Genomic DNA, 54,935 nt, shown 5'->3' with positions numbered 1-54,935 from the left:
GCGAGACGTCGTAGCCGCCGTTGCCGGCGAAGGGGTAGTAGGGATCACCGATGCCTGCGGCGCCCGGGCCGGCCTGGGCGGCGGAGGCGGGGACGGACAGGATCAGGGCGAGCGCGCCGGCGGCGGCAGAGACGATCAGCCTCTTGCGCACAGTGGTCCTCCACAGGGTCACTGGGACTGGGACAACGGGTCGGATCGATCCTTGTCCCAACGACCCCCGGCCTACGCCTGAACAATGAGATGTTCATAAGAAGATACAGGCCGACATCGCGCCGCCTCCGGGAGGTGACGGAGCGTCATGAACAGTCGAAGGCCCGCCATTCACCGTAGGGGAGGAAGGCCGGCGCCCCGCGCGCTACGACCCCAGGGCCACCGGTGCCCGCACCAGCGAGCCGTACTCGGTCCACGAGCCGTCGTAGTTCTTGACGTGCGGGAACCCGAGCAGCTCGGTCAGCGCGAACCAGGTGTGCGCCGAGCGCTCCCCGATCCGGCAGTAGGCGATCACCTCGCGCTCCGGCTCGACCCCCTCCCCGCCGTACAGCGCCCGCAGCTCCGCCGCCGAGCGGAAGGTGCCGTCCTCGTTGGCCGCCCGGGACCAGGGGATGTTGACCGCGCCGGGAATGTGGCCGGGCACCTGCGCCTGCTCCTGCGGCAGGTGCGGCGGGGCCAGCGCCTCGCCCCGGTACTCGGCGGGCGAGCGGACGTCCACCAGCACCGCGTCCGACCCCGGCTTGGCGAAGACCTCCGCCTTGGCCAGCACCTCGTCCCGCAGCGCCCGCACCTCGGGGTGCTCCGGCCCGCTCAGCCGGTAGGCGCTGTGCTGGTAGTCCATGACCTCCTCGGTCAGCTCGCGCCCCTCCAGCTCCCACTTCTTGCGCCCGCCGTCCAGCAGCCGCACCGGGCCGAAGCCGCGCAGCCTCAGCAGCCAGTAGGCGTAGGCGGCGAACCAGTTGTCGTTGCCGCCGTACAGCACCACGGTGGTGTCGTCCTCGACCCCGGCGGCGCGCAGCAGGTGCTCGACGCCCGCGCGGTCGGCGTAGTCGCGGCCGACCGGGCTGTGCAGGTCGGCGGTCCAGTCCCAGCCGACCGCGCCGGGCAGGTGCCCGCGGGCGTAGGCCCCGCTGTCCTCGTCCACCTCGACGACCCGGAGCGTGCCGTCGTCCAGGTGGTGGGCCAGCCATTCGGTGCCGACCAGCGCCTCGGGGTGTGCGTAGCCGTTGCCGGTCATCGCCGCCCTCCCTTCACGCGGGGACCCTTCGAACCTACGTCCGCACCCCCGCCCCCGGCCACCCGGACCGGGCCGGGCCCGCTACGCGGCCGTGGGCAGCCGGGCCACGTAGTACTGGTTGAGCGGGTCGCCCTCGATCCGCTCGACCTCCACCGAGCCGAAGCCGGCCTCCGCCAGCATCCGGCGGGCGGTCTGCTCGCCCCAGACGGTGCCGAGACCGGCACCGCCCTCGCCGAGCGAGACGGTCATGCAGTAGAAGGTCGAGAAGGTGTACAGCGCCGGGGCGAGCGGGTGGTCGATGTTCTCCTCCAGCCGGCTGCTGGCCGCGATGTCGCCCATCAGGAAGACGCCGCCGGGCCGCAGGACGGCCGCGACGCCCCGCAGCGCGCGGTCCGGCCGGGCCAGGTCGTGGATCACGTCGAAGGCGGTGACCAGGTCGTACGAGCCGGTCAGCTCGGCCGAGTCGCCCAGCTCGAAGCGGGCGTTGTCCAGGCCGTGCGCGGCGGCCTCCGCCTTGGCCGCGCCGATGCCCTGCTCGGAGATGTCCACACCGGTGAACCGGCTGGCCGGGAAGGCCTTGGCCAGCACGTTGACGGCGTGGCCCTGCCCGGTGCCGATGTCGACCGCGTCGATCCCCTCCCGCAGCCGCTCGGTGAGCCCCGGCACCAGCGGCACGACGACGTCCACCAGCGCCAGGTCGTAGATGGCCGCGGTCTCCTCGCCCTGCAGCGCCTGGAACCGGGGGTACGCGGAGTACGGCAGCCCGCCGCCCTTGCGGAACGCCTCGACGATCCGCTCCTCGACCTCGCCCATCAGGGCCAGGTACTGCATCATCCCGGCCAGGTTGTCCGGCCCGGCGGCCCTGGTCAGTGACGCCGCGTGCTCGGGCGGCAGCCGGTAGCTGCCCTGCCGCGGCTCGTACTCGACGAACCCGCCGACCACCATGGCGCCCAGCCACTCGCGGACGTAGCGCTCGTCCAGCCCGGCGGCGCGGGCGACCTCCGCACTGGTCGACGGAGCGAGGCCGGCCATGGTGTCGAAGAGGCCGGTCTGATGGCCGATGCTGGCCATGAATCCCAGGCAGGCGTCGTTGAGCACCTGCACCACACGACCCGCGAACTCCTGCTGCCTCGCCGGGTCCGGTTCCCGTTCGGACATCGTTCCTCCTGCGCCGTCTCGGGACCTGCGCGAACCCTCCCCTCGTCACGCTACGCCGCCACCGGCCGATCCCCCACCGCACGGCCTACCGGTCCGGCCAGGGCACCTCGCTCCGCTTCTCGTAGCGGTACCCGGCGGCCTCCCAGCGGGCGCCCTCCTCGGCCAGACGGGTCTTGAACCGCTCCCAGGAGTGGCTCTCCTTGGCCGACCAGCCCAGCTCGGCGAGCGCGGGCAGCCGGGGCAGCAGCATGAGGTCCAGCTCCCCGGGGGTGTCCAGGGTCTCCGTCCACAGCGGCGCCTCGACGCCGAGCACGGAGCCGGCGGGCAGCGGCACCAGGCTGTCCGGGTCCCAGGAGTAGGCGGTCCAGACGTCGATGGTGCCGGCCCAGACCAGGCCGAGCGGGTAGCCGGACTCGTACTTCATGTCCAGGTAGCTGTGGCCGGACGGCGACATGATCACCTTGGCCCCCCGCTCGGCGGCCTCCTTCAGCTCGACGTCGCGCCCGCCCCGGCCGTCCCAGAACTGGAGCACCCCGACCCCGCCCGGGGCGGTCTGGTTCCAGCCGACCGGGGTCTTCCCGGCGGCGACCACCTGGTCGTTCACCCGCTTCACGAAGGCCGCGTACTCGGCCGGGGCCATCTTCTTCACCTCGTCCCCGCCGAGGTGCAGGTACGGCCCCGGGGTGAGCCGGGCCAGCTCGGCGACCACGTCCCGGGTGAAGGCGAAGACCTCGTCACCGGTCGGGCAGAGCGTGGAGAAGCCGACCTCGATCCCGGTGTACGGCCAGGGGCGGGCGCTCCCGGTGCAGTCCAGCTCGGGGTAGGAGGCGAGGACCGCGTTGCTGTGGCCGGGCAGGTCGATCTCGGGGACGACGGTCAGGTAGCGCTCCTGCGCGTAGCGGACGATCTCCTGGTAGTCGGCGGCCGTGTAGAACCCGCCGGGGGTGCCGTCGACCTCGCTGACCGCGCCGACCTTCGTCAGCGCGGGCCGGGCCGGGACCTCGATCCGCCAGCCCTGGTCGTCGCTCAGGTGCAGGTGCAGGAAGTTGAGCTTGTACAGGGCGAGGCGGTCGATGAACCCCTTGACCTCGTCCGGGGTGAAGAAGTGGCGGGCGACGTCCAGCATCGCGCCCCGGTAGCCGTAGCGCGGGCGGTCCTCGACGGTGGCCGGGGCGACCGTCCACTCCGGGCCGCCGCCGACCGGGCGCGGGCTCTCGATCTGCGGCGGCAGCAGCTGCCGGAGGGTCTGGGTGCCCCGGAACAGGCCCTCCGGGGCGCGGGCGGTGATCCGCACGCCGGTGGCATCGGCGGTCAGCCGGTAGCCCTCGGTGCCGGTCGCCTCGGGGAGCGCGGGGTCCAGCAGCAGGCTGATGCCGCCGCCGGCGGCCGGATCGGCGGCGGCCGCCACCGGGAGCGGCAGCCCGGTCGGACGGCGCAGCGCCTCGGCGAGCTGCTCGGCGATCCGCCGCACCTCCCCGGCCTGCCGCTCGACGGCCTCCGCCCCGGGGACGGTCCGCACGACGGTGCTCCCGGTGAGCCGGTAGCCGGGACCGGAGCCGGCGGCCACGGAGAGCGGGACGGGAATGATCCGGTCCGCGGTGCGCGGGCCGGCGGGTACGGCGACGGCCCCGCCCGGGTGGCCGTCCTCGCCGCCGATCGCCCGCTGGACTCCGAAGCCGACCGCCGCGAGCAGCAGGACGGCGGCGGGCACCAGCGCTCTGCGGGTCCGGGCGGAGAGCCCGGCGATTCGAATCTGCACGGCCGCTCCCGGTGTCGTCACGGACTCCGCCGGCCGCCGTTCACGGCCGGTTCACCGGAATGGTCTCAACCAATCGCCGCCGTGTCCCGCGCTTCGTACGAATTCGCTTCGTACGACCGCGCCGTCAGGAGAAGACCACCGAGCGGACCAGCAGCCGGTCGCCGGCGCGCCCGCCCGGCCGCAGCACGAAGTACGTGTCGCCCGCGCAGCCGAGGTCGCGGAAGACGGTGGCGGTGGAGCGGGTCTGGTTCGACGGCGCGAACGCGGGCTCCGCCTCGGTGGCCTCCGGCAGGTCGACGCACGTGCCGCCCTTCGGGTCGATCAGCGCGCCCGTGAAGTCGGAGCCGTACTTGTAGCGGAATTCGCCGTCGGCGGCGTTGGCGGAGACCGGGACGGCGAGGACGAGCGCGATCGCACTGGTGGCGGCGAGCACGGCGTTGCGCAGACGCATGGCGGGTGGCCCTTTCAGGCGGTACTCGGGTGGTACCTGGGGAATTGGTGCGAGATCACCCTAGAGGCCCAAAAATCGGGGAAACGATTCTTCCAATCCATCCTTTCGGGTGGTTTAAGTGTATTTCCCGCGACTTTTCCATTCGCCCATTTGCTCGGCCGCCGACCTCCGCCACCCAGCGCGCTACCGCCACCCAACCCGACGCCGCCGCTCAGCCCGACGCCGCCGCTCAGCCCGCCGGGGCGGTGAAGTAGTAGCCGGAGTCGATCAGCACCGGCAGGTAGGCCTTCAGCGCCGCCACCGTCTGGGAGCGGTCCCCGCCGCCGTCGTGGTTGAGCACGATCGCGCCGGGGCGCACGTCCTTGAGGATCCGGTCGGTGATCACCCCCGTCCCGGGGCGGGCCCAGTCCCGGGGGTCGACCGACCAGGCCATCGGCCGCATGCCGAGTTCGCCGCTCACCCGCAGGGCCGTCGCGGACCAGTCGCCGCCCGGCGCCCGGAACCAGGTCGGCACCTTGCCGGTGGTCCGGTGCAGCAGGTCGGAGGTGCGCTCCAGCTCGTCGCGGACCTTGCCCTCGGAGAGGCTCCGCAGGTCGGGGTGGGTCCAGGTGTGGTTGGCGATGTGGTGGCCGCGGGCGGCGATCTCACCGACCAGGCCGGGGTGCTCGACGGCGTTCTCGCCGATCAGGAAGAAGGTGGCCCGGATGCCGTACTGCTCCAGCAGCGCCAGGACGGTCGGGGTGTGCCGGGGGTCGGGGCCGTCGTCGATGGTGAGCGCGACCACCTTCCGCACGGAGTCCAGCTCGTACACCGGCCGGCTCTCGGCGGCCGTCAGCGCCCGGGCGGGCGTCGGCGCGGCCGGGGCCGGGGCGGTCGGCGCGGCCCCGGCCGCCGAGGGGGCCGCGGCGGCGGAGGGGCTCGGAGCGGCCGACGGGCCGGACGCCGCGGTCGGCGCCTCGGAGGGGGCGGCGGACGGCACGGCGGACGGCACGGACTCGCCGGTGAGCCCGGCCGGGACCTCCCCCGGAACGGCCCCGGGTTCCGGGTGGCGGGCCGCCCGGGCGGCCCTCACCACCTCCGAGCCCCGGCCGCAGCCGGTCAGCCCGAGCAGCGACATCCCCGCCGCGACCAGCAGCAATCTTCGCGAAGTAATCTGACGATCAGACAGCATGGCGAATGTCTCCCCCGTTCATCGACCGGCCTCCCAGCGGCTACCCCGACGGGCTCGATCACCACCCCAACGGCCCATGTCGCGACCGGTTCGCCCACCCCGTGAACGAAAGCCCGCCCGGCCCGCTAATCTGACCTCTCCCAAGTGTGATGATCTGTCTTCAGAGGACGTGGCCATGACGAAAAGTCAGGATTTCGCCGACCGCTCCGACAACGACGAGGCCGAACTCAGCCAGTGGGAGAAGTACGGGGTGGACACCAGCACCCCGCACTCCGCCCGCGTCTACGACTACTGGCTGGGCGGGAAGACCAACTTCCCGCCGGACCGTGCGATGGGCCAGGCCATCGAGCAGGCCGTGCCCACCATGAAGGCGCAGGCCAAGGAGAACCGCGGCTTCCAGAAGCGCGCCGTGCGCCACCTCGCCGAGCGCTACGGCATCCGCCAGTTCCTCGACCTCGGCACCGGCATCCCCACCTCGCCGAACACCCACGAGATCGCCGAGTCGGTCAGCGCCGGCACCCGGGTCGTGTACGTGGACAACGACCCGATCGTGCTGGCCCACGCCCGCGCGCTGATGGTCTCCACCCCGGCCAGCCGGACCACCTACATCCACGCCGACCTGGGCAAGCCCGCCGAGCTGCTGGCCGACCCGGCCCTCAACACGACGCTGGACCTCACCCAGCCGGTCGGCCTGCTGATGATCGCCGTGCTGATGCTGATCGCCGACGAGGACGACCCGTGGGGCAAGGTCGCCGCGCTGCGCGACGCGCTCCCCTCCGGCAGCTACCTCGCCCTCACCCACCCGACCCAGGACTTCAACCAGGCCGCCGTCGCCCAGGTGACGGCCTCCGCCCGCTCGGCCGGGATGACCCTGGTGCCGCGCAGCAAGGAGGAGGTCAGCCGGTTCTTCGACGGCTGGGAGCTGGTCGAGCCCGGTGTCGCCCCGGTGATGGCCTGGCACCCGGACGGCGAGCAGCCCGAGGACCCGTACGCCGCGTACTACTGGGGCGGCGTCGCCCGCAAGCCCTGAACCACCGCCCCGGACCCGGCCGCCACCGGCCCCTCCCACCACCACCGGGCGGGGCCGGCCGGCAGCCCGGGCGGGCCGCCGGGCCTCACTTCAGCAGCCGCGAGAGCCGCCGGTCCGCGAGCGGCCTGCCGCCGGTCTGGCAGGTCGGGCAGTACTGCAGCGAGGAGTCGGCGAAGGACACCTCCCGCACGGTGTCCCCGCAGACCGGACAGGGCTGCCCGGTGCGCCCGTGCACCCGCAGGCCCAGCTTCTTCTCCGCCTTCAGCTCCCCCGCCGCCAGCCCCCGCGAACGCTCCACCGCCTCGCGCAGCGTCGTGCCGAGCGCCTCGAACAGCCGCGCCGTCTCCTCCTCCGACAGGTCGGCCGCCAGCTTGTACGGGGACATCCGCGCCGCGTGCAGCACCTCGTCCGAGTAGGCGTTGCCGACCCCCGCGAGCACGCTCTGGTCCCGCAGCACGCCCTTGATCCGGCGCCGCTCGCCGCCCAGCAGGGCGCGGAATCGCTCCAGGTCGAAGCCCGGGTCCAGCGGGTCCGGACCGAGCCGGGCCACCCCCGGGACCTCCGCCGCCTCCCGCACCACGTACACCGCGAGCCCCTTCCTGGTGCCCGCCTCGGTCAGGTCGAAGCCGTCCGCCTCCGGGCCCTCCAGCCGCACCCGCAGCGCCAGCGGGTTGCGCGCGCTCGGCCGCGGCGGCAGCGGGGGCAGGCCCTCCTTCCAGCGCAGCCACCCGGCCCGGGCCAGGTGGACCACCAGGTGCAGCCCGCCGGCCTCGATGTCGAGGAACTTGCCGTGCCGCACGACCGGGCCCACCGTCCGGCCCGCCAGCGCGGTCACCGGCGGGTCGTAGGTCTTGAGGGCGCTGATCGCCACCGGCTGGACCTCGGCGATCACCCGCCCGGTCAGCCGCTGCGACAGGTAGGCGGTCAGGGCCTCGACCTCGGGCAGCTCCGGCATGCGCCCAGTCTCGCGCAGCCGCCCGCGCCCCGCCCGCCCGCCGCCTTTGCCGTCCACCGGCCCCCGGCGCAGTCTGGAGGGGTCGACCGCGCGCCAGCCGAGGAGGTCCGGCCCCGCCATGAGCACGCTAGAGGAACAGATCGACATCGACGCCCCGGTCCTGGCCGCCTGGGAGCAGCTGCACCGGGTCCACGAGTACCCGCGGTTCGTCGACGGCGTCCGCAGCGCCCAGCCGCACGGCCGCAACCTCGCCCACCTCGAAGTGGACGTCGCCGGCGCCGGACGGGACGTCGAGACCGAGATCACCGACCGGGGGCGCGGCCGGGTGATGACCTGGCGCACCCTGGACGGCCTGCCCCTGCAGGGCGCCTTCGCGCTGCGCCCGCTCGACCGCGCGCACACCCGGGTGCAGATCCGCGTCGAGTACGACCCGGAGGAGGTGCACGAGGTGTTCGGCGGACCGCGCGGCTTCGCGCTCGCCGGGGCCGTCGAACGCGCCGTCCGCACCGACCTCGCGCTGTTCCGCGACCTGGTCGAGGCCCGGGTGGCGGCCGCCGCCGAACCGGCCGCGCCGGTCGTCGAACCGCCCCCGATCGTCGATGTAAACGGGATATAAGGCCAGCTCAGAGGTGGTGGTGAGGATCTTCACAGCAACCCGCCGGGCCCGCCGTCCGGCTCCCCGTCTGTGGCACACTCGGGTCCCATGAGCACGGCCCCGCTCCCCAGGACGCTGCGCGCGGCGATCTTCGCCGCGCTGCTCGTGCTGCTCGCGGGGCTCGGCCAGGTGCTGGTCACCGGCCGTCCGCTGGCGCTCGGCACGCTGGCCCTGGCCGGCGCCGCCGTCTTCGCGGTGTCCTTCGCGCTGGCCGGCCGCGAGCGCGGCTACCGGACCGTCGCGGCGGTCTTCCTGCCGCTGGAACTCGGTCTGAGCGCCCTGTTCGACTACGCCCAGTCGGCCTGCCCCTCGCTGCCGCCCGGCACCGCCCGCGGCCTCGAACCGCTGCTCTGCGGCGGCGGCTCGCTCGGCGGGCTGCTGCTCGGCCACGGCCTGTCCCGGCCGGTCGGGCTGGCGGTGCTGCTGCTCCTGCACACCGCGCTGGCGCTGGCCGCCGCCGCCTGGCTGCGCAGCGCCGACGCCGCGATCTGCGGTCTGGCCCGCTCGGTGCGGATCCTCGGCGACTTCGCCCAGCGCTTCGCCGCCGCGGCCGTCCGCGGGCTGCTGCTGCTCGCCGCCCCGCTGCCGGCCCGCCCGGTGGCCCGGGTGCCGTTCCCGCGCGCCAGCCGTGTCCGGGTGCCCGCCGAATCCGTCCTGCTGCGCCCCGCCGTCCGGCGCGGGCCGCCGGTGCTCGCGCACGCCCGCTGAGGAAACCGCCCGCCCGGGCCCTCGGCCGGCCGCGCCGCCCCCGCGCCCGCACGCCGTTCCACGAGCACCAGGACGACCTCCCCATGAGCACCTCCCCCAAGAAGACCGCCAAGACCGCCACCGCCGCCGACCGGAAGGCCGCCCGCCGGGCCGCCACCGAGCGGATGCGCGAGGCCCGCGAGCGCGCCGAGCGGTCCGCCCGGATCCGCCGCCGCACCGTGGTCGGCGCCGCCTCCGCCGCCGTGCTCGCCCTGGTGGCGGGCGTGGCCTTCGCCGTCGGCGGCTCCTCCGGCTCCGGCGACGCCGCGGCCTCCGGCCCGCTGGTCGTCCCGGCCAACGCGAGCGGCCCGGACGGCACCGTGATCACCTACGGCAAGGCCGACGCCGCGCACACCCTGCAGGTCTACGAGGACTTCCGCTGCCCGTACTGCGAGCAGCTGGAGACCACCACCGGCCCGGCCGTCCAGCAGCTCGCCGACGCCGGTACGTACAAGGTCGAGTACCACATGGCGACCTTCCTCGACCAGGGCCTCGGCGGCAAGGGCTCGCGCACCGCGCTGGCCGCCGCCGGTGCGGCGCTGAACGAGGGCGTGGACAAGTTCAAGCAGTTCCACGACGTGCTCTACGCCAACCAGCCGGACGAGCGCGAGGACGCCTTCGCGGACGTCAACCACCTGCTCGACCTGGCCGACAAGGTGCCGGGCCTGAAGACCGACGGCTTCGTCAAGGCCGTCCGGGAGGGCACCTACCTGCCGTGGGCGAACCAGGTGGGCAAGGCCTTCGACAAGAGCGGCGTCACCGGCACCCCGACGGTCCTGCTGAACGGCCAGAAGCTCGACGTCTTCGCCGGCGGCGCGCCCGCCTCCCCCGAGAAGTTCACCGCGATGGTCAAGCAGGTGACCGGATGATCGTCCCCACCACCCGCCGCGGCTACGGCGCGAGCCGCCCGTTCGCCCTGCTGCTGGTGATCGGCGGCGCGATCGGGCTGTTCGCCTCGGCCGTCCTCACGCTGGACAAGATCCGGCTGCTGAAGGACCCGTCGTACGTTCCGAACTGCAATATCAATCCGATCATCAGCTGCGGCTCGATCATGCGCAGCGACCAGGCCGAGGCCTTCGGCTTCCCGAACTCGCTGCTCGGCCTCGCCGGGTTCGCGGTGGTGATCACGGTCGGCGCCGGGCTGCTGGCGGGCGCGGCGTACCGGCGCTGGTTCTGGCTGGGGCTGCAGGCCGGGACGGTGTTCGGGATCGGCTTCGTGACCTGGCTGATGTACCAGGCGCTGTACCGGATCGGGGCGCTCTGCCCGTACTGCATGGTGGTGTGGGCGGCGATGATCCCGCTGTTCTGGTACACCACGCTGCACAACCTGCGCTCGGGCGCCATCCCGGTGCCGCGCGGCCTGCGCCCGGCGGTGCGGGAGGCGGCCCGCTACCACTGGGTGGTCCCGGCGCTCTGGTACGCGGTGATCGCGCTGCTGATCCTCAAGCGCTTCTGGTACTACTGGTCCACCCTGCTCTGATCCGGTGCGACCGGCCCCCCGCCCGCCCCCGGCGCCACCCCGGCCCCGGGGGCGGGCGCGTCCCGCGTTACGCGCCGACGGCGGCGCGGGGGGCGAACTCGTAGGCCGCGACCTCGGCCAGGAGGGCGGCGCGGCGGTCCTCGTCGAGGAAGGAGGCGTGGAAGGAGTTGGCGGCCAGCAGGCGCAGGGTCTCGTCGTCCAGGCCGAGGGCCTCGGCGAGGGCGTCGAAGTTGTCGCCCGCGTAGCCGCCGAAGTAGGCCGGGTCGTCGGAGTTGACGGTGGCCAGCAGGCCGGCGGCGAGGATGGCGGGCAGCGGGTGGTCGGCGAGGGTGTCGACGCAGCGCAGCCGGATGTTGGAGAGCGGGCAGAGGGTGAGCGGGATCCGCTCGCGGACCAGCCGCTCGACCAGCGCCGCGTCCTCCAGGCAGCGCAGGCCGTGGTCGATCCGCTCCACGCCGAGCACGTCCAGCGCCTCGGTGATGTAGGCGGCCGGGCCCTCCTCGCCGGCGTGGGCGACCCGGTGCAGGCCGGCCTCCGCGGCGCGCCGGTAGACCTCGCGGAACTTGGCCGGCGGGTGGCCGACCTCGGCGGAGTCCAGCCCGATGCCGGTGATCCGGCCGCCGAACCAGGGGCGGGCGGCCTCGAAGGTCTCCAGCGCCGACTCGGCGGACTCGTCGCGCAGGAAGCACATGATCAGCCGGGTGCTGATGCCGTGCCGCTGCTCGCTGCGGTCCAGCGCCCGCCCGAGGCCGTCCACGACGACGGACAGCGGCACGCCGCGCGCGGTGTGCGCCTGCGGGTCGAAGAAGATCTCGGCGTGCCGCACCCCCTGCTCCGCCGCCCGGGCCAGGTAGGCGTCGGCGAGCTCGGCGAAGTCCTCCTCGGTCCTCAGCACGGCCATCAGCGCGTAGTACAGGTCGAGGAAGGACTGCAGGTCGCTGAAGGCGTAGGCGCGCCGCAGCTCCTCGGTGTCCGCGTACGGCAGGGTGACGCCGTTGCGGGCGGCGAGCGCGAAGGCGAGCTCGGGCTCCAGGGTGCCTTCGATGTGGAGGTGCAGTTCGGCCTTGGGGAGGGGCATGCGGGGGCCTGTCCGGGGATCATGGTGCGGATACGAAGTGGTCATCCTACTTTTCTGTCGTCCCGGACCACGCATCGGGCAGGTCACGCACCCGCCGGATCGGCGAGGCGACGAGCAGGGCGGCGGAGGCCGTCAGCAGCGCGATCGTGATCCACATCGCCGGGCGCAGCCCGAGCACCTCCCCCAGGACGCCGCCGGCCACCGCGCCGAGCGGGATGGTGGCCTGGTTGGCGGCCATCGAGGTGGCCACCACCCGGCCGAGCAGCTCCGGCGGCGCGTAGCGCTGCCGGAAGCTGCCGGTCACCACGTTGGCGAGCACCACGCCGCCCACCATCACCGCCGACCCCACCGCGTACGGCAGCACCCCCGCACCGGGCCGGGCGCTCGGCAGCAGCAGGCCGAAGGGGGTGGCGGTGAGCAGCACGAGCAGCAGCCCGCGCGCGCTGCCGTACCGCCGGGTGACCGGGCGGGACAGGGCCGCGCCGGCCACCCCGCCGAGGGCCCCGGCGGCGCCGAGCCAGCCGACCGCGGAGGGGGCCACGCCCAGGTCGTGGATCAGGAAGAGCACGGCCACCGCCTGGTAGCCGGCCAGCGCGAGGTTGGCGGCGGCGCCGTAGCGCAGCAGCGCGCGCAGGTACGGGTCGCGGCGGACGAAGGCCAGCCCCTCGCGGACCCGGCGGCCGAGCGGCACCGGGTCGGCCGCCGCGGGCGGCGCCGGGCGGTCGCGGATCAGCAGCAGCGCCGCCGCGGCGGCCACGAAGCTCGCCGCGTCGACCAGCAGTCCGGCGGCCGCGCCGAAGGCCTGGACGGTGAGCCCGGCCACGCCGGGCCCGGCGACCTGGGCGGCGGAGGCGCCGCCCTGGAGCCTGGCGTTGCCCTCGGTGAGCCGCTCGGGCGGCAGCAGGTCCGGCAGGTAGGCCTGGTGGCCGGCGCCGAGGAAGACCGCCGCGGTGCCCGCGAGCAGGGCGACCAGCACCAGCTGGGCGAGGGTCAGCACGCCGAGCCGGGCCGCCACCGGCACCGAGGCGTAGAGCACCGCCGAGACGAGGTTGGCCCGGACCAGGAGGGTGCGCCGGCGCCACCGGCCGACCCAGACCCCGGCCGGAAGGCCGATCAGCAGCCAGGGCAGCCAGACCGCGGCGCTCAGCAGGCCGGTGGCGAGCGGTCCGGCGTCCAGCGTGACCACCGCGACCAGCGGCAGCGCGACGGCGGTGACGGCCGAGCCCAGCCGGCTGACCGTCTCCCCCGCCCAGAGCAGCCGGAAGTCTCGCCGGGCGAACAGGCCGGCGGGTAACCGGGGCGTGCCCGGCAGCCCGGTGTCCGTCACGGCCGGGCCGGGACGCTGTGGGCGAAGGCGAACACGGACTCCCGGGCGCGCCCGTCCTGCGGGACGGGGCGGGCGGCCCAGCGGGACAGCACCTCGACCAGCTCGCCGGCCAGCTCGCGGGCCTCCTCCGGGGTCAGCCGCAGCCAGCTCTCGGTGGCGACGGCGCAGCCCTCCCGCCAGGGCTCGGGGTAGTCGTGGCGGGCGGCGGACCAGCCGCGCACCAGGGCCGCCTGGCGCTCCAGCTGGAGCGAGCCGGCCGCGTCCGCGACGGCCTCGGCGACCGGGTCTGCGGCGAAGTCGGCGCGCCGCCAGCGCGGGGTGCCGGCGGTCGGGCGCCACCAGCGCTCACGGCGGTCGCGGGCCAGCTCGGGGGCCTCCTCGACGAGGTCGGCGCCGGCCAGCACCTTGAGGTGGTGGCTGATGCTGCCGACGGCCTGGCCGGAGCGCTCGGCGAGCAGGCCGACGGTGGCGGGGCCGTCCACCGCGAGGAGGTCCAGCAGGCGGCGGCGGACGGGGTGGGTGAGGGCTGCCAGGACGCGGGAGTCGGCGATCTGCCGGACGCCGTCCGCGACGGGGCCGGTGGGCTCGGTGGGCTCGGTCATGCGGCGAGGATATCCACAAGAGTCCTTGTGCAACAGTCCTTGTACGAGAATCCTTGTCGGTTCCGGCGGGCGCCGGACGCGTGTACCGGAGGGGCTCGCGGGGCACCGGGTACTCGGGGGGTTTCCGGTTCCCGCCGACGAGGGAGTGGACATGCGGCACCCCGACGCCCCGCACACCAGGCCCGAGGGCATCTCCCCGCACGCCCTGGACAACGACACCCTGGTGCACGAGCTGGAGCAGCTGCACCGGACCAGGCACGAGACCTTCCTGTACGGCTCCGAGGAGGCGCTGAAGCGGCACACCCTGCGCACCGGGCAGCTGGAGGCGGAGTACCTGCACCGCTTCCCCCACCGCCTGGTCACCGCCGGGCGGACCAGGGCCGGCGCCCGGGCCCGCGGGGCCGCGGTCCGGGCCGAGGCGCTGCCCGAGTAGGCGGGCGACCGGCGCACCACCGCCCGGCGGGACACGCCGGGCGGTGTCGGCGTGCCACGGCGCCGGCGGTGGGCCAGGGTGGGAGGACCGACACGTCCACCCCGCGCACCCCTGGGAGGGCCCGCGATGGCCATCGCAAGCGTGAACCCCGCGACCGGCGAGACCCTGGAGACCTTCGAACCCCTGGACGCGGCCGGCCTCGAACAGCGGCTGGCCCGCGCCGAGGCGGCCTTCCGGACGTACCGCACCACGTCCTTCGCCCAGCGGGCCGGGCTGCTCCGCCGGGCCGCGGACCTGCTCGACCAGGAGCGCGAGACGGTCGCCCGGACGATGACCGAGGAGATGGGCAAGCCGCTCACCGCCGCCCGCGCCGAGGCCGCCAAGTGCGCCAAGGCGATGCGCTGGTACGCGGAGAACGCCGAGGCCTTGCTCGCCGACGAGCACCCCGACCAGGCCGACGTGGCCGACTCCGGGGCGGCCCGCGCGTACGTCCGGTACCGGCCGCTGGGGGCGGTGCTGGCCGTGATGCCCTGGAACTTCCCGTTCTGGCAGGTCGTGCGGTTCGCCGCGCCCGCGCTGATGGCCGGCAACGTCGGCCTGCTCAAGCACGCGTCCAACGTGCCGCGCACGGCGGTGGCCCTGGAGGAGCTGTTCCGCCGGGCCGGCTTCCCGGAGGGCTGCTTCCAGACCCTGCTGATCGGCTCGGGCGCGGTGGAGGGGGTGATCCGCGACCCGCGGGTGGCCGCCGTGACGCTCACCGGCAGCGAGCCGGCCGGGCGGGCGGTCGCGGCCACCGCGGCCGACGAGGTGAAGAAGGCGGTGCTGGAGCTGGGCGGCAGCGACCCCTTCGTGGTCCTGCCGAGCGCGGACCTGGACGCCGCCGTCGCCACCGCCGTCACGGCGCGGTCGCAGAACAACGGCCAGTCCTGCATCGCCGCCAAGCGGTTCATCGTGCACACCGAGGTCTACGACCGCTTCACCGCCGCGTTCACCGAGGCGATGCGGGCGCTGAAGGTCGGCGATCCGATGGACGAGGCCACCCAGATCGGCCCGCTGGCCAGCCGGCAGGGGCGGGACGACCTGGCCGAACTGGTCGACGACGCGCGGGAGCACGGCGCCCGGGTGGAGTGCGGCGGCCGCCGTCCCGAGGGCCTGGAGGAGCGGGGCCTGGACGGCGGCTGGTTCTACGAGCCGACCGTGCTGACCGGCATCACGCCGCGGATGCGGATCCACCAGGAGGAGACCTTCGGCCCGGTCGCCACCGTCTACCGGGCCGAGGACCTGGACCAGGCCGTCGCGCTGGCCAACGACACGCCGTTCGGGCTCAGCTCCAACGTCTGGACGGAGGACCCGGCCGAGCAGGACCGCTTCGTGCGGGACATCCAGGCGGGCGGGGTGTTCTTCAACGGCATGACGGCCTCGCACCCGGCCCTGCCGTTCGGCGGCGTCAAGCGCTCCGGCTTCGGCCGGGAGCTGTCGGGCCACGGAATCCGGGAGTTCTGCAACATCACCACGGTCTGGGTGGCGTAGTTCGCGCCCTGCGCGCCCCCGGCCGGGGCCGTACGCCCCGGCCGGATCCGGCCAAGTTTCCGGACAGTCGATTGTTCCGCTTTGTCCGCCTACCGGGAAAGCGGAGCGGCGCACTTCGGGGACCGCCCTTCACATCACCCGGGCAGGCCCTCCACAAAAATCCCTTCGTTGACAAACCTGCGTAAAATCCTGTGCTCATATTCATAAAAGCTGAACCGCTTCTTTCCGAATGGCCGAACGCACGCCCATCCGAGGCGAAACAGGGCCGACGGATAAGCGTTTCCGACTACCTTCTGCGATGACCGGCCGACAGGTCGGTCACCAACGGGAAAGGAAACGCGATGAAGACCCTCAAGCGCGCCGCTGCTCTCGTCTCCTCGGCGGCCGTGCTGGCCGGCGGCATGACCGTCCTGGCCGCCGGCCCGGCGAGCGCCGCCACCGAGGTCACCCTCCAGAACGTCGCCACCAGCCGCCTCCTGGACAGCAACGGCAACGGCAACGTCTACACCCTCCCCGCCAACGGCGGCTCCTACCAGCGCTGGTACGCCACCAGCCTGGGCAACAACACCTACACCCTGCAGAACAAGGCCACCGGCCTCTACCTGGACTCCAACGGCAACGGGAACGTCTACGCGCTGGGCGGCAACGGGGGCAGCTACCAGAAGTGGGTGAAGCGCGCCTCCACCTACGGCAGCACCTACCAGAACCTGGCCACCGGCCTCTACCTGGACAGCAACGCCAACGGCGACGTCTACACGCTGGGCGGCAACGGGGGCTCGTACCAGCAGTGGAAGTGACGTGTCATCAGGATGAACGCCGGATCGGCCGGTCATCCGATGTGACTCTTCGTCACTCCTGAGCCGCCCCTTGGACATTCGGGGGCCACCCTCCCCGGCGCCTCAATCGCCGGGGAGGGCTTCCCCATGCTACGGTCCCCACTCCGGGGCCGACATACCCGGCGGCGTTCGCTCACGGCTGAACCAGCCCGCCGCCCCGGACCTCCGACCAGAATCGGCCGCAAGACCACTCGCACCCGGAACGACGGGGATGTTCAGTGACAATTAGTACACTCACATCAGCACTCCACCGCAGGACGGAGAGTGACGAGTCGTCGGTCACGTTATCCCCCGCCGACCGGCGGGTGCGGTTCCTCCCCTGGGCGGTCGCCCTCACCCTGTTCCTGGTCTACGCGTTCTTCACCGTCCGCCGCCACGAACTCCTGCTCACCAGTGGATACGACCTCGGAATCTTCGAGCAGGGCGTCCGCGGCTACGCCGAGGGCCGCGGCCCGATCGTCGAACTCAAGGGCCCCGACTTCAATCTGTTGGGCGATCACTTCTCACCCGTCCTCGCCGCCCTCGCCCCGTTCTACTGGATCTGGCCGTCCGCCAAGACCCTGCTGCTGGCCCAGTCCGCCCTGGTGGCCGTCGCCGCCGTGCCGATCTGCCGCTGGGCGCTGCGCGGCGCCGGGCCGGCCACCGCGCTGGTCGCCGGCCTCGGCTACGGGCTCTCCTGGGGCCTCGCCTCGGCGCTCGGCTTCGACTTCCACGAGATCACCTTCGCGGTGCCGCTGATCGCCTTCTCGGTCACCGCGCTCGGCGAGCGGCGCTGGACCGCCGCCGCCCTCTGGGCCGCTCCGCTGGTGCTGGTCAAGGAGGACCTCGGCATCACCGTGGCCGCCGTCGGCGCGTACATCCTGTGGCGCGGCGACCGCCGGGTCGGCGCGGCCACCGCGGTGTTCGGCGTCGGCGCCTCGCTGCTCGAACTCCTGGTGCTGCTCCCGGCGATGAGCCCCGGCGGCAGCTTCGCCTACTGGGACAACCTGAGCGGCGGCTCGGGCGGCCGGAACCTGCTCACCCTGCCGCTCGACCTGGTCACCCCGGCCGAGAAGGTCACCACCGTCCTGATGCTGCTCGCGCCGACCGTGCTGCTGGCCGCCCGCTCGCCGCTGATGCTGGTCGCGCTGCCCACCCTCGGCTGGCGGCTGCTCTCCAACAACCCGGCCTACTGGGGCACCAGCTACCACTACAGCGCCGTGCTGATGCCGATCGTCTTCATCGCCTTCGTGGACGTCCTGGTGAAGGCGCGGGAGCGGGACGGCGTGCTGCCCCGGTGGCTCGCCCGGGCGGCCCTGCCGGTCAGCGCGGTGGTCACCCTCGCCTTCCTGCCCGGCTTCGCGTTCAGCCAGCTGTTCACCCTCGACCTGTGGCGCACCCCGGCCCGGGTCGAGGCCGCCCGCTCGGTGCTGGCCGCCGTCCCGGACGACGCCCGGGTCGCCGCCTCCAACCGGCTGGTGCCGCAGCTGACCAACCGCTGCGAGGTCATCACCTTCGGCTGGCCGCAGAAGTGGTCGAGCGCCGAGTGGATCGTGGTCGACGAGGACCAGCCGATGGGCTGGCCGCTGTCCCCCGACAAGGAGCGGCAGGAACTCGCCACCGCCAAGCGCAGCGGCTACCACGTGGTCCGCAGCGAGCACGGCATCACGCTGCTGCAGCGCACGGCCGGCGGCGCCCCCGCCGCGGCGGCCGACGCGCCCGCGCCCGGCACGCCCGGATCCGGCTGACCCGCCGTCCCCGGCCGGGCGCGCACCGCCCCGTCCGGCCCGGGGCCGCCCGCCCCGCTCCGCACCTGCCCCCGTCTCCGACCAGTTCAGGGATCCCGTGCCAGTCGAAACCGGGCTCAGCCCGTCCACCCGAACGAACCGGCCGCTGCTGCCGCGCGCCGTCCGCCCGTCCGCGTCCGGCAGCGCCGGACCGCTCTCCGGGCGCCGGACCGCCGTCCTGACCCTGCTCTGCTTCGCGGTGACCGCCGCCTGCGGGCTCCAGCAGTGGTCGGCGGTCCTGCTCGGCGGGTTCGACCTCGGCATCTTCCACCAGGGCGTGGCCGGGTACGCGGACCTCGGCCTGCCGGTCTCCCCGGTCAAGAGCTACCACCACGAGTTCCCGCCCGGCTTCTCGCTGCTGGGCGACCACTTCTCGCCGATCCTGGCCGCGCTCGCCCCGCTGTACTGGATCTGGGAGGACCCGCGCACGCTGATCCTCGGCCAGGCCCTGCTGCTGGCGGCCGGCGTCCCGCTGATCCGCCGGATCGCGGCCCACTGCTTCGCCCGGCCGACCGGGGAGGGCGAGGAGGGCGTAGCGGGCCGAGCGGGCGAGGACTCCGATGCCGCGCACGCCCGCGTCGTCGGCCGGATCGCCGACCTGGCCGGCCTGGTCTACGGAATCGGCTGGCCGCTGCTGGCCGCCGGGCGCGGCGGCTTCCACGAGGTCGCCTTCGCCGCCCCGCTCATCCTGCTGATGCTCGAACGCGGCCTCGCCCGCCGCTACGGCACCGCCGCCCTCGCCGCCGCCCTGCTCTGCGCCACCAAGGAGGACCTCGGCCTGCTGGTCGGCGTCTACGGCCTCGTCCTGCTCTGGCGCAACCGCCCGCGCGGCGACCGGCAGGGCGAGCGGGCCGGCGACCGCCGCGGCCTCGCCCACGGCGCCGGCCTGCTGGTCGGCGGCCCGCTGGCCTCGGCGCTCGCCATCGTCTGGCTGATCCCCGCGATGGGCGGCCAACCGGACTACTACTGGGTGTACGGCCCGATCGGCCCGGACGCCGGGACGGCGTTCACCAACCTGCTCGGCGACCCGCTGCTGCTCCTCCGGGTCGCCACCGACGAACCCATCAAGCCGCTGCTGCTGCTCTGGCTGTTCGGCACCCTGCTCCTGCTGCCGCTGCGCTCCGCGACCACGCTCTGCCTGCTGCCGCTGCTCGCCGAGCGGGTCCTCTCCGACAACCCCAACCACTGGTCGATCGCCCACCACTACGACGCCCTGCTCTGGCCGGTACTGCTCACCGCCTGCCTGGAGGTGCTCGGCCGCCTGTACGCCCGGGGCGGGAGGCACCGGCGGGCCGCCTACGGCCTGGGCACGGTGGTGGTGGCGGGCTCGCTGGTGTGCAGCCTGCTGCTGGGCGGGATCAGCGTGCTCACCCCCGCCTTCTGGCGCCCCTCGGCGAGCAACGCCGCCCTGGTCCGGGGGGCGGCTCGGATCCCGGACGGCGCGCTGGTGGAGGCCGACAACCAGGTGGTGCCCCGGCTGGTCGGCCGTACCGACGTCGTCCTGGTGGACGCCACCCCGCGCGGGCGCGACTACGTGCTGATCCGCTCCGACACCCGGACCTTCCCCTTCCAGACCGCGGACGAGCAGGCCGACCGGATCGAGCTGCTGCTCGCCCACGGCTACCGGCAGGTCTGGGCCGAGGACGGGGTGGTGCTGCTGCACCGCGAGGGCGACGAGCCGGTGCCGGGTGCGGCCGTCCCGGACGGGAACAGCACGCCGGTGAAGGAGATCGTCCCCTCGGACGTCGGCCACAACCTGTTCAAGGGCTGAACCCGCCCGCACGGGCCGGACCCGGCCCGGTGGCCCCGGCCCGCGGTGTGCGGGCCTGGGACTCCGGGCCGGGGACTCCGGGCCGGTGGCGTCAGGCCGCGGCCATCCGGTGGCGGGCCGGGAGGGACGTCCGCCAGCGGACGAAAACGCCGACCAGGGCGAGCAGGGTGGCACCCCAGACGACGCTGAAGACGATCAGCATCGGCAGCCAGGTCACCTGGGAGGCGACCGCGCCGAGGCCGAGCGAGAGGCCGACCATGAAGACCACGGCCGTCGGGGTGAGGCTGCACAGCCAGTGCAGGGCCCGGTGCGCCCAGCTCGGGTGCTCCGGTGCGTCGGGGCCGGTGTCCAGGGCCTTGTAGGTGATGAGGTCCATCGGCTATCGCCTCCGGGGGTGTCGGTCGGGGGAGGTCACGAGGCCTTCCGGGGAGTGGTGGACTTCCGGGTCGCGGTCTTCTTCGCGGCGGGCTTCGCCGTCTTCTTGGCCGCCGTGGTCTTCTTCGCGGCGGCACGCTTGCGCGGGGCGGGCTTCTCCTCGGCCTCCTCGGGCTCCTCGGGTTCCTCCCCCGCCCCGGTCCGCTCGCCCTGCTCGGCGCGCGTACGGCCCGGGTGGGCGTCCTTGGCCTGCCGCAGACTGCTGCGCAGCGCCTCCATCAGGTCGATGACGTTGTCCGGAGCCGCCGCCTCCTCCTCGTGCGGCACCTCGACGCCCTGCAGCCGGGCCTCGATCACCTGCTGGAGCGCCTGCTGGTAGTCGTCGTGGAGCTGGTCGAGGTCGAAGTCCTCGGAGAGCGTCGCCATCAGCGAGCGCGCCATCTTCAGCTCCTGCGGCCGCACGGTGACGCCCTCCTCGGGCGCGATGCCGGCCGCCGGGCGGACCTCGTCCGGCCAGATGCAGGTCTGGAGCACCAGCGTGCCGTCGTGCACCCGCAGCACCGCCGGGGACTCCCGGGTGCGCAGCGCGATCTTGGTGACGGCGATCTGCCCGGACTCGACGAGCGCGTCGCGCAGCAGCGCGTAGGGCTTGGCGGCGGCCTTGTCGGCGACCCCGACGTAGTAGGCCTTGGAGAACATCAGCGGGTCGATCTCGCCCTCGTCGACGAAGGCCAGCACGTCGATGATCTTCTTGCTGGGCAGCGGGAGGTCGGCGAGGTCCTCGTCGGTGAGGGTCACGGTGCGGCCGTCCGGCGACTCGTAGCCCTTGGCGATCTCCGCGTACGGGACCTCCTTCTCCTCCCGCTCGCAGTACCGCTTCATCCGCACCCGGCCGCCATCGCTGGCGTGCACCTGGTGCAGCGGGACGTCGTGCTCCTTGGTGGCGGAGTACAGGTGGACGGGGATCGAGACCAGGCCGAAGCTGATCGTCCCCTTCCAGGTGGTCTGCATGGGGGTCGCTCCTTCCCGGAGCCGTCCCGGCGGTTCGCGCTGCCCGGGGCAGCCGGCCCCGGGGTTTCCACTCTGCCCGGGTTCGCCGCGTTCGGCCACAGGATGCCGCCGGGGTGCCGTCCGGCGGACAATGGACGGCGGGCCGAAGGGCGGGACGGAAGGCGGGTGCGCGATGCGCGACACCGGGCCGGCCCCGCCGCCGGCCGCCACGACGTACCGGGTGCGGTACGCGCTGGCCGGGGCGGCGGGGGTGCGGCACGCCGAGGTCACCGTGGTGCCGGGGTACTCGCGGGAGCGCGACATCCCGGCGATCCTGGCCGCGCGGCTCACCGGGCGGCCGGCGGACGCGCGGCGGATCGTCCTGCTGGAGGTGGCCGAGGCCTGAGGCCCGGGGACCCCTCAGGCCCGGGCCCCTCAGGCCCGGAGCGAGGCCAGGGTGACGACGGTGATGTCGGACGGCGCGCCGACCCGGACCGGCGGCCCCCAGGCCCCGGCGCCCCGCGTCACGTAGAGCTGGGTGTCGCCGTAGCGCTCCAGCCCCGCGACGGTGGGGTTGGCCAGCTCCGCGATCAGGTTGCCCGGCCAGAGCTGCCCGCCGTGGGTGTGCCCGGAGAGCTGGAGGTCGACGCCGTGCCGGACCGCGTCGTGGATGGTGACCGGCTGGTGCGAGAGCAGGACGGCGGTGCGGGCCGGGTCGCGGTCGCCGAGCGCCTTGCCGAAGTCGGGGCCGTCGCCCTCCCGCTCCCCGGCGACGTCGTTGATCCCGGCGAGGTCGAAGCCGCCCAGCTCCACCCGGGCGTTCTGCAGGGGGTGGACGCCCAGCTCCCGGACGAAGTCCACCCAGGGTGCCGCGCCCGAGAAGTACTCGTGGTTGCCGGTGACGAAGAACGCCCCGTCCCGGGCCCGCAGCTGCGCCAGCGGTTCGGCGTCACGGCCGAGTTCGGGCACCGTGCCGTCGACCAGGTCGCCGACGATGGTGATCAGGTCGGGCTTCGCGGCGTTGATGGTGTCCACGATCCGCTGGGTGTGGGCGCGGCCGAGGATCGGGCCGAGGTGGATGTCGCTGACCACGGCGATCCGGTAGCCGTGGGCGCCGGCCGGCAGCTTGGCGAGCGGGACGGTGACCTGCTTGAGCCGCGGTCCGCGCAGGACGCCGTAGGTGCCGTTGCCGACCACGGCCGCCGCCGCGCCGGAGGCGCCGAGCGCGACCGCCCGGGCGACGAACAGCCGCCGCTCCGGCGAGGGGGCGGTCCGCACTGACGCGCCGTCACCCTCCTCGGCGGGCACCGCCCCGACGGGCTCCGGGGCCTCCTCCGCGGCGGCCGCCTCCGGAACGGCCGCGGCCGGTATCGCGCCGCGGCGGGCCGGCAGGCGCAGCAGCAGCGGCCGCAGCAGTTCGCCGACGCCGAGCGCGATCAGCAAGTACAGCAGCACCGGCAGCCAGAGGAATCCCGGCCAGGCGAGCCAGCGCTCGACCGCCATCGGGAACGCCCGCCCGCCGACCAGCGCGCCGATCGAGAGCACCGGCAGGACGACGGCGAGCACCGTACCGGCCCGGCGCCAGCGGCCGCCCGGCGCCGACACGTCGCGCACCAGCCGCCGCCAGAGGTACCAGTGGACGAGGGCCAGCAGGGCCAGGACGAGGAGGGCGCCGAGCACCACGAGGACGATCATCACCCGAGAAGTATGGACGGCCGCCTGACAAACCCCGCCGGAGGGCCCCAACTTGCTGCCGCTGCGTCAGATTTGAGCTTTCCGTGAGCCCTTTCCACCCGCACTGACCTGGCCTTTTTCGTCCGCTGACCGAACACTTCGCAGCGCCTTGTTCCGATAGCCGGAGGTAGCGACTAGGTTGCACCGCAATGCGCGGATCCGTCCCCCACCCTCCGGCGTTCGAGCCGAGGGTCAGGCCGCGCCGGAAAGGCACAGGGCACCCTCACGATGCGTGCGGACACCACCACCACCCGGGCCGGATCCTCGCCGGCCGGCTCCTCTGGGCACTCCCCCGGCCACGGCGGCGACGGCCACCTCAAGGCCGGGCTCAAGAACCGCCACCTGTCGATGATCGCCATCGGCGGGGTGATCGGCGCGGGCCTGTTCGTCGGCTCCGGCGCGGGCATCGCCGCCACCGGCCCCGGCATCCTGCTCTCCTACGCGCTGGCCGGCGTGCTGGTCGTCCTGGTCATGCGGATGCTCGGCGAGATGGCGGCGGCCGACCCGCAGAGCGGCTCCTTCTCGGCGTACGCGGACCGGGCGCTGGGCCGCTGGGCCGGGTTCACGATCGGCTGGCTGTACTGGTTCTTCTGGGTGGTGGTGCTGGCCGTCGAGGCCACCGCCGGCGCGAAGATCCTCAACAACTGGATGCCGGGCGTGCCGCAGTGGGCGTTCGCGCTGATCGTGATGGCCGTGCTGACCGCGACCAACCTGGGCTCGGTCGCCTCCTACGGCGAGTTCGAGTTCTGGTTCGCCGGGATCAAGGTGGTGGCGATCGCCGCCTTCCTGGTGGTCGGCACGCTGGCCGTGTTCGGCCTGCTGCCGGGCACCCACGCGGTCGGCGCCGCCAATCTGACCGGCCACGGCGGCTTCCTGCCGCACGGTGTGGGCGCGGTGTTCACCGGCATGCTCACCGTCGTCTTCGCCTTCATGGGCAGCGAGATCGTCACCCTGGCCGCCGGCGAGTCCGAGGACCCGGAGAAGGCGGTCAGCAAGGCGACCAACAGCGTCATCTGGCGGATCGGGATCTTCTACCTCGGCTCCATCCTGCTCGTGGTGACCCTGCTGCCGTGGGACTCCGCGGCCGTCAAGGGCAGCCCGTACGTCGCGGTGCTGGAGCACGTGGGCATCCCGGGCGCCGGCCGGGTGATGGACGTGATCGTGCTGACGGCCGTGCTGTCCTGCCTCAACTCGGGCATGTACACCGCCTCCCGGATGGCCTTCTCGCTCGGGCGGCGCGGCGACGCGCCGAAGGCCTTCGCCACGGTGACCAAGCGCGGCGTGCCGCGGGTGGCGATCCTCTCCTCGGTGGTGTTCGGCTTCGTGGCGGTGTTCTTCAACTACACCTCGCCCGACACCGTCTTCGCCTTCCTGCTGAACTCGTCCGGCGCGGTGGCGCTCTTCGTCTGGCTCGTGATCTGCTTCTCCCAGCTGCGGATGCGCCGGATCCTCGAACGCGAGTGCCCGGAGCGCCTGACCGTCCGGATGTGGCTGTACCCGTACCTCACCTGGGCCGCGATCGGCATGATCGGGTTCGTGGTGGCGTACATGTTCACCGACGCCGACGGTCGGAAGCAGATGTACCTGTCGCTGGTCGCCGCGGCCATCGTGCTGGCGGCGTCGGCCGTGGTGGGCCGCCGGCGGCGGGCCGCGGCGGTGGCGCCGGCATCCTGAGCCGGCGCGCAGTACCGTCCGCGGGCACCGGGCCCGGGAGCCGTTGCGGAGGCTCCCGGGCCCGGCCGCGTTCCGGCACCGGGGCCGGGCCGGGTGCCGGTTCCGGTGCCGTTCCGTGACGGACCGGACATGACCCGGCGACGCTCCGCCCCCTACCCTTTCCCCTCATGCGAGATCTTGCAGCGGGGATGGGGTACCTGGCCAAGGGCCAGAAGTGGGTGGCGCGGCACGGCCGCTGGTGGGCGTTCGGGATGATCCCGGCACTGATCACCCTGGCCGGTTACGCGGTGGCGCTGTTCTTCCTGGCCGGCTGGGCCGGGGACCTCGCCGAGTGGGCCACCCCGTTCGCCGACGCCTGGTCCTCGTTCTGGCAGGACCTGCTGCGCACCACGCTCGCCGCGGTGGTCTTCGTCGGCGGGCTGCTGCTGTCGGTGCTCACCTTCACGGCGGTCACCCTGCTGGTCGGCCAGCCGTTCTACGAGGAGCTGTGCGAGAAGGTCGACGAGACCGAGGGCGGCGCGCCGACCCCGCCGGAGGTGCCGCTCTGGCGCGAGCTGGTGGTGGCGGCCCGGGACAGCCTCTTCGTCCTGGTGCGGGCCGGCGGCTTCGGCGTGCTGCTGTTCGCGGCCGGGTTCGTCCCGGTGGTCGGGCAGACCGTGGTGCCGGTGCTGGGCTTCCTGGTCTCGGGCTTCTTCCTCACCCTGGAGCTGACCTCGGTCGCCCTGCAGCGGCGCGGGGTGCCGCAGCGCGAGCGGCTGCGGCTGCTGCGCGGGCGGCTCGGCCTGGCCCTCGGCTTCGGTGTGCCGCTGGTGCTGGGCTTCCTGGTCCCGCTGGTGACGGTGGTCGCCATGCCGGGCGCGGTGGCCGGCGCCACGCTCCTGGCCCGCGACCTGGTGCCCGTCGAGGAGGAGCCGGCGACGGAGGACGGCGCCGGGGAGCCGGACGCGGCGGCCGTCCCGGAGCTGCCGGACTACGACGCCCGGCGGCCCGTGGCGGGCAACCCGTACGCCGACGGCCCCCCGCAGGGCAACCCGTACGCCGACGCCCCGCACCCGGCGAAGCCGAACCCGCACCACAGCGCGTGAGCGGACCGTCACCCCGCGTCCACCCTGGCCCCGTCCGGGTGTGAGGCCCCCCACAGGGGTCGGGCGGTCTACTGCCGCCGATAGTGGACTGCCGCCCGGCGGCGCGCCGCCGGGGCTCCGCGGTACGCCGCCCGGCGGGACCGGGCGCGGCCGATCCTGCGGCACCCGGCCGGAACAACCCAGGCGGAGGCCCGGTTCGGACCATTGGTTCGTCGACGACCGCTGAGACCCGCCCATCGATTCACCAAAACGGATAAATCACCATGAAGCGCCCGGCAGCGGCCGGGCGCTTCGCCGTTCCGGCCGCCCGCTCCACTACCGCCCGTCGTAGCAGGCCGCTTTGCCGCCCCCGCCGGGCTCTGCCAAGAATGGCCGTCGCCAGGCAGCGCGGCCGGTCCGCCGCCGCGCACCCCGTCCCGCCCCGCCGTCCGCACCGGGGCACCACCACGGCCGTCCCGCGGGCCGCCGCGGGCCGCTCCCCGGAGCCGGTCCCGCTCGATGCCCGGCACCCGCGCCACCGCCCCGCCCGGGGCCGGCACGCCCCGACGGCCACCGAGGCCCCGACGGCACCCCGACGGAAAAGGATCGTCCGCTCCATGCAGCTCAGCCATGCCCGCCGCAACTCGCTGATCACCGGGATCACCACCCTGGTGGTGGCGAGCGCGGCCACCGCCGCCCTCGCCGTCCCGGACAGCGGGACCGCCGTCGCCGAGGCCCCCGCCGCCGCGGTGGTCGGCACCGCCGGCGACCCCTCGGCGGACGCGCAGGCCGCGGCGCAGGCGCAGGCCCAGGCGGACGCCCAGGCGCAGGCCGCCGCCCAGGCCGCCGCCGCACAGGCCCAGGCCGAGGCGGACGCCGCCGCACAGGCGCAGGCCGCCGCCGCACAGGCCGAGGCCGCGGCGCAGGCCCAGGCGGACGCGAAGGCCAGGGCCGACGCCGAGGCCGCCGCGTCCCGCTCGCAGGAGCGCTCCGCCCTGACCGCCAAGCCCTCCTACTCCGGCAGCCCGCGCGAGATCGCCGCCCAGATCGTCCCGGCCGGCCAGCTCCAGTGCTTCAACAACATCGTGTCCCGCGAGAGCAGCTGGAACGTCACCGCCACCAACCGGAGCTCCGGCGCCTACGGCCTGGTCCAGGCACTGCCCGGCTCCAAGATGGCCTCGGCCGGCGCCGACTGGCGCACCAACCCGGCCACCCAGATCAAGTGGGGCCTGAACTACATGAACTCCCGCTACGGCAGCCCGTGCGGCGCCTGGGCGTTCTGGCAGTCCCACCACTGGTACTGAGCCGCCCCGTCCGCCTCCCCCGAGCCCGCAGGCCCCCGCCCGCGGGCTCGCGGCGTTCCTCGCCGGCGCCCCGCGAGCTGGCCGAAATCCCGGTGGCCGCGCGCGCGTCCGGGACGCGAGAGTGGGACCCATGGATCATGTGAGGCTCTCCGACGGGGTCGTCACGCTGACGCCGTTCCGGGCGGCGGACATCGACGCGCACCTGGCGGGCGAGGACGAGTTGCTGGTGCGGTGGCTGAACGGCGGGCCGAGCACCCGGGCGGGCACCGAGGAGTACGTGCGGCGGTGCACCGCGCAGTGGGCGTACCGGGGGCCGGCCCGGGTGTTCGGGATCCGGACCGGTCCGGAACCGGTGCTGGCCGGCACGATCGACCTGCGGTTCGCGATGCCGTGCCTCGGCCCGGGGCAGGTCAACATCGCGTACGGCCTCTACCCGGCCTGGCGCGGGCGCGGCCTGGCGACCCGGGCGGTGCACCTGGTGGGCCGGTACGCGGCCCAGGAGGGTGCGGCCGAGGGCGTCATCCGGGTCGACCCGGAGAACCTCGCCTCGGCGGCCGTGGCCCGGCGGGCCGGCTTCCGGTACGCCGGGCGGTGGACGGAGCCGACCGGGCAGCGGCTCGACCGGTACGTCCGCGGGCTGGCCGAGGCGCCCGCCGTGGCCCGGACCGCGGCCGCCCGGGCGGTCTGAGCCCCCTCAGGGCAGCCGCTCCGGGCCGCGCCGCACGGCCGCCAGCACCTCGCCGGTGAGCAGCCCGACGGCGATCGCCGTCACCAGGGTGACCAGCTCCACCAGGTCGCGGAACCCCCCGATGGGGTGCCCGCCGGCCAGGTCGGTGAGGCCCCGCATGCCGAGCGAGCCGACGGTCAGGGTGAAGAAGCCGGGCAGCAGCAGGATCAGCCGCGGCGGCGCCCCCGGCCGGGCGGCGAGCCGGGTCGCGGCGGCGCTGAGCACGACGGCTGCGGCGAAGGTCCCGGCCACCTCGCCCGCCAGCCAGGTGGCCAGGCTCTGCGCCGCCACCGTCAGGTAGACCAGGAGCAGCAGCACCGGCCCGAACCGGGCGGGGACGGCGAAGGCCAGCACGGTGCCCGCGGTGAAGACGATCCAGGCGGTGAACAGCGCCCAGCGCGGCAGGTCCTGGTCGGCCGTCAGATCGAACAGGGCGTGCCGGTCCCGGCCGGTGACGGCGAGTCCGATCAGGATCCCGACGTACAGCTGGAGCAGCAGGAACACCGCGTGGACCAGCCGCACGGCGCCCGGGGTGAGGTACCCGGCGGCGAGTTCGGCGACGGCGGCGCTCAGGTAGTCGCCGGGCACGAAGAAGAACAGCGCGGGCAGCATGATCAGCACCGGTCCGCCGTGCGCCGGGGTGCGGGCGAACACCAGCAGCGCGATCACCGAGACCGCCACGGCCGCCGCCAGCGGCAGAACCGGGCCCAGCCGGGGCCGGCGGCCCGCCGCCAGCGCGAGGGCCGCACTCACCGAGGCCAGCACGGCGGTGGAGCCGACCTCCCACCAGGTGGGCTGCATCAGCGGGGCGAAGCCGAGGGAGAACAGCACGATCCCGAGCGCCTTCGCCCACCAGGGGTACGGCGGCGGCGAGGTGTCGACGGCGGCGAGCCGCCCGGCCGCGGCGGGCAGCGCGAGCCGGCCGGCCGCGAGGTCGGCGAGCAGCACGCGGACGGCGGCCAGCCGGTCGAGGCGGAACACCTCGGGGAACGCCCGGACGGTCACCGTGCTCGTCCCGCCGCCGGAGGTCACCTCCAGCACCGCGCCCTCCGGGACCACCAGCAGCCGCGCCGAGCCGCCGAGCGCCCGGGCCGCCCCGGCCACGGCCGGCTCCAGCTCCTGGACGCCCTCGCCGCTGTTGCGCAGCAGCACGGTGGTCAGCCGGGCCAGGAAGGCGGTCAGTTCACCCACCCGGGGCGGCCGCGTCAGCTGCTCCACCCGCCCGCCTCCGTCCGTGCCCGCCGTGCCGACGCCTCCAGCCTGCCCGCCGACCCGGGACGGCGCGCGCCGGGGCCGCAGCCGGGGGATCCCGGTCCTGACGTGGACGCGCCCGGGGCAGTCGGTGAAGATATGGCGCACGTCCGTATGATTTGACCGGATTGCCCCACCTACGGACCGTCAGGGCTTTGCCACCGTTCGCAGGCGCTCCTACGCTCCCGCGTCATGCCCTCACCCCTGATCAGCGTCGTGATCCCCGCCTACGACCAGCGGAAACAGCTCGCGGACTGCCTGGACTCGCTGCTCGCCCAGTCCTTCCGCGACTTCGAGGTGCTGGTGGTCGTCGACCGCTCCCCCGAGATCCCGGCGCAGCTCGCCGAGCGCTACGCGGCCCGCCACCCCCAGGTCTCCGTGCTGCGCCTCGACGCGGCCGTCGGCGTCGGCGTCAGCCGCAACGCGGGCGCCGCCCACGCCCGGGGCGAGTACCTGCTCTTCCTGGACGCCGACCACCTGCTCGCCCGCGACGCCCTGGGCGCCTTCGCCGAGCGGCTGGACCGGACCGGGCCGGTCGACCTGCTGCTCTTCGGCCACACCCGTCAGCACAACGGCCGGGACTGGCCCGGCGGCGCCGAGGCACTGCTCGCCGAGGTCGGACCCGAGGCCTTCGCCCCGCTGGACCACCCGGAACTGCTGGGCGCGCCCGCGCTGATCTGGGACCGCCTGGTCTCCCGCGCGCACTGGCTCCAGCAGGGCCTGACGTTCCCCGACGGCCGGTACGAGGAGATCCCGCCCGTCCACCGGGCGATGCTGACGGCCCGCCGGATCGCCGTCCTGCCGCGCGCCGCCGTGCAGCTGCGCCGCCGGGAGACCGTCCACCCGACCGGCTCGCCGGGCGGCAGCAGCTTCGACATCTTCGAGCAGTACGAGCGGAGCTTCGCGCTGCTGGACGTCCTGGACGTCCCGGACGCCGTCCGGGAGGCGCTGTTCACCCGGATGATCCGGCACTACCTGTTCGTCTTCGACCTGGCGGGCTGCGTGGCCCGCGCGGAGCGCCCGCAGTTCTTCCACCGGGCGGCCGAGCACCACCGCCGCTTCCAGCCGCCGGGCCACCGGCGCCCGGCCGGCCGCGAGGGCGTCAAGTTCTCGCTGCTGGCGGGCGGCGCCTACCCGGCGTTCGAGGTCGCCAAGCTCTCGCACATCGCCGCCAGCACCCTCACCGGAGCGGCCCGCCGCCGGTAGGGGCGGACGGGCCTGGGGCGGAGGGGCCGGTGACCGGGCGGTCAGACGTGCGCGGTGCCGCCCTCGGCGGCGAGGGCGGCGGCGATCCGGCGCAGGGTGTCGGCGCGGGCCTCGTCCGGCAGCGGCGGCAGGAGGTCCATCCACAGCGGCAGGGTCGAGCCGAGCAGCTGCCGCTGGCCCTCGGGACGGGCGATCAGCCACAGGTGCAGGTGGGCCGCGCCGTCGCCCCAGCGGCTGACGTGCACCCGGCCGATGCCGCCGAGCCCGAGCACCGCCCGCTCCACGCGCTGGAGCACCGGGCCGAGCTCGGCGGCCCGGGCCGGCGGGAGGTCGAGCAGGTCGTGGTGGCCGCGCGGGTTGAGCAGCAGCACGGCGGGCAGCCCGTGCGGCCGGCCGTAGGCGCGCAGCCGCCAGTGCTCGTCGGTCCAGACGAAGTCCTCGTCCGGGCGGCCGCACTCGCCGCACTCGGCCGGGCCGGCCTCGCCGTGCCGGGGCGGTTCGGGCAGCTCGGGGGCGTCCAGCGGCCGCACCCGCAGCCCGCCGCCCTCGGACGGCTCGTACGGGAAGATCTCCCAGGACGGCGCGGCGTCCTCCGGGATCGGGAGGCGCTCGCCGGCCGGCAGGTGGGCGAGGAAGGGGCGGGGGGCGTCGTGAGGGTCGATGATCACGGACACCGACCCTGCCAGACGCCCCGGGCGCCCGGCCAGCCCTTTCCCGGTACCGCCCGCCGGTCCCGGCTGCGATGATCGGCTCAGCCGCACCCGCCGCCGGCAGGCACCACCGCCCCGGGAGGACCGCCCGTGAGCCGACCCGACACCGCGCCCGGCACCGACCTGGCCCGCGAGCTGTCCGCCGTGCTGCGCGGCGAGGTCCGCTTCGGCGCCGCCGAGCGGACCGTCTACAGCCACGACGCCTCCAACTACCGCCAGCTGCCGCTCGGCGTCGTCAAGCCCGCCGACCTCGACGACGTGCGCACCGCGCTCGCGCTCTGCCGCCGGTACGCGGTCCCCGTGGTGGCGCGCGGCGCCGGGACGAGCATCGGCGGACAGGCGATCGGCCCCGGCGCGGTGGTGCTCGACTTCCGCCGCCACCTCGGCGCCGTGCTCGGCGTCGACCCCGAGCGCCGCACCGCGCGGGTCGAGCCCGGCGCCGTCCTGGACGACCTGCAGCGCGCCGCGCGCCCGTACGGCCTGCGGTTCGGCCCCGACCCGTCCACGCACAGCCGCTGCACCCTCGGCGGCATGATCGGCAACGACTCCTGCGGCGCGCACTCGGTGGCCTGGGGCCGGACCGCCGACAACGTCGAGTCGCTGGACCTGCTGCTCGCCGACGGCACCGAGCTGACCGTCGGCGGCCCGCTCGGCCCGGACGGGCGCGCCGCGCTCGCCGCCCTGCCCGGGCGGGCCGGCCAACTCCACCACCGGCTCCAGGAGTTCACCGACCGGAACCTGGCCGTCATCCGGCGCGGCATGCCCGCCCTGCCGCGCCGGGTCTCCGGCTACCCGCTGGACGCGCTGCTGCCCGAGCGCGGCCACGACCTGGCCCGCGCGCTCACCGGCACCGAGGGCACCTGCGCGCTGCTGCTCGGCGCCACCGTCAAGCTGGTCGAGGACCCGCCCGCGCGCGCCCTGGTGCTGGCCGGCTACCCGGACGAGACGGCCGCCGCCGACGCCGTCCCCGCGCTGCTGCCGCTCGGCCCGCTCACCGTCGAGGGCATGGCCGCCGACCTGATCGCCGCGCTGCTCGCCGCCGGGCCGCGCCCGCCGGCCCTGGACCGGCTGCCCGACGGCACCTGCTGGCTGTTCCTGGAGACCGGCGGCGCGACGGCGGCGGAGGCGCTGGACGCGGCCCGCCGGATCGCCGACGCCGTACGGCGCGAGCGCACCGCCGCCGTCGCCGTGGTCACCGACCCGGCCGAGCAGCACCAGCTGTGGGCCGTGCGCGAGGCGGGGGCCGGGATCGTCACCCGGCTCCCCGGGGGCGGGGAGGCGTGGCCCGGCTGGGAGGACTCCGCCGTCCCGCCGGAGCGGCTCGGCGACTACCTGCGCGAGCTGCGCGCGCTGCTGCGCCGCCACAGCCTGCGCGGCGTACCGTTCGGGCACTTCGGCGAGGGCTGCGTCCACCTGCGGATGGACTTCCCGCTGGCCGCGCCCCACGGGGTGCTGGTCTTCCGGGAGTTCCTGGAGCAGGCCGCCGATCTGGTGGTCTCGTACGGGGGTTCGCTCTCCGGCGAGCACGGCGACGGCCAGGCCCGCGGCGAGCTGCTGCCGCGCATGTACCCGCCCGAAGTCATCGAGCTGTTCCGGGAGTTCAAGCGGATCTGGGATCCGGAGCGGCTGCTCAACCCCGGGACCCTGGTCGACCCGCGCCCGCTCGACGCCGACCTGCGGTTCACCGGCCCGGTGCTGCCGCTGCCGCTCGCCCTGCCGTACGAACAGGACGGCGGCAGCCTCGCCAAGGCGGTGCGCCGCTGCGTGGGCGTCGCCAAGTGCGTCGACCCGACCACCGGGGTGATGTGCCCCAGCTACATGGCCACCGGCGAGGAGCGGCACTCCACCCGCGGCCGGGCCCGGCTGCTCGCCGAAATGCTGCGCGGCGGCGGCCGGTCCGGGGGCGCGATCCCGGACGGCTGGCGCTCGGCCGAGGTCCGCGAGGCGCTGGACCTCTGCCTCGGCTGCAAGGGCTGCGCGAGCGACTGCCCGGTCCACGTCGACATGGCCACCTACCGGACCGAGTTCCTGTACCAGCACTACCGGCACCGGCCGCGCCCCGCCGCGCACTACGCGCTCGGCCGGCTGCCGCACTGGCTGCGCGCCGCCGCCCTGGCCCCCGGCCCGGCCAACACCCTCGCCCGCTCACCGGCGGCGGGCGCGCTCAAGCGGCTCGCCGGGATCGATCCGCGCCGGGTGCTGCCGGTCCTGCCGCCGGAGACCTTCACCCGCTGGTACCGGCGCCACCGCGCGGCCGCCGGCCCGGCCCCGGCCGGCGCGCCGCCCGTGCTGCTCTGGCCGGACACCTTCGCCAACCACCTGCAGCCGGAGGTGCTGCGCGCGGCCGTCGAGGTGCTGGAGCACCTGGGCTTCGACGTCCGGCTGCCCGCCGGCCCGGTCTGCTGCGGCCTGACCTGGTACTCCACCGGCCAACTCCCGGGCGCCCGGCGGGCGATGCGGCGCAGCCTGGCCGCGCTCGCCGCCACCGGCCTGCCCGCCGGGACCCCGGTCGTCGGGCTCGACCCGAGCTGTACCGCGACCCTGCGGGAGGAGGTGCCGCGACTGCTCGGCGCCGAGGGCCGCCCGCTGGCCGAACGGACCCGCACCTTCGCCGAGTTCATCGACGAGTACGCGCCCGAGGCGCCGCTGCCGCAGCTGCCGGTGGACGCCGTCACCCAGACCCACTGCCACCAGCACGCCGTGCTCGGCAGCGCGGCCGACCGCCGGGTGGAGCGGCGGATGGGCGTCGCCAACCGGGTCCTGGACTCCGGGTGTTGCGGCCTGGCGGGCAACTTCGGCTTCGAACGCGGCCACTACGAGGTGTCGGTGGCGATCGCGGAGCGCGTCCTGCTCCCGGAGGTCCGCGCCGCCGGGCCGGACACCGTGCTCCTCGCGGACGGCTTCAGCTGCCGCACCCAGATCGCCCAGCTGGCCGACGGCCGCCGGGCCCTGCACCTGGCGGAGCTGATGCAGCGGGCGCTGCGCGCGGGGGAGCCGCACGCACGGGAGCCGCACGCGGGGGAGCCGAACCCCTGACACCGCGCGCCCCGCCCGCCACAATGGCGGCATGACCCTCACCACCGCCGAGGCGGACGCGATCCTGGCCGACAACTTCGCCCCCTGGGTGCGGGCGCTCGGCCTGTCGGTGACCGACACCGGCGAGCGCCACGCCGTACTGCGCCTGCCCTGGTCCGACCAGTTGGCCAGGGAGGGCGGGGCGCTCTCCGGCCAGGCCCTGATGGCCGCCGCCGACACCGCCGGCGTGATCGCGGTGGCGGCGGCCCGGGGCGGCTTCGGCCCGATGACCACCGTCCAGCAGTCGGCCAGCTTCCAGCGCGCGGTCACCGGGCGGGACGTCCTGGTGCACGCCCGGGTCACCAAGCTGGGCCGGCGGATCGCCTTCCTGGACATCACCCTGACCGCGGAGGGCGAGGAAGACGCGGCGGCCCACGCCACCGCGGTCTACGCGCTGGCCTGAGCCGCCGGTCCTACGCGGTCACCTGAACCGGAACCGCTCGTCCCGTCACACGCCCTGCGGCGTCTCCAGCACCTCCTTCGAGCGCGGCGAGTCCTCGGCGCAGACCGCCGTCACGAACTCCGCCACCCGCGCCTGCGGCATGCCGCGGGCGATGTCCGCCTCGCTGATCATGCCGACCAGCTCGTGCTCCGGGTGGTTGATCACCGGCAGCCGGCGCACCCGGTACTGCTCCATCACCCGCAGCACCTGCTCGACGTCCTCGTCCGCCTCCACCGTCATCGGCCGCCCCTGGGCCACGTCCCCGGCCGTCACCTGCTCCGCGTCCAGCCCCTCGGCCACGCACTTGAGCACGATGTCCCGGTCGGTGAGGATGCCCAGGAGCTTCTGCCGCTCTCCGCAGATCGGCAGTGCCCCGACTCCGCGTTCCTTCATGATCCGGGCCGCGGTGGCGAGCGTCTCGTGCTCGCGCACGCACTCGGCGCCCCGGTGCATGATGTCGCCCGCATTGGTCATGATCGGCCTCCTGACGTGCCTGCCACTCCCACGTCTCCATCGTGGTCCGGTGCCGGGAGCCCCGCCACCGGGCCCGCTAGGTCGCGTCCTCCTCCCCCTCCCCCTGCCCCTCCGCCTTCCCCGCTCCGCCGCCCTCGCGCCGCTCCGGCGGGTCCAGCGGCGAGCGGTCCAGCACCTCCTCCAGCGGCGGCAGTTCCAGCTGTTCCATCCGCTCCATGCCGGGCAGCGTCGGCGCCTCCGGCTCCGCCTCCACCTCCCCCGCGTCCTCGCCGGCCGCGTCCCGCTGTTCGACCCCGCGCCGGTGCGTCTCGGCCGCGCTGTCCAGGAACCGCAGCAGTTCCACCGGGAACGGCAGCACCAGCGTCGAGTTCTTCTCCGCCGCGACCTCCACCACCGTCTGCAACAGCCGCAGTTGGAGCGCCGCCGGGGTCTCGCTCATCACCGCCGCCGCCTCCGACAGCCGCGCGGACGCCTGGTACTCGCCGTCCGCCGTGATGATCCGCGCCCGCCGCTCCCGCTCGGCCTCCGCCTGCCGGGACATCGAGCGCTTCATCGCCTCCGGCAGGGCGACATCCTTGATCTCCACCCGGTCGATCTCGATCCCCCAGCCCAGCGCCGGGCTGTCGATCATCAACTCCAGGCCCTGGTTGATCGGTTCGCGGTTGGCCAGCAGGTCGTCCAGTTCGCTCTTGCCGATGATCGACCGCAGCGAGGTCTGCGCCACCTGGGAGATCGCGAAGTTGTAGTCCTGCACGTTGACGATCGCCTTCACCGGGTCCACCACCCGGAAGTACACCACCGCGTCGACCCGGACGGTCACGTTGTCCCGGGTGATGCCCTCCTGCGCCGGGATCGGCAGCGTCACGATCTGCACGTTCACCCGGCGCAGCCGGTCCGCGACCGGCATCAGCGCGACCAGCCCCGGGTCACGCACCTCGTCGCGCACCCGGCCGAAGCGGAACACCACACCCCGCTGGAACTGCTGCACCACCCGCAGGCTCAGCCCGCCCACCACGGCCGTCAGCAGCAGCACCGCGACAATGACCCCGACCACCACATCGACGACCATGACGGCCTCCTCGCGCAGCAGCGAGCCCCGACCGTCGCCGACCCGACCCGGCCGCCGACCGCCGGAACCACTGCTTCCACGCTACGCCTGCCCGGCCGCCGGGAGCGCCGCGCGGCCCGCTCCTCGGGCGGACAACGGGAGTCCGCGGGCAGGCCTAGGATCATCGCCATGCCGCAGCCGCAGCTCCCCGCCGGCCCGCCGGACCCCGCCGACGACCCGGACCACCCGCGCCACCCCGCCGCGGCCGCCGCCCGCGCCGCGGACCTCACCGCCCTCGACCGCGTCGTCACCGGCTGCCGGGCCTGCCCGCGGCTGGTCGAGTGGCGCGAGGAGACCGCCCGCACCAAGCGCCGCGCCTACCTGGACTGGGACTACTGGGCCCGCCCGATCCCCGGCTTCGGCCCGCCCGACGCCCCGCTCGTCCTGGTCGGCCTCGCCCCCGCCGCGCACGGCGCCAACCGCACCGGCCGGATCTTCACCGGCGACCCCTCCGGCGACCTCCTCTACGCCGCCCTCCACCGCCTCGGCCTCGCCAACCGCGCCGAGTCCGTCCGGCACGGCGACGGCCTGGCCCTGCACGGCGTGCGGATCACCGACCCGGTCCGCTGCGCCCCGCCCGACAACAAGCCCACCACCGCCGAGCGCGACACCTGCCGCCCCTGGATCGCCCGCGAGCTCGACCTCCTGCGCCCCACCGTGCGCAGCGTCGTCGCCCTCGGCGGCTTCGCCTGGCAGGCACTCCTCCCCGCCCTCGACGCGGCCGGCTGGACGATCCCCCGCCCCCGCCCCGTGTTCGGCCACGGCGCCCACGCCACCCTGCCGTCCCGCGCCGGCGGCCCACCGCTCGACCTGTACGGCTGCTACCACGTGAGCCCGCGCAACACCAACACCGGCCGCCTCACCACCGCGATGCTCCGCGACCTCCTCCGCACCGCCGCCCGCACCGCCGGCCTCACCCCGACCGACGACTGACCCCACCCCCCGACGGGCTCAGCACGGGCCACGCCGCACCCCGAACAACACCACCACCAGCCGGCTCACCACGGCCGTGCCGCGCAGCCGGACTCAGCCTCGACCACACCACCCTGACCGCCCAGGACACAGCCCCGCCACTGTCAGCGCACGGCCACCTCTACACCGCCGGAATCGATCCCGCCCAGGTGCGCCCCCCAGACAGACCGCACCCACCCCAGCCCGAGCAACACCCCCACCGGCCGGCTCGGCACGGGCCACGCCACACAGCCCCTCCGCACCACCGGCCCCAGCCCCACCCTCACCCTCAGACGAACCGCGCCAGCTTCGGCCGGGCCGCGCGCGCCCAAACCTCCGGCAGCGCGAGCCGGGCCCGCTCCGCCTCCGCCAGCTGCTGCCCGCACAGCACGCCGTAGGCGAACGGCTCCTTGGACACGCCCGCCTGGTCCCACAGCGCGGCCGACGCCACCACCGCGTCCTGGTGCTCTCCCAGCACCTCCTGGACAGCCTTCATCCGCTCCACGTACCGCTCCGCCGCCCGGCCCGCCACCGGCAGCGCGGTCTCGCCCGCGTACCGGGCGCGCTTGGCCGCCTTCCGGGCCTCGTGCAGGGCCACGTCCGGTTCCGCGCCGTCCGCGAGCGCCGACCGCACCCGCTCCGCCGTCCGCCGCTGCTCCCGCGCGGCCACCCTGGCCAGCTCCGGACCGGCCGCCCGGCCCGCCCTGCCGCGTAGCGGCGGGTCGGCGAGCAGCGCCGCCAGGCCGTCCGCCAGGGCGCGGCGCCGCGGGCTGTCCAGCGCGGCCACCACCTCCGGCCGGACCCGCAGGTATTCGGCACTCCCCCAGCGCTCCAACTCCGCCGCGACCCGCTCGGGCCCGCACTCCGCAGGAAGCTCCCGCGCCCGCGCGGCCAGCCGCTCGCCCAGCACCTCCCGGTCCCGGGCCCGCCCCAGCGCGGCGGCCAGCCACCGCAGCTCGGCCACCAACTCGTCCGTGGCCCCGGGCGCGAGCAATCCCCGGTAGGTGCGGAACGCGCTGCGCAACCGCCGGCAGGCGACCCGCATCCGGTGCACGGCGTCCGGCCGGTCCGCCCGCACCGCCTCGTCCAGCCCGGCCAGCACCTCGGCCTGCGCCCGGATCCGCCCGAGCACCACCTCGCCCACCGTGACCACGTCGCCCGCCATCCGCCCGCACCCTTCCCCGGCGCCTCCGGAACGCCTCCAGGCTAGCCCGCCCACCCCACCCCGGGCAGACCTCCTTCCGGCCACCCGGCCACGAGAACACCCGCAGCCGAACCCAGAAGCCGCCCCACTCCCGACCACAACCCCGCACCCGCGATTGACAGGGACACGTGGATTGAAAAGTCCACCCGGCCGACTTCCCGTGCCGCCACCTCCCACACGAGCCCCCAACCCGGCCGACATGCCGCACACGAACCCCAACCCCTCCCAGCCGCACACCGCACACGGCACAGGAAGTCGACCCAGCCGACTTTCCACACCACCACTCCATGGGCGAGCCCCCGGCTCGGCTCCGGGGTGTGCGGGTGCGGGAAGCCGACGGGGCCGAGCGGTGGGGTCAGGGGCGGAGTTGGATGGCCAGGGACATGGTGTAGCCGACCAGCGCGGCGAAGAAGACCACGGCGGTGGTGTAGCGGGGGGTGAAAGGAAGGCCGGCCAGGGCGGGGTAGAGGAGGACGGCGGTACCGGCGGCGATGTCGGCGAGGTAGAGGCCCCGGGGTGGGGCGGTGCCGGTGGTGCGGGCGGCCCAGCCGGTGGCGACGAGGAAGCCGGTGAGCAGGATGAAGCCGGACAGCAGGCCGGAGCCGATGCTGGAGAGGACGGGGTGGGGTTCGGGCGGGAGTTCGCCCTCGGGTACGGCCGGGCGTACGCGGTGGGCGAGGGCGAGTGCGCCGACGGCCACCGTCACGCACGCGGCGGCGCTCAGCAGGGGGGCGGGGTTCATCGGCGGCTCCGGGAGGTCGCGTGGTGGTGGCCGAGGGCGGCCGCGAGGGCGGCCGGGACGAGGACGGTGAGGACGAGGACCGCGGTCCAGGTACCCGGGTCGAGTCCGGCTTCGGGCGGAGCGGCGGACGGCGGGGGCGCGGCGGCGACGACCGCGAGGGTGGCCGTCGGGCCGGGGGCGGGCGGCGGGGCCGGAGGCGGGGGCTGCGCCGTCCAGCTCGGCGAGGCCGTCGGAACGGGTGCCACCGCTTCCACGGTGATCGGGGCCCGGGGCGGCATCGCGGCCGGAACAGGAACCCGGATCGACGTCGGCGGCGCGGTCTGCGGCGCGGTCGGCGTCGCGGTCTGCGTCACGGTCGGCGTCGGTTTCACCGCGTGGGGTGCGGCGGCCGGGGAGACCGCGGCGGTCGGCGCCGCCGAAGGCGCGGGCTCAGGAGCGGCGCTCGGCGAAGGGACCGGCGGCGACGGCGCCGGGGAGACCGTCGGCGTCGGCACCACCGGGGTCGCCGAGGGCGAGGACGAGGGCGGCGAGGCCGACGGCGACGGCGACGGGCAGTGCCACGGCGACGCCCAGGGCGGCGGCCAGGGCAGGGGCCACGGCGCCGTCGGCCCCGGGCCAGGGGCGTAGTCCATCGCCCGATTGTCGGACCGTCCCACCACCCCCGACAGTGGCTGACGACCCCTCACCCCACCGGAACCCCGTCAAACCCATCGCTCCGGTGAACTCCCCACCCCCACCTCCCGAACGAACGACCGATGCGGGACAACCTGTGCCCCGATCCGGCCGCAACCCCCGACGCACCCTCGTGCACGATGTAAACGTCGTGACATACTCCCGAACATGACGACCTCCACCCACGCGACGAGGGCCCTGCGGGCCGCGGTGTTCACCGCGCTCGCCGTGCCGCTGTCCGCGCTGGGCCAGGTCCTCATCACCGGCCGTCCGCTGCCGCTCACGCTGGTGGCGACGGCCGCCGCCGTCGTCTTCCTGGTCTCGTCCGTGCTGGCCGGCGGGGAGCGGCGACTGCCGCAGATCGCGGCCGTGATGGTCCCGGTCGAGCTGCTGCTCAACACGACCTTCAACCTGGGCCAGACCGCCTGCGGCCCGGTCCTCGGCGGCGACCTCCCGGCCCGCGGCATGAACCTGCTGGTCTGCGGCGGCGGCTCGGTGGACGGGTCCTCGCTGTTCTACGGCCAGCTGGGGCACTCCGGACGGCTGGCGCCCGCCGCCACCCAGATGCTGCTCCTGCTGGTGCACCTGGTGATCGCCCTGGCCGCCGCCGCCTGGCTGCGCCTCGGCGACGCCGCCCTGTCGGGCCTCGGGCGGGCGCTGCGCGCCCTGCGCCAGGCCGTCGCGGCCCCGCTGCGGGCGCTGGTCCTGCTGCTGGTCCCGGCGCCGGCCCGGCCGGTGCTGCGTGTGCCGCTGCCGGTCCCGGACCGCCGCCGCCCGCGCCGTGAGGACGTGGTGCTGAGCCCGGCGCCGCGCCGCGGCCCGCCGCTGCTCGCGCCTGCCTGCTGACGAGCCCCTGAAGCCCGGCCCCCTCGCCGACACGGCGAGGCCGGTCCTCCGAAGCTCCCGTGGCGGGCGGCGCACAACTCCGCTTCTCGTCCAGTCACCCCTCCCGCCCCGCGCACCCGTGCCCAGCACGCCGTGCCGCGCGCCGGAGCGGGACACCCCCGCGCGCCCCGCGGCGCGCCCCCACCACGGAGTTGACCGAGCATGGCTCACCCCAACCAGAAGCCCTCCCGCAAGCAGGCCCAGAAGATCAGCGCCCGTGAGCGCATCCAGGAGGCCCAGCGCCAGGAGAAGCAGGCCGCCAAGCGCCGTCAGCGGATCGTCGTCGGCGTCTCGGCCGCCGTCGCGCTCGCCCTGGTCGGCGGCACCGCACTCGCGATCGGCACGGCCGGCGACGACAAGTCCTCGTCCGCGGCCGCCGAGCCGACCGCGCTGGTCGTCCCCGCGAACACCTCCGGCGCCGACGGCACCGTGATCACCTGGGGCAAGCCGGAGGCCGCGCACACCCTCCAGGTGTTCGAGGACTTCCGCTGCCCGGTCTGCAAGACCTTCGAGGCCACCAACGGCGAGGCCGTCAAGAAGCTGGTGGACGACGGCACCGTGAAGGTCGAGTACCACCTGGCCGCTTTCCTGGACAAGAACCTCAACGGGAAGGGCTCGCGCACCGCCCTGGCCGCGGTCGGCGCCGCCGTGAACGAGGGCGTGGACAAGTTCAAGGCGTACCACGATGTGCTGTACGCCAACCAGCCCGACGAGCGCGAGGACGGCTTCGGCGACGTCGACTTCCTGCTGAAGCTGGCGGACCAGGTGCCGGGGCTGAAGACGGACGCGTTCGTCAAGGCGGTCAACGACCGGACGTACGCGCCGTGGGCGAAGAAGGTCGCGGACGCGTTCAACGACAGCGGGGTGACCGGGACCCCGACGGTGAAGCTGGACGGCAAGCCGCTGACGCTGTTCAGCGGCAACCGCGCGGTGACGCCGGAGCAGTTCACCGCCCAGGTGAAGCAGGCCGCGGGCTTGCAGTGAGCACCACCGGCCCGGCCGATTCCCGGCCGGGCCGGCCCCCTCCTCACCCCCGGAGTGCTCTGCCATGACCGCATCGACCGCTCTGCCCCCGTCCTCCCCGTCCTCCCGCCCCGCCTCCCCCGCGCCGGCCGCGTCCGGTTCGGCGCCGATCGGCGCGGGCCGCGCGTTCTCGCTGTTCGTCCTGATCGCCGCCCTGATCGGACTGGCGGCCTCGGCCGTGCTGACCTTCGACAAGCTCCGCATCCTGGAGGACCCCTCCTACATCCCGAGCTGCAACCTCAACCCGGTGATCAGCTGCGGTTCGGTGATGCGCACCGACCAGGCCGGGGTGTTCGGCTTCCCCAACCCGCTGCTGGGGCTGGCCGCGTTCGGCGCGCTGGCGGCGGTCGGCGCCGGACTGCTGGCGGGGGCCGCGTACCGCCGGTGGTTCTGGCTCGGGCTCCAGGTGGGGACGGTGTTCGGGGTGGGCTTCGTGCACTGGCTGATCGACCAGGCGCTGTACGACATCGGCGCGCTCTGCCCGTACTGCATGGTGGTCTGGGCGACGGTGGTCCCGCTGTTCTGGTACACGACGCTGCACAACCTGCGCTCCGGGGTGATCCCGGTCGGACCCCGGCTGCAGCCGGTGGTCCGGGAGGCGGCCCGCTACCACTGGGCACCGCCGGTGCTGTGGGCGGCGGTCATCGCCCTGCTGATCCTCAACCGGTTCTGGTCGTACTGGTCCACCCTGATCTGACGATCCATCACCTCACGGGCCGTCAGTTCGCCGGTCCGGACGGTGTTCGCGGGGCCGTACGCGACCAGTTCTCGCCCTGGACCCGAAGTGTTCGCGAGGCATCGAGTACAGGCCTCCTCCCCTGCTAGAGATGACGTGTCCCCGACGGACCCGGTCTGCCGCCCCGCGGCGGCCGGGGTCCGGCCCGGGGGCACCGTCGTCCCTACACCCGGCGAGAGGAGGTGACCGACATGAAGAAGATCGCCATTCGCAAGGCGGGCTCCGTCCGCCTGACCAGCGGCGCCTCGCTCTACGGCGGCGGCCCCTGTGGCCCGACCTGGCCGCCCGTCGTGCTCCCGGCCTAGTCCCGAGCGCCGTGCCCCGGCGGCGGGCGGTCTACAAGCCCGCCCGCCGCCGGTGGCCCGCACCGACGAGCCGTGACGACCCGCGCCCGGCGATCCGCTTGGAGGAGCGATGCCAGACCGGCCTGCCACCGCACCGCCCGGACCGGCGAGCGACGGCCTCCCGATCCCCGAACCACCGCACCGCGCCGCCCCGTTGGCCTTCCACCCGCTGGTCTTCCAGCCGGAGGGCGAGGAGGTGACCGTCGGCCGGCTCGACGAGGGAACCTTCGTCGTGCTGCCCGCCGACGGCGCCGCCCTGCTGCGGCGGCTGGTCGACGGCACCGAGCCCGCCGAGGCGGCCCGCTGGTACGCGGAGAGCTACGGCGAGACGGTCGACATCGAGGAGTTCGTCGCCGACCTCGGCGAGTTGGGCTTCCTGCGCGACCCGGGCGAGGCCCCCGCACCGCCACCCGCACCGGTGCGCTGGCAGCGGCTGGGCCGCGCGGTGTTCTCCCCGGTCGGCGCCGCGCTCTACCTGGCCCTGCTGGCCGGATCGGCGGCCGCCCTGGTGCGCTCGCCCGAACTGGTCCCCGGCTACCGGCACCTGTTCTTCTCCCCGTACCTGTCGGTGCTGGTCATCGTGATGTTCCTGGCGCAGGCGCCGCTGATCCTGGTGCACGAGGCCGCGCACGCGCTGGCCGGCCGCCGGCTGGGTCTGCCGTCCCGGCTGTCGGTGGGCCGGCGGCTGTACTTCGTGGTGGTGCAGACCGAACTCGACGGCCTGGTCAGCGTGGACCGCCGGCGCCGGATCCTGCCGATGCTCGCCGGGGTGCTGGCCGACCTGGGCGTGCTGGCCGCGCTGACGCTGGTCGCGGCCGGCACCCGGCACTCCGACGGCGCGCTGTCCGCGGTCGGCGGGGTCGCGCTCGGCCTGGCCTACTCGACCGTGCTGCGGGTGGTCTGGCAGGCCTTCTTCTTCCTGCGCACCGACGTGTACTACCTCGTCGCCACGGTGCTGGGCTGCGTCGACCTGCACACCACCGCCAAGCAGGTCCTGGCCGACCGCTGGGCGCGGCTGCGCGGCCGCCCGGCCCCGTACGACCCGGAGCGCTGGCACCCGCGGGACCGCGCGGTGGCCCGCTGGTACTCGGTGCTGATGGCGGTCGGCTACACGCTGGCCCTGGCGACGCTGGCGGTGAACCTGCCGCCGATCGTGGCCCGGGCGTACCGGTCGGTGCTCGACCAGCTGTCCGGGGACGGCGGCCACCGCTGGGCCGGACTGGCCGACAGCGTCGCCTTCCTCGTCCTGACCGTCGGCGAGGTCGCCCTCTCCACCGCGCTGTACCTGCGGGAGCGGCGGGCCCGGCGTGCGGCGGCCGCCCCCGGCGCGCTCCCGGCGGCCCCGTGATCGCCGCCGCCCCGTGATCCCGGCCGCCCCGCACCCCCGACCCCGCCCCGCCGCCGCCCCTGGAGGTCCGATGTCCACACCGTCCACCGGATCCGGCCACCACGTCCTGGTGACCGGGAGCCTGCGCCGCGACCGCGCCGCCGCCCGGGCCGCGCTCGCGCTGCCCCTGCCGCTGCTGCCCGAGGTCTCCGCGCACCGCCGGCTGCGCGGCCCCTACACGGCGGCCGGCACGCTGCTGCGCGCCGTCGTGCCCGCCGCGGCCGAGCGGTGGCCGGAGCTGGTCGCCGCGCACGAGGTGGAGCTGCTGACCGCCGCGCCGGAGCTGCGCGAGCTGGTGCCGGCCACCCGGGAGACGCTGACCTCGCTGGCCGTCCCGCAGGAACGGACCAGGTTCTACTCCCGCTGGCGGACGCTGCGCATCGCCCACGGCCTCCAGGAGTTCCTGGCCGAGCTGCTGACCCGGCGGGCCGACGGGCCGCACGCCCTGCTCGTCGAGGACCTCGACCACGCCGACCCGACCGACCTGGAGTTCCTCTCCGTCCTGCTCCGGCGCACCGACCCGGCGCTGCTGACCGTGGTCGCGGGCGGGACCGGGGCGCTGCTCGACCCGCTGCCCGTCGACCGGGCGGTGGAGGCCGGGACGCCGCTCGGCGAGAACCTGCCCGAGGTGCTGGCCCGGTACTGCACGCTCGTCACCGCCCCGCAGGGCGGACCGCAGGCCGAACCACAGGGCGGACCGGCGAGCGGGGCCGACCTGGCCGCCCGGTACGTGGCCGGCGACGGCACCGACGACGACCCGGCCGCCCTGGCCGCCTACCGCGCGCTGCCGGTGCGCGAGCGCCGGGAGCTGCACGACCGGCGGGCCGCCGAACTGGCCGCGCTCGGCGAGCCCTCGCTCGACCTGGGCGCCCTCCCCTACCACCTCGAACACGGCACCGACGTCGGCGGCGCCGGCCTCCCCGCGCTCGCCAGGGCGATGGACGCCTGCATGCTGCTCGGCTTCTACCACGCCAGCCTGGAGTTCTGCCGCCGCGGCCGCTCCCACCTCGACCCGGTGGCGTTCCCGCAGGCCTGGTGGCACTTCACCGGCAAGATGCCGACCTCGCTCTCCGCCCTCGGACGCGCCGAGGAGGCCGAGGCGGTCTGCCACGAGGTCCGGGTCCACTCCGTCGACCCGACCGCCCACCTCCAGTGCGCCTACGCGACGGCCATGCTCTACACCCGCCACCGCTCCCCGGACCGCCGCGACCACGAGCGGGCGATGGCCTGGATCAACGAGGCGATCGCGATCGCCTCCCTGCTGCCCGACCCGCGGCAGCGCGCCTTCAACACCGTCTTCCACAACAACGGCCTGGCCCTCATCGAGGCGCACCGCGGCCGCCCGCAGGCCGCGCTCGACCTGGTCACCGCCGGACTGGCGGAGCTCGACCGGGACCTCGGCGCGGACGAGCACGGCCTGCACCGCTCGGTGCTGCGGCACAACCGCTCCACCGTACTGACCGGCCTCGGCCGGCTGGACGAGGCGCTCGCCGACCTGCGCTCCGTCATCGAGAGCGACCCCAACCACCCGGAGTACCACTTCGACCTCGGCAACCTGCTGCGCCGGCGCGGCGACGAGGAGGGCGCCCTGGCCGCGTACGAGACCGCGCTGCGGCTCGGCCCGCCGTTCCCGGAGGTGTACTACAACCGCGGCGACGTCCGCTGCTCGCTGGGTGACGTCGAGGGCGCGCTCGCCGACTTCGGCTACGTGCTGGTGCTGGACCCGAGCTTCGTCGACGCCTACGTCAACCGGGCCGGGCTGCTGCTGGACGAGGGCGACGTCGCGGGCGCCGGGCGCGACGCCCTGGCCGGTCTGGCACTGGCCCCGGACAACGCCCACCTGCTGGCGGTGCTGGGCCGGGTGCACGCCGAGCAGGACGACCAGCGCTCCGCCATCGAGGCCTTCGACCGGGCGCTGCGCACCGACCCCGACCTGCTGCCCGCGCTGTGCGGCCGGGCCGGCGCCGCCTATCGGGCGGGCGAACCGGAGGCCGCGCTGGCCGATCTCCAGCGCGCCGTCCGCCTCGCGCCCGAGGATCCGCTGGTCCGCTTCAACCGCGCCTACGTGCTGCTGCGCACGGACCGCTGGGAGGCGGCGCTGGCCGACCTGGAGATCGCCGCCGAGCTGCTCCCGGACGACGAGGACGTCCGCGCCGCCCGCGCCGAGTGCCTGGCGCGGCGCGCCGCCACCGCGGGCTGAGGGAGCGCCGCCGGGGTCCTCACCCGCGCCAGCGGTCGACCACGGTCCGGGTGCGGGAGAGGACCGCGACGGCCAGCCGGGCGGCGGCGTCCAGCACCGAGTCGGACGCGGCCGGCCGGTGCGGCCCACCGTCCGCGGCCCGGGCGGTCTCCGGCGGGAGCGGCGCCACCGGCGCCGGGGCGGCGGCCGGGCGGTCGGTCAGCCGGCGGGCCCGGTCGGCCAGGGCGCGCCGCCGCAGCGGGAGCAGCGAGCCCGGCGGCAGGCCGAAGCACTCCTCGTAGGAGCCGGTCAGCGACTCGGAGGGGATGCGGCGGCCGGCCTCGATGTCGGAGAAGACGCTGTGCGCGCTGTAGCCGAGCCGCTGGGCGAGGGCCCGCATGGACAGGCCGCGCTCCAGCCTGAGCCGCCGCAGCGCCGTCCCGAAGTCCTCGCCCGGAAATTCCTCCGGAGCCGCCCCGGAAACCGGCCGGGCGGACTTGCCGGACTCTTCCGCGAATATCCCCCGGCCGTCGCCCGGGAAGTTCCTGCGCCGGTCTCCGGCGGAGTTCTGGACCACCATGGAATCACCGCATTCCTGAAATCGTGCGCTGCCCTGGAAACTCGCGGTCGCCGCCGCCCGGGTCGTATCCCTCCGGGCGGCACGGCGCTGACCTCGGCCGATCCCGGCCGAGGCGGAGCGGCCGACACCCCCCGAGGGCCGGAGCGGATTCGCCCCCACAAATCCGGGAGCCTTCCGGCCCTGTTTCCGGCGCCCTTCCCCCGGGGCGTCGGAAATATCGGTGACAGCCTTGCGCAATGGTCCCGCAACAGGGATCAGCATGCCCCTCGGGGGCTCCCCCGTCAATGGCGTGAAGCATCGTCCGAATGGCTCACGGAATTCCCGGGCGACGCCTTTCGTCCCGCGCCCTAACCGAAGACCGCCCGGCGGAAGGCGTTGCGCAGGTCGGTGAGCGGCCGGAAGTCCCGGTCGTAGTGGACCTTGTTGCTGAGCAGCAGCGCCCAGCGGCCGCGGCGGCGGGAGATCCAGATGCCGGTGCCGGTGAAGCCGTAGTGGACGAAGGTGCCCTCGGCCGGGTCGGTACCGGCGGCGCAGAGCCAGGACAGGCCGCGGGCGGGCGCGAGGCCGCCGGTGTGCACCCGCAGCGACTCGGCGGTCCACGGGCCGTCCCACGGGGGCCCGGCCGCGGCGGGCGGGGTCAGCAGCGCGGTGAGGAAGCGTTCCAGGTCGCGGGCGGTGGAGAAGGCTCCGGCGTTGCCGGAGACGCCGCCGAGCAGCCGGGCGGAGGGGTCGTGCACGACGCCGCGCAGCGGGGCGCCCGCCGCCGGCTCGTACTCGGTGGGGGCGGTGCGGCCTTCGCGCTCCGGACCGAGCGGGCCGTAGCCGGTGTCGGCCATGCCGAGCGGCCGCCAGGTCCGCCGGGCGGCGAGTTCGTCGAGCGGGGCGCCGGCCAGGTCCTCCACCAGGTGGCCGAGCAGGACGGCGGCCCGGTCGGTGTACTCGACGGCGGCGCCGGGCGGGCGGTGCAGCGGGGCGGCGAGCACCCCGGCCCTGATCGCCGCCGGGTCGCGCCCGTACAGTTCGGCGAACCGGGTGCGCAGCGGCAGGCCCGCGGTGTGGGTGAGCAGTTGACGGGCCGTCACGGCTCCGACGGGACGGCCCGCGGCCGGGGGCCAGTAGTCGCCGAGGGGGCGGTCCAGCGGCAGGCGGCCGGCCTGCCACAGGGCCCCGGCACACGGCCAGAGCGCGACGATCTTGGTGACGCTGGCCAGGTCGAAGACCGTGTCGTGGTCCATCGGCCGTGCGCCGTGAGGACCTCGGCCGAGCACCCCGGCGCGGCCGCGGCCCCGGACGCCGCCCGCGTCGCCGACCGACCAGACGCCGCCGGTCCCGGCGGCGCGCAGCCCGGCGGCCACCAGCCGCTCCAACGGCCCGCCGGGCGCGGCGAGTTCGGCAAGCGGGCCGGGTTCGGAGAGCGGGCCGGGTTCGGCGGGCGGGGCGGGTGGCACCGATCCGGTCATCCGTCCCGTCCCCCGTCTCCCGCGAGCCCTCCCGAGGGATCCTTCGGACCCCTCGGGAGGCTACCCGGCCGGGGCGCGGGTCAGACGGCGGACGCGCCGTCGAACTCCTTGCCGAGGCAGATGCTCTGCTCGTGCTCGCGGTAGAGGCCGAACTTCTCTATCGCCGCGTAGCCCTCGGAGGCGTACAGGGCGACGGCCTCGGGCTGCTCGGTGCCGGTCTCCAGGATGAACCGGGTGCGCCCGGCCTCGGCGGCGGTCCGCTCCAGGTGGCGCAGCACCACCCGGGCCAGGCCGCGGCCGCGCGCCTGCGGGCGGACGAACATCCGCTTCAGCTCGGCGTCGGTGTCGCGGATGCCGAACGGCGCGGCCCGCTTGGCCCGCCAGCCGCCGCAGGCGACCGGCACGCCGTCCAGGTAGGCGACCAGGAAGAGGCCGGCCGGCGGGTCGAAGTGCTCGGGGTGCAGCTCGGTGAGGTCCGCCTCGCCGTAGCGCCGGACGTACTCCTGCTGGACCTCTGCCGCGAGGAGCTGGGCGTCGGGGTGGCCGAAGCCGGTGATCCGGATCTCGATGCCGTCGCCCTGCGTGTCGTGCACGAAGGGGCCGCCGGTGGTGGTGCTCTCCATGGTGGTCAAGCCTACGGCCCGCGCTCAGCCCGCCTCGGGGCGGCCCTCGAAGCGTGCGACCAGGGCCTCCTTGCCGAACATCCGGGCGGTGTCGACGGCGGACGGCGTGCCGGCGGCCGGGTCGGCGCCGCCCGCGAGCAGCGCGTCGACGACGTCGTCGCCGCCCTTGAACACGGCGCCGGCGAGCGGGGTCTGGCCGCGGTCGTTGGCCCGGTCCGGGTCGGCACCGCGCTCCAGCAGGGCCGTGACGGCGGCGGCGTGGCCATGGTAGGCGGCGAGCATCAGCAGGGTGTCGCCGCGGTCGTTGGTGAGGTCGGCCGGGGCACCGGCGTCGACGTACGCGGCGAGGGTGGCGGTGTCGCCGGCCCGGGCGGCGTCGAAGAGCCTGCCGGCCAGGGCGATCACATCGGCGTCGGGGGTGTGGGTCATGTCTCGGCCTTTCTGCGGGGACGCGCCCCGGCGGGGGCCGTCCGGCGTTGTCGGTGGTCGCGCCGGAGGCACGCTAGCGCACGAGGCGTGGGCGCGAAGGTTGCGCAGCCGTTCGGGCGAACTTTTCGGCCCGGGGCGGCAACTCCGGGAATCCACCCATTTGCCCCGTTCCATCCGCTATTACCTTTTGTCACGATTGTGGCACTTTCCGTGGCACTGTCCCCGCCCTCTCCCCCCGAGGAGCAGATCGTGATCCTCTCGATTTCCGGCATCGTCCTGTTCGGCACCATCGCCTTCCTGTTCTTCCGCAGGGACGGACTCAAGGTCTCCCACGCCCTCGTCTGCGCCCTGTTCGGCTTCTACGTCGCCGGCTCCTCGATCGCACCGAGCATCACGGCGGGCGGCGCCAGCCTCGCCAGCCTGCTCGGCGGCATCAAGTTCTAGGCCCACTCCCCCGTACCGGCCCGGGCGCGGATCCCACCGCCCCGGGCCAGGTCGTTGCCGCCAGCCCTTCCCACCGACCGTCCCACCCGCCCGGGGAGCCAGGAATGCCGCTCAACCGCCACCACCTCACCAGGGGCCGCGACCTCGTCCGCACCGCCGGCGACCACGCCTCCGACATGTTCGCGCCGCTCACCGTCATCGGCCGCGGACTGCGCCACCACACCGCCTGGGCCAAGGAGCGCTGGCGGAGCACCCCGAAGGACCGGCGCGGACCGACGCTCTTCCTGACCGCCGCCCTGCTGATCGGGATCTACCTGCTGCCGCACGGCGTGCTGTTCGCGCTGATCGCGCTGATGGCCAGCGCCGCCTGGGCGGGCCGCGCCCCCAAGGCCGCGCCCGCCCCGCCCGAGCCGGACCTCGCCGAGGTCAAGCTCGGCGCGCTGTACGCGGCGCTCACCCCGTACCTGGCCGGGCCCGACGGGCTCGGCCCGCTCTACCACCACGAGGGCAGCCACCGGGACGTCTTCTCCGGCTGGGAGTTCGACGCCGAGGGCCGGCTCGCCCGGCTGGAGATCGCCTACCCGGCGTACTTCACCGACACCGAGCCGGCCGCCCGGGCCCGGATCGAGCAGGTCGTGCAGGGCAAGGCCGGGCGGGCCCGGGAGTACCGCTTCGACTGGGACGAGGAGTCCAACACGCTGCGGATCGCCGCCCTGGCGCCGCTGCCCACCGACATCGCCGCGCAGCGGTTCGTGGCGGCCCCCGGCGAGATCGTGCTCGGCTTCACCGACGGCGACGGCAGCGCCCGCACCATCCCGGTGCACCAGGGCGGGGCGCTCGCCCAGCAGCCGCCGGTGGTCTGGCGCACCGGCCCGCGCTCGGCCGAGCCCCACCTGCTGGCACTCGGCGTCGCCGGCTACGGCACCTCCAGCCTGGTCCGCTCGGTGGCGCTGCAGGCGCTGCCCTTCGCCGACCTGGTGGTGATCGACGGCGCCGGGACCGGCGAGCACGCCTGCCTGGTCAACCGGCCCGGCGTGCACACCGTGGAGACCAGCCTGCACGGCGCGCTGGCCGCGCTGCAGTGGGCGGCCCGGGAGACCGAGCGCCGGCTCACCGTGCTGAACGCCGCCCGGCACGCCGGCACCGCCGCCCCGGAGGACGTCACCCGGCCGCTGTGGCTGCTGCTCGACCACCCGACCGAGCTGAGCGAGCTGGCCCACGCCGAGGGCCGCCCCGACCCGCAGGACCTCCTGGAGCTGCCGCTGCGGCACGGCCGGGCCGCCCGGGTCACCGTGGTGGTCGCCGACGACGTCGAGGCCCGGGACCGGATCTCGCCGAGCGTACGGGCCACCACCCGGGCCCGGGTGGTGCTCGGCCCGGCCGGCCCGGAGGCGGGCCACGCGGCGCTCGGGGTGCCGCTGGACATCGTTCCCGCCGCGCAGGCCCCGGCCGGACGCGGCTACGCCCGGATCGGCACCGGCGCCCCGGTCCGCCTCCAGGTGCCGGCCACCGTCGACCCGCTGGACGAGGAGGCCCCGGCCGCGCTGCGCGACGCCGTGATCGCCCTGCTGCCGCACCGCGACACCCGCACCGAGGCGCCCGCCCCGGCCGCCCCCGCCGCGCCGGTGCCGCCCGTGCAACCGGTGCCGCCCGTGCAACCGGTCCGGCCCGTGCAGCCGGTTCCGGACGGCCCGGCGACCGTCCCGGTGGAGCTCGGCCCCGAGCCGCACGGCGGGGTGGACCTCGCCAAGGGCCCGGGCGCGCTACGCTTCCGCCCGCTCGCCTGACCGGCGGACCGGCGGACCGGCGGACCGGCACCCGGACGGGAGGGGCGGCGCAGGCCGCCGGTTCCCGTCCCGGTACGCTCGTCGGGGAACGGCCGACCGATCGCCAGATGTGAAATAGGTGACACCTGGGGTGATATCACCGGCCAGATGTGACAAATCGGGCGCCGGTGGGTACAAACAGGGGCGGCACGACAGACGACGCATGTCCCGGGACGGGAATCTTCGTCGGAAGCCGAGCGTTGACCGAACGACGAAGAACAGCGACCACACTAGTCCTGTGGGCCATAAGCCCGGGAGGCACGATTCATGAGCGAGCGAGCTCTCCGCGGCACGCGACTCGGGGCCACTAGCTACGAGACCGACCGCGGTATCGACCTGGCTCCCCGCCAGACCGTCGAGTACGCATGTCAGAACGGACACCGATTCGAGGTTCCCTTCTCGGTCGAGGCCGAGATCCCCTCGACCTGGGAATGCCGTTTCTGTGGCCAGGAGGCTGCACTCCTCGACGGCGACGAGCCGGAGGAGAAGAAGGTGAAGCCGACGCGCACCCATTGGGACATGCTGATGGAGCGCCGGACGCGCGAGGAGCTGGAGGAGGTGCTGGCCGAACGGCTGGCCGTGCTCCGCTCCGGTGGGATGAACCTCGCGGTGCACCCGCGGGACACCCGCAAGAGCGCCTGACCCCGCTCCCGCCGACGGGCGGGGGCACGCGAAAAGGGACCCTGGCCACCAGGGTCCCTTTCGCGTGGGCCGGCACCGGCCCCCGGGGATCGCCGGGGGCCGGTGACCGGGTCAGCCGTTGATCGGCGGGCGGTAGGTGGTGTCCGGCCCCTGCGGCCCGGCGGACGGACCGCTGCCCGGCTCCACCACCTCGCCCTGGACCACCTTGCCGTCGGGGCGGTGGATGCGCAGCTGCTCCTGCAGCCGCATCGCGTCCGCGAACGGGTCGGCGCCGACGACCGAGGTCGAGCGCAGCGCCTTGTCGGCCACCCGGCGTCCGACCGCCCGCCACAGCGCGCGGGTCGGCGGGAACAGCAGGGTCAGTGCCAGGACGTCCGAGAGGAAGCCCGGCAGGATCAGCAGCAGGCCGGCCAGCACGGTCAGGCTGGTGCCGGTCTGCGGCTGCTTCGACTGCGGGTCGCGGGTCTGTTCCAGGGCCGCCGACAGCGCCCGCCGGCCGGCCCGCTTGATCAGCGAACCGCCGATCACCGCGCCGGCGATCAGCAGCAGCACCACGGTCAGGCCGCCCAGCCACGAGCCGACCTGGACCAGCAGCCAGATCTCCAGCACCAGCCAGGCGGTCAGCAGCAGCGGCAGCACCCGCCGCAGCTTCGAGCGCGGCGCCGGACGGGCGGGGGTAGCTTGCTGGGTCACGGTACGAATCCACTCCAGGCGGTGCTCTGCGCGCCGCACGGGAGGTCCGGGCCGGCTACGGCACCACCTGGTCCAACGGTCAGCCGGCGGCCGGTGTTCCGCCCGGGGCATCCTCCGGGGTGCCCTCGGGGGTGCCCTTCGGGGCAGTGTTCGCGCCGTCCGCGCCGGTGCGGCGCCGGCGGGCGAGCAGGACGCCGCCGGCGCAGGCCAGCAGGCCGGCCACCGCGAGGGTCCACTCCGGAACGGCCCCGACCCGGTCGGCGACGGTGGTGCCGTCGCGCAGCGGGACGGTCGCGGACAGCTCGGCGGCGGTCAGCTCCTCGGTGCGCTGGACGACGCTGCCGTCCGGGGCGATCACCGCGCTGATGCCGCTGGTCGCGGCGATCAGCACCGCGCGGCCGTGCTCGACGGCGCGCAGCCGGCTCATCGCGAGCTGCTGCTCCGGCTGGCCGGTCTTGGCGTAGGTGGCGTTGTTGGTCTGCACGACGAGGACCCGGGCGCCCTGGTCGACGGTGTCGCGGACGATCTCGTCGTAGGCGACCTCGAAGCAGATGACGTCGCCGATCCGGGCCGGGCCGAGCTGCATGACGCCGTTGTGGTCGCCGGGGTAGAAGTCCCGGGCGACCCGCTGGAGCCGGGTGATCACCTTGGACAGCTGGTCGCGGAAGGGCACGTACTCGCCGAACGGCACCGGGTGCTGCTTGGTGTAGGAGGCGCCCGGGCCGGTCTTCGGGTCCCAGACGATGCCCTCGTTCTGCACGTGCTGCTCGTCGGGGCCGTCCACCAGGGTGCCGACCAGGGTGGGCACGCCGACCGCCCGCACGGCCTCGTCGATCCGCGCGTAGGCCGCCGGGTCGCTGAACGGGTCGAGGTCGGAGGAGTTCTCCGGCCAGATGACGATGTCCGGCTTCTCCACCCGGCCGGCCGCGATGTCCTCGGCGAGCTTCTCGGTGGCGGCGGCGTGGTTGTTGAGCACCATCATCGGGCGGCCCAGGAAGTCCATGCCGGGGTTGGGCACGTTGCCCTGGATGACGGCGACCTTGACCGTGTCGGCGGGCGCGGTGGGCACCGGCACCAGGTAACCGGCGAGCAGCGCGGCGACGGCGCCGAGCCCGGCGGCCGCGGCCTGCACCGGACGGCGCGCGGTGCCGCGGCCGACCGCCCGCACGGCCGCCCAGGCCAGCAGGGTGCCGGAGAGGGCGACGGCGAAGGTCACCAGCGGGGCGCCGCCGAGCGCGGCCAGCGGGGTGTACGGAGTGGCGGTGTTCGCGAACGCGAGCCGGCCCCAGGGGAAGCCGCCGAGCGGCAGCCGGTCGCGGGCCCACTCCTGGGTGATCCACAGGCAGGCGCCCCAGAGCGGCCAGCCGGGCAGCCGGGAGGTGACGGCGAGGCCGGAGCCGAGGGCGGCGAGGAAGAGCGCCTCGATGACCGACAGGCCGACCGTGGCGTCCCAGCCGATCACCCGCAGCCAGCTGAGCAGCATCAGGAAGAACGGCAGGCCGAAGGCGAAGCCGGTCCAGGCGGCCTGGCGGGCGGTGCGGCCCCGGGTGAGCAGGGAGAGCGCGGCGACGCCGAGGACCGACAGCGGCCAGAGGTCGAACGGCGGGAAGGCCAGCGCGAGCAGCAGGCCGGCGAGCGCGGCCAGCCCGGTGCGGGGAAGGCCGGCCCGGATCCGGGCGAGCGCACGGGCCGCGCGGCCCGGGCCTGATGCCTCGTCGGGGGTCTCGGGTGCGGTCCCGGACCGCTCCTGGGTGACGGGCATGGCCACCGTCGCACCATCTCTCTCGCCGCCGCCCCGCGGGGGAACGGGGACGGCTGTTCGGACGCTGTCCGAAGAAGGTACCCCGGAACGACACCCGGCCGTGAGCTGAGGGTCGTACCGGCGGTGGGGGGGGGGGGGCGGCGCCCCCCCCCCCCCCCCGGGGGCCGCGCCCCCGCTCTGTGAGAAAAAAAAAAGACCCCCCCACCCCCACCACAAACACAAGGGGGCGGAAGGGGGTGAAA

General features: G+C 75.0%; 54 protein-coding genes (1 of these 54 cut by a window edge). 28 read left to right on the top strand and 26 right to left on the bottom strand.

Annotation, left to right across the window (positions count from 1 at the left end; translation table 11 throughout):
• The 6 genes from ACFVFS_RS12585 to ACFVFS_RS12560 all read right to left on the bottom strand — a co-directional run.
• Positions 1-151, bottom strand: partial view of a M1 family metallopeptidase gene (locus tag ACFVFS_RS12585; protein WP_380623141.1) — the 5' end (the start) only. Its footprint begins 1,370 nt before the window's first position; only the first 151 of its 1,521 coding nucleotides appear in the window; its start codon is at positions 149-151; the stop codon falls past the left edge of the window.
• Between the two features lie 204 nt (positions 152-355).
• Positions 356-1,228 carry a sulfurtransferase gene (locus ACFVFS_RS12580; RefSeq protein WP_380623139.1) on the bottom strand — a complete coding sequence of 291 codons (873 nt, stop codon included), beginning with the start codon at positions 1,226-1,228 and terminating at the stop codon, positions 356-358.
• 81 nt (positions 1,229-1,309) lie between these two features.
• Complete coding sequence (locus tag ACFVFS_RS12575) at positions 1,310-2,386, bottom strand: class I SAM-dependent methyltransferase (protein ID WP_380623137.1); 1,077 nt, start codon at positions 2,384-2,386, stop codon at positions 1,310-1,312.
• Between the two features lie 85 nt (positions 2,387-2,471).
• Positions 2,472-4,145, bottom strand: a complete 1,674-nt coding sequence (locus tag ACFVFS_RS12570) for a beta-N-acetylhexosaminidase (protein WP_380623136.1) — start codon at positions 4,143-4,145, stop codon at positions 2,472-2,474.
• Between the two features lie 124 nt (positions 4,146-4,269).
• Positions 4,270-4,596, bottom strand: coding sequence for a hypothetical protein (locus ACFVFS_RS12565; protein WP_380623135.1), 327 nt, complete (start codon positions 4,594-4,596; stop codon positions 4,270-4,272).
• A gap of 229 nt (positions 4,597-4,825) precedes the next feature.
• Positions 4,826-5,767, bottom strand: a complete 942-nt coding sequence (locus ACFVFS_RS12560) for a polysaccharide deacetylase family protein (RefSeq protein WP_380623134.1) — start codon at positions 5,765-5,767, stop codon at positions 4,826-4,828.
• 175 nt (positions 5,768-5,942) lie between these two features.
• Between ACFVFS_RS12560 and ACFVFS_RS12555 the strand changes: the two genes are divergently transcribed.
• The gene (locus ACFVFS_RS12555) at positions 5,943-6,797 is read left to right on the top strand and encodes an SAM-dependent methyltransferase (RefSeq protein ID WP_380623133.1); all 855 of its coding nucleotides are present in this window, start codon (positions 5,943-5,945) and stop codon (positions 6,795-6,797) included.
• A gap of 85 nt (positions 6,798-6,882) precedes the next feature.
• On the opposite strand, the gene ACFVFS_RS12550 is transcribed toward ACFVFS_RS12555, so the two are convergent.
• A complete protein-coding gene (locus ACFVFS_RS12550; protein WP_380623132.1) occupies positions 6,883-7,752 on the bottom strand; it encodes an Fpg/Nei family DNA glycosylase in 870 nt (289 codons plus the stop codon).
• A 118-nt stretch (positions 7,753-7,870) separates the two neighbouring features.
• Between ACFVFS_RS12550 and ACFVFS_RS12545 the strand changes: the two genes are divergently transcribed.
• The 4 genes from ACFVFS_RS12545 to ACFVFS_RS12530 all read left to right on the top strand — a co-directional run bounded on the left by ACFVFS_RS12545 (position 7,871) and on the right by ACFVFS_RS12530 (position 10,634).
• Positions 7,871-8,368 carry an SRPBCC family protein gene (locus ACFVFS_RS12545; protein ID WP_380623131.1) on the top strand — a complete coding sequence of 166 codons (498 nt, stop codon included), beginning with the start codon at positions 7,871-7,873 and terminating at the stop codon, positions 8,366-8,368.
• An 87-nt stretch (positions 8,369-8,455) separates the two neighbouring features.
• On the top strand, positions 8,456-9,115 hold the full coding sequence (locus ACFVFS_RS12540; RefSeq protein WP_380623129.1) for a hypothetical protein: 660 nt from the start codon (positions 8,456-8,458) through the stop codon (positions 9,113-9,115).
• Positions 9,116-9,198: 83 nt separating this feature from the next.
• Positions 9,199-10,023, top strand: a complete 825-nt coding sequence (locus ACFVFS_RS12535) for a DsbA family protein (protein ID WP_380623127.1) — start codon at positions 9,199-9,201, stop codon at positions 10,021-10,023.
• The gene (locus tag ACFVFS_RS12530; protein WP_380623125.1) at positions 10,020-10,634 is read left to right on the top strand and encodes a vitamin K epoxide reductase family protein; all 615 of its coding nucleotides are present in this window, start codon (positions 10,020-10,022) and stop codon (positions 10,632-10,634) included. The genes ACFVFS_RS12535 and ACFVFS_RS12530 overlap by 4 nt, the downstream gene beginning before the upstream one ends.
• A gap of 67 nt (positions 10,635-10,701) precedes the next feature.
• Here ACFVFS_RS12530 and ACFVFS_RS12525 read toward each other — a convergent pair whose 3' ends face one another.
• From ACFVFS_RS12525 to ACFVFS_RS12515, 3 genes are read right to left on the bottom strand one after another with little or no spacing between them, the layout of a single operon-like run.
• Entirely contained in the window at positions 10,702-11,712 is a 1,011-nt protein-coding gene (locus ACFVFS_RS12525) for an adenosine deaminase (protein WP_380623123.1), read from the bottom strand.
• A gap of 46 nt (positions 11,713-11,758) precedes the next feature.
• Positions 11,759-13,039, bottom strand: coding sequence for an MFS transporter (locus ACFVFS_RS12520; protein WP_380623121.1), 1,281 nt, complete (start codon positions 13,037-13,039; stop codon positions 11,759-11,761).
• Complete coding sequence (locus ACFVFS_RS12515) at positions 13,036-13,641, bottom strand: ArsR/SmtB family transcription factor (RefSeq protein WP_380623119.1); 606 nt, start codon at positions 13,639-13,641, stop codon at positions 13,036-13,038. Before ACFVFS_RS12515 ends, ACFVFS_RS12520 begins: the two co-directional genes overlap by 4 nt.
• A gap of 151 nt (positions 13,642-13,792) precedes the next feature.
• On the opposite strand from ACFVFS_RS12515, the gene ACFVFS_RS12510 reads away from it, so the two are divergent.
• From ACFVFS_RS12510 to ACFVFS_RS12490, 5 genes are all read left to right on the top strand, one after another.
• Positions 13,793-14,074: a DUF6158 family protein gene (locus ACFVFS_RS12510; RefSeq protein WP_380623117.1), complete on the top strand. Its 282-nt coding sequence runs from the start codon at positions 13,793-13,795 to the stop codon at positions 14,072-14,074.
• Positions 14,075-14,200: 126 nt separating this feature from the next.
• A complete protein-coding gene (locus tag ACFVFS_RS12505; protein ID WP_380623115.1) occupies positions 14,201-15,604 on the top strand; it encodes an NADP-dependent succinic semialdehyde dehydrogenase in 1,404 nt (467 codons plus the stop codon).
• Between the two features lie 341 nt (positions 15,605-15,945).
• The gene (locus tag ACFVFS_RS12500) at positions 15,946-16,401 is read left to right on the top strand and encodes an RICIN domain-containing protein (protein ID WP_380623113.1); all 456 of its coding nucleotides are present in this window, start codon (positions 15,946-15,948) and stop codon (positions 16,399-16,401) included.
• Positions 16,402-16,745: 344 nt separating this feature from the next.
• The gene (locus ACFVFS_RS12495) at positions 16,746-18,167 is read left to right on the top strand and encodes a DUF2079 domain-containing protein (RefSeq protein ID WP_380623111.1); all 1,422 of its coding nucleotides are present in this window, start codon (positions 16,746-16,748) and stop codon (positions 18,165-18,167) included.
• A 97-nt stretch (positions 18,168-18,264) separates the two neighbouring features.
• Positions 18,265-19,977 (top strand): DUF2079 domain-containing protein, encoded by a 1,713-nt coding sequence (locus ACFVFS_RS12490; RefSeq protein WP_380623109.1) that lies wholly within the window; start codon positions 18,265-18,267, stop codon positions 19,975-19,977.
• A 91-nt stretch (positions 19,978-20,068) separates the two neighbouring features.
• Here ACFVFS_RS12490 and ACFVFS_RS12485 read toward each other — a convergent pair whose 3' ends face one another.
• Positions 20,069-20,353, bottom strand: a complete 285-nt coding sequence (locus ACFVFS_RS12485; protein WP_380623107.1) for a hypothetical protein — start codon at positions 20,351-20,353, stop codon at positions 20,069-20,071.
• Between the two features lie 35 nt (positions 20,354-20,388).
• Positions 20,389-21,363: a Ku protein gene (locus tag ACFVFS_RS12480; protein ID WP_380623105.1), complete on the bottom strand. Its 975-nt coding sequence runs from the start codon at positions 21,361-21,363 to the stop codon at positions 20,389-20,391.
• Between the two features lie 172 nt (positions 21,364-21,535).
• Between ACFVFS_RS12480 and ACFVFS_RS12475 the strand changes: the two genes are divergently transcribed.
• On the top strand, positions 21,536-21,748 hold the full coding sequence (locus ACFVFS_RS12475; protein ID WP_380623103.1) for a hypothetical protein: 213 nt from the start codon (positions 21,536-21,538) through the stop codon (positions 21,746-21,748).
• Positions 21,749-21,777: 29 nt separating this feature from the next.
• Here the strand turns inward: ACFVFS_RS12475 and ACFVFS_RS12470 are convergent, their stop codons facing one another.
• Positions 21,778-23,037 (bottom strand): metallophosphoesterase, encoded by a 1,260-nt coding sequence (locus ACFVFS_RS12470; RefSeq protein ID WP_380623168.1) that lies wholly within the window; start codon positions 23,035-23,037, stop codon positions 21,778-21,780.
• A gap of 267 nt (positions 23,038-23,304) precedes the next feature.
• On the opposite strand from ACFVFS_RS12470, the gene ACFVFS_RS12465 reads away from it, so the two are divergent.
• The 4 genes from ACFVFS_RS12465 to ACFVFS_RS12450 all read left to right on the top strand — a co-directional run bounded on the left by ACFVFS_RS12465 (position 23,305) and on the right by ACFVFS_RS12450 (position 27,806).
• On the top strand, positions 23,305-24,750 hold the full coding sequence (locus tag ACFVFS_RS12465; protein WP_380623101.1) for an amino acid permease: 1,446 nt from the start codon (positions 23,305-23,307) through the stop codon (positions 24,748-24,750).
• Between the two features lie 167 nt (positions 24,751-24,917).
• Entirely contained in the window at positions 24,918-25,835 is a 918-nt protein-coding gene (locus tag ACFVFS_RS12460) for an EI24 domain-containing protein (RefSeq protein ID WP_380623099.1), read from the top strand.
• Positions 25,836-26,431: 596 nt separating this feature from the next.
• Entirely contained in the window at positions 26,432-27,118 is a 687-nt protein-coding gene (locus ACFVFS_RS12455) for a transglycosylase SLT domain-containing protein (protein WP_380623097.1), read from the top strand.
• A 130-nt stretch (positions 27,119-27,248) separates the two neighbouring features.
• The gene (locus ACFVFS_RS12450; protein ID WP_380623095.1) at positions 27,249-27,806 is read left to right on the top strand and encodes a GNAT family N-acetyltransferase; all 558 of its coding nucleotides are present in this window, start codon (positions 27,249-27,251) and stop codon (positions 27,804-27,806) included.
• Between the two features lie 6 nt (positions 27,807-27,812).
• Here the strand turns inward: ACFVFS_RS12450 and ACFVFS_RS12445 are convergent, their stop codons facing one another.
• Positions 27,813-29,063, bottom strand: a complete 1,251-nt coding sequence (locus ACFVFS_RS12445) for a threonine/serine exporter family protein (protein ID WP_380623093.1) — start codon at positions 29,061-29,063, stop codon at positions 27,813-27,815.
• A gap of 225 nt (positions 29,064-29,288) precedes the next feature.
• Here ACFVFS_RS12445 and ACFVFS_RS12440 point away from each other — a divergent pair, with 225 nt between their 5' ends.
• On the top strand, positions 29,289-30,302 hold the full coding sequence (locus ACFVFS_RS12440) for a glycosyltransferase family 2 protein (RefSeq protein ID WP_380623091.1): 1,014 nt from the start codon (positions 29,289-29,291) through the stop codon (positions 30,300-30,302).
• 41 nt (positions 30,303-30,343) lie between these two features.
• On the opposite strand, the gene ACFVFS_RS12435 is transcribed toward ACFVFS_RS12440, so the two are convergent.
• Complete coding sequence (locus tag ACFVFS_RS12435) at positions 30,344-30,970, bottom strand: hypothetical protein (RefSeq protein ID WP_380623089.1); 627 nt, start codon at positions 30,968-30,970, stop codon at positions 30,344-30,346.
• 132 nt (positions 30,971-31,102) lie between these two features.
• Between ACFVFS_RS12435 and ACFVFS_RS12430 the strand changes: the two genes are divergently transcribed.
• Entirely contained in the window at positions 31,103-34,048 is a 2,946-nt protein-coding gene (locus tag ACFVFS_RS12430) for an FAD-binding and (Fe-S)-binding domain-containing protein (protein WP_380623087.1), read from the top strand.
• A gap of 31 nt (positions 34,049-34,079) precedes the next feature.
• Positions 34,080-34,490 (top strand): PaaI family thioesterase, encoded by a 411-nt coding sequence (locus ACFVFS_RS12425; RefSeq protein WP_380623085.1) that lies wholly within the window; start codon positions 34,080-34,082, stop codon positions 34,488-34,490.
• A 45-nt stretch (positions 34,491-34,535) separates the two neighbouring features.
• Here the strand turns inward: ACFVFS_RS12425 and ACFVFS_RS12420 are convergent, their stop codons facing one another.
• Complete coding sequence (locus ACFVFS_RS12420) at positions 34,536-35,003, bottom strand: CBS domain-containing protein (RefSeq protein WP_380623083.1); 468 nt, start codon at positions 35,001-35,003, stop codon at positions 34,536-34,538.
• A gap of 76 nt (positions 35,004-35,079) precedes the next feature.
• The gene (locus ACFVFS_RS12415; protein ID WP_380623082.1) at positions 35,080-36,072 is read right to left on the bottom strand and encodes a slipin family protein; all 993 of its coding nucleotides are present in this window, start codon (positions 36,070-36,072) and stop codon (positions 35,080-35,082) included.
• 168 nt (positions 36,073-36,240) lie between these two features.
• Here ACFVFS_RS12415 and ACFVFS_RS12410 point away from each other — a divergent pair, with 168 nt between their 5' ends.
• Positions 36,241-37,044, top strand: a complete 804-nt coding sequence (locus ACFVFS_RS12410) for a uracil-DNA glycosylase (RefSeq protein ID WP_380623080.1) — start codon at positions 36,241-36,243, stop codon at positions 37,042-37,044.
• Between the two features lie 307 nt (positions 37,045-37,351).
• On the opposite strand, the gene ACFVFS_RS12405 is transcribed toward ACFVFS_RS12410, so the two are convergent.
• The 3 genes from ACFVFS_RS12405 to ACFVFS_RS12395 form a co-directional block, all read right to left on the bottom strand.
• Positions 37,352-38,227 carry a CHAD domain-containing protein gene (locus ACFVFS_RS12405; RefSeq protein WP_380623078.1) on the bottom strand — a complete coding sequence of 292 codons (876 nt, stop codon included), beginning with the start codon at positions 38,225-38,227 and terminating at the stop codon, positions 37,352-37,354.
• A gap of 394 nt (positions 38,228-38,621) precedes the next feature.
• Complete coding sequence (locus ACFVFS_RS12400) at positions 38,622-39,008, bottom strand: hypothetical protein (protein WP_380623076.1); 387 nt, start codon at positions 39,006-39,008, stop codon at positions 38,622-38,624.
• Positions 39,005-39,253: a hypothetical protein gene (locus ACFVFS_RS12395; RefSeq protein ID WP_380623074.1), complete on the bottom strand. Its 249-nt coding sequence runs from the start codon at positions 39,251-39,253 to the stop codon at positions 39,005-39,007. Before ACFVFS_RS12395 ends, ACFVFS_RS12400 begins: the two co-directional genes overlap by 4 nt.
• Before the next feature lie 10 nt (positions 39,254-39,263).
• On the opposite strand from ACFVFS_RS12395, the gene ACFVFS_RS12390 reads away from it, so the two are divergent.
• The 6 genes from ACFVFS_RS12390 (at position 39,264) to ACFVFS_RS12365 (ending at position 46,255) form a co-directional block, all read left to right on the top strand.
• Positions 39,264-39,635 carry a hypothetical protein gene (locus tag ACFVFS_RS12390; RefSeq protein WP_380623072.1) on the top strand — a complete coding sequence of 124 codons (372 nt, stop codon included), beginning with the start codon at positions 39,264-39,266 and terminating at the stop codon, positions 39,633-39,635.
• A 213-nt stretch (positions 39,636-39,848) separates the two neighbouring features.
• Positions 39,849-40,526 (top strand): hypothetical protein, encoded by a 678-nt coding sequence (locus tag ACFVFS_RS12385; RefSeq protein ID WP_380623070.1) that lies wholly within the window; start codon positions 39,849-39,851, stop codon positions 40,524-40,526.
• Positions 40,527-40,727: 201 nt separating this feature from the next.
• Positions 40,728-41,549 carry a thioredoxin domain-containing protein gene (locus tag ACFVFS_RS12380; RefSeq protein WP_380623068.1) on the top strand — a complete coding sequence of 274 codons (822 nt, stop codon included), beginning with the start codon at positions 40,728-40,730 and terminating at the stop codon, positions 41,547-41,549.
• Positions 41,550-41,613: 64 nt separating this feature from the next.
• Positions 41,614-42,285, top strand: coding sequence for a vitamin K epoxide reductase family protein (locus ACFVFS_RS12375; protein ID WP_380623066.1), 672 nt, complete (start codon positions 41,614-41,616; stop codon positions 42,283-42,285).
• A gap of 453 nt (positions 42,286-42,738) precedes the next feature.
• Positions 42,739-44,016: a hypothetical protein gene (locus ACFVFS_RS12370; RefSeq protein WP_380623065.1), complete on the top strand. Its 1,278-nt coding sequence runs from the start codon at positions 42,739-42,741 to the stop codon at positions 44,014-44,016.
• A 70-nt stretch (positions 44,017-44,086) separates the two neighbouring features.
• Positions 44,087-46,255 carry a tetratricopeptide repeat protein gene (locus ACFVFS_RS12365; protein ID WP_380623063.1) on the top strand — a complete coding sequence of 723 codons (2,169 nt, stop codon included), beginning with the start codon at positions 44,087-44,089 and terminating at the stop codon, positions 46,253-46,255.
• 19 nt (positions 46,256-46,274) lie between these two features.
• Here ACFVFS_RS12365 and ACFVFS_RS12360 read toward each other — a convergent pair whose 3' ends face one another.
• The 4 genes from ACFVFS_RS12360 to ACFVFS_RS12345 all read right to left on the bottom strand — a co-directional run bounded on the left by ACFVFS_RS12360 (position 46,275) and on the right by ACFVFS_RS12345 (position 49,326).
• Entirely contained in the window at positions 46,275-46,814 is a 540-nt protein-coding gene (locus tag ACFVFS_RS12360) for a helix-turn-helix domain-containing protein (protein ID WP_380623061.1), read from the bottom strand.
• 347 nt (positions 46,815-47,161) lie between these two features.
• Positions 47,162-48,274, bottom strand: coding sequence for a serine hydrolase domain-containing protein (locus tag ACFVFS_RS12355; RefSeq protein ID WP_380623059.1), 1,113 nt, complete (start codon positions 48,272-48,274; stop codon positions 47,162-47,164).
• Between the two features lie 80 nt (positions 48,275-48,354).
• On the bottom strand, positions 48,355-48,897 hold the full coding sequence (locus ACFVFS_RS12350) for a GNAT family N-acetyltransferase (RefSeq protein WP_380623057.1): 543 nt from the start codon (positions 48,895-48,897) through the stop codon (positions 48,355-48,357).
• Between the two features lie 24 nt (positions 48,898-48,921).
• On the bottom strand, positions 48,922-49,326 hold the full coding sequence (locus ACFVFS_RS12345) for an ankyrin repeat domain-containing protein (protein ID WP_380623055.1): 405 nt from the start codon (positions 49,324-49,326) through the stop codon (positions 48,922-48,924).
• A 249-nt stretch (positions 49,327-49,575) separates the two neighbouring features.
• Between ACFVFS_RS12345 and ACFVFS_RS12340 the strand changes: the two genes are divergently transcribed.
• The 3 genes from ACFVFS_RS12340 to ACFVFS_RS12330 all read left to right on the top strand — a co-directional run bounded on the left by ACFVFS_RS12340 (position 49,576) and on the right by ACFVFS_RS12330 (position 52,238).
• Positions 49,576-49,770: a hypothetical protein gene (locus ACFVFS_RS12340; protein WP_350541028.1), complete on the top strand. Its 195-nt coding sequence runs from the start codon at positions 49,576-49,578 to the stop codon at positions 49,768-49,770.
• Positions 49,771-49,874: 104 nt separating this feature from the next.
• Positions 49,875-51,557: a hypothetical protein gene (locus ACFVFS_RS12335; RefSeq protein ID WP_380623053.1), complete on the top strand. Its 1,683-nt coding sequence runs from the start codon at positions 49,875-49,877 to the stop codon at positions 51,555-51,557.
• 306 nt (positions 51,558-51,863) lie between these two features.
• Positions 51,864-52,238 (top strand): RNA polymerase-binding protein RbpA, encoded by a 375-nt coding sequence (locus tag ACFVFS_RS12330; RefSeq protein WP_380623051.1) that lies wholly within the window; start codon positions 51,864-51,866, stop codon positions 52,236-52,238.
• A gap of 111 nt (positions 52,239-52,349) precedes the next feature.
• On the opposite strand, the gene fxsA is transcribed toward ACFVFS_RS12330, so the two are convergent.
• Together fxsA and lnt are read right to left on the bottom strand one after the other, a co-directional pair.
• Positions 52,350-52,931 carry an FxsA family membrane protein gene (fxsA, locus tag ACFVFS_RS12325; RefSeq protein ID WP_380623049.1) on the bottom strand — a complete coding sequence of 194 codons (582 nt, stop codon included), beginning with the start codon at positions 52,929-52,931 and terminating at the stop codon, positions 52,350-52,352.
• Between the two features lie 79 nt (positions 52,932-53,010).
• Positions 53,011-54,693, bottom strand: a complete 1,683-nt coding sequence (gene lnt, locus ACFVFS_RS12320) for an apolipoprotein N-acyltransferase (protein WP_380623047.1) — start codon at positions 54,691-54,693, stop codon at positions 53,011-53,013.
• Between the last annotated feature and the right edge of the window lie 242 nt (positions 54,694-54,935).

It is taken from the genome of Kitasatospora sp. NPDC057692, assembly GCF_042799475.1.
Lineage (GTDB): Bacteria > Actinomycetota > Actinomycetes > Streptomycetales > Streptomycetaceae > Kitasatospora.
This window is presented reverse-complemented; position numbering and strand designations above follow the sequence as displayed.

Coding starts and splice junctions, on each gene's coding strand:
- ACFVFS_RS12580 (WP_380623139.1), bottom strand. CDS start 1,228: ATGACCGGCAACGGCTACGCACACCCCGAGGCGCTGGTCGGCACCGAA.
- ACFVFS_RS12575 (WP_380623137.1), bottom strand. CDS start 2,386: ATGTCCGAACGGGAACCGGACCCGGCGAGGCAGCAGGAGTTCGCGGGT.
- ACFVFS_RS12565 (WP_380623135.1), bottom strand. CDS start 4,596: ATGCGTCTGCGCAACGCCGTGCTCGCCGCCACCAGTGCGATCGCGCTC.
- ACFVFS_RS12560 (WP_380623134.1), bottom strand. CDS start 5,767: ATGCTGTCTGATCGTCAGATTACTTCGCGAAGATTGCTGCTGGTCGCG.
- ACFVFS_RS12555 (WP_380623133.1), top strand. CDS start 5,943: ATGACGAAAAGTCAGGATTTCGCCGACCGCTCCGACAACGACGAGGCC.
- ACFVFS_RS12550 (WP_380623132.1), bottom strand. CDS start 7,752: ATGCCGGAGCTGCCCGAGGTCGAGGCCCTGACCGCCTACCTGTCGCAG.
- ACFVFS_RS12545 (WP_380623131.1), top strand. CDS start 7,871: ATGAGCACGCTAGAGGAACAGATCGACATCGACGCCCCGGTCCTGGCC.
- ACFVFS_RS12540 (WP_380623129.1), top strand. CDS start 8,456: ATGAGCACGGCCCCGCTCCCCAGGACGCTGCGCGCGGCGATCTTCGCC.
- ACFVFS_RS12535 (WP_380623127.1), top strand. CDS start 9,199: ATGAGCACCTCCCCCAAGAAGACCGCCAAGACCGCCACCGCCGCCGAC.
- ACFVFS_RS12530 (WP_380623125.1), top strand. CDS start 10,020: ATGATCGTCCCCACCACCCGCCGCGGCTACGGCGCGAGCCGCCCGTTC.
- ACFVFS_RS12525 (WP_380623123.1), bottom strand. CDS start 11,712: ATGCCCCTCCCCAAGGCCGAACTGCACCTCCACATCGAAGGCACCCTG.
- ACFVFS_RS12515 (WP_380623119.1), bottom strand. CDS start 13,641: ATGACCGAGCCCACCGAGCCCACCGGCCCCGTCGCGGACGGCGTCCGG.
- ACFVFS_RS12510 (WP_380623117.1), top strand. CDS start 13,793: ATGCGGCACCCCGACGCCCCGCACACCAGGCCCGAGGGCATCTCCCCG.
- ACFVFS_RS12505 (WP_380623115.1), top strand. CDS start 14,201: ATGGCCATCGCAAGCGTGAACCCCGCGACCGGCGAGACCCTGGAGACC.
- ACFVFS_RS12500 (WP_380623113.1), top strand. CDS start 15,946: ATGAAGACCCTCAAGCGCGCCGCTGCTCTCGTCTCCTCGGCGGCCGTG.
- ACFVFS_RS12485 (WP_380623107.1), bottom strand. CDS start 20,353: ATGGACCTCATCACCTACAAGGCCCTGGACACCGGCCCCGACGCACCG.
- ACFVFS_RS12480 (WP_380623105.1), bottom strand. CDS start 21,363: ATGCAGACCACCTGGAAGGGGACGATCAGCTTCGGCCTGGTCTCGATC.
- ACFVFS_RS12475 (WP_380623103.1), top strand. CDS start 21,536: ATGCGCGACACCGGGCCGGCCCCGCCGCCGGCCGCCACGACGTACCGG.
- ACFVFS_RS12470 (WP_380623168.1), bottom strand. CDS start 23,037: ATGATCGTCCTCGTGGTGCTCGGCGCCCTCCTCGTCCTGGCCCTGCTG.
- ACFVFS_RS12465 (WP_380623101.1), top strand. CDS start 23,305: ATGCGTGCGGACACCACCACCACCCGGGCCGGATCCTCGCCGGCCGGC.
- ACFVFS_RS12460 (WP_380623099.1), top strand. CDS start 24,918: ATGCGAGATCTTGCAGCGGGGATGGGGTACCTGGCCAAGGGCCAGAAG.
- ACFVFS_RS12455 (WP_380623097.1), top strand. CDS start 26,432: ATGCAGCTCAGCCATGCCCGCCGCAACTCGCTGATCACCGGGATCACC.
- ACFVFS_RS12450 (WP_380623095.1), top strand. CDS start 27,249: ATGGATCATGTGAGGCTCTCCGACGGGGTCGTCACGCTGACGCCGTTC.
- ACFVFS_RS12440 (WP_380623091.1), top strand. CDS start 29,289: ATGCCCTCACCCCTGATCAGCGTCGTGATCCCCGCCTACGACCAGCGG.
- ACFVFS_RS12425 (WP_380623085.1), top strand. CDS start 34,080: ATGACCCTCACCACCGCCGAGGCGGACGCGATCCTGGCCGACAACTTC.
- ACFVFS_RS12420 (WP_380623083.1), bottom strand. CDS start 35,003: ATGACCAATGCGGGCGACATCATGCACCGGGGCGCCGAGTGCGTGCGC.
- ACFVFS_RS12415 (WP_380623082.1), bottom strand. CDS start 36,072: ATGGTCGTCGATGTGGTGGTCGGGGTCATTGTCGCGGTGCTGCTGCTG.
- ACFVFS_RS12410 (WP_380623080.1), top strand. CDS start 36,241: ATGCCGCAGCCGCAGCTCCCCGCCGGCCCGCCGGACCCCGCCGACGAC.
- ACFVFS_RS12405 (WP_380623078.1), bottom strand. CDS start 38,227: ATGGCGGGCGACGTGGTCACGGTGGGCGAGGTGGTGCTCGGGCGGATC.
- ACFVFS_RS12400 (WP_380623076.1), bottom strand. CDS start 39,008: ATGAACCCCGCCCCCCTGCTGAGCGCCGCCGCGTGCGTGACGGTGGCC.
- ACFVFS_RS12385 (WP_380623070.1), top strand. CDS start 39,849: ATGACGACCTCCACCCACGCGACGAGGGCCCTGCGGGCCGCGGTGTTC.
- ACFVFS_RS12380 (WP_380623068.1), top strand. CDS start 40,728: ATGGCTCACCCCAACCAGAAGCCCTCCCGCAAGCAGGCCCAGAAGATC.
- ACFVFS_RS12375 (WP_380623066.1), top strand. CDS start 41,614: ATGACCGCATCGACCGCTCTGCCCCCGTCCTCCCCGTCCTCCCGCCCC.
- ACFVFS_RS12370 (WP_380623065.1), top strand. CDS start 42,739: ATGCCAGACCGGCCTGCCACCGCACCGCCCGGACCGGCGAGCGACGGC.
- ACFVFS_RS12365 (WP_380623063.1), top strand. CDS start 44,087: ATGTCCACACCGTCCACCGGATCCGGCCACCACGTCCTGGTGACCGGG.
- ACFVFS_RS12360 (WP_380623061.1), bottom strand. CDS start 46,814: ATGGTGGTCCAGAACTCCGCCGGAGACCGGCGCAGGAACTTCCCGGGC.
- ACFVFS_RS12355 (WP_380623059.1), bottom strand. CDS start 48,274: ATGACCGGATCGGTGCCACCCGCCCCGCCCGCCGAACCCGGCCCGCTC.
- ACFVFS_RS12350 (WP_380623057.1), bottom strand. CDS start 48,897: ATGGAGAGCACCACCACCGGCGGCCCCTTCGTGCACGACACGCAGGGC.
- ACFVFS_RS12345 (WP_380623055.1), bottom strand. CDS start 49,326: ATGACCCACACCCCCGACGCCGATGTGATCGCCCTGGCCGGCAGGCTC.
- ACFVFS_RS12335 (WP_380623053.1), top strand. CDS start 49,875: ATGCCGCTCAACCGCCACCACCTCACCAGGGGCCGCGACCTCGTCCGC.
- ACFVFS_RS12330 (WP_380623051.1), top strand. CDS start 51,864: ATGAGCGAGCGAGCTCTCCGCGGCACGCGACTCGGGGCCACTAGCTAC.
- lnt (WP_380623047.1), bottom strand. CDS start 54,693: ATGCCCGTCACCCAGGAGCGGTCCGGGACCGCACCCGAGACCCCCGAC.